Genomic DNA, 57,671 nt, shown 5'->3' on the forward strand with positions numbered 1-57,671 from the left:
CAGCGCCTGACCGAACTTCATGGCGCCGCCCTTGAGCTCACCGAGCACGGCGAAGAGCTGTTCGGCGGCCTTCTGATTCAGCTCGGCGTTGATCTCCTGCTTGTCTCCCCCGGCAAGTTTGCGGCCGAAACCCACGGCCGCCCGCCCTGCGATGCCGAGTGGAATCTTGGCCAGCTTGGCATTGCGGGAAGAGCGCTTGCTCACAATCTCTGACACGTTCCCATCATGCCGATGTCCCAGACGGTTCGCCATGGGATTGGGGTGTTCTTCCGGGTTGGCGGCAATAGTGGTTTCCATCACACCACCGCGCTTTCACTGCAACCGCAGTTCGGATGGACGGGCCACGGACGCCGATCCAGGTGCGGAATCTCCGGATCCCATTCGAGCGTGGCGTGCAGCGTGGCCGGCGGGTGTTCCGCCCGGCCGGAGGACACGGTCTCGATCTCCTTCAGCGCCAGGGCCGCGGTCATGGCCACCCCCGCCGGGGACGCGTACCCGACCCGCCCCAGCAATTGCGCCGCCAGTTGCGGCCACGCCGGTTCGGACTCGGCGCGATACAGGTCCGCGCAACGCAGACAACCGGTTTCGCCCGGCAGCACCAGCGGGCCGACGATCCCGCGTCCATCGCGGATACGGACCTGCAGATGGGGAATGCGGCGGCGCATGAGCGCGGCGACCAGGGCGGGATCCGGGACGAGGGTGTCGGACAGCACGAGCAGATCCGGCCGATCCGCCTCGAGACTCTCGATGCCCGGCTCTCCGTAGCGCGCGTGGGAGTGCTTGGCCCGCAGGCCGATTCGGCGCAGGCCGTCCAGCAGTGCGTCCGCCAGCGGCCCGCGGCCGTGGACCCGCACCTTCCGCAATCGTGCCCGCGGCTCATCCGCGGCCAGCAGCTCCGCGGCCGCCATCTGGTCGAGCAGCGACTGCGCGATATCGGTCCCGAATCCCAATTCCCGTGCCCGCCAGAGAATCTCGGCCTCGGTGCGGGACCCGTCCAGTAGCCGCAGCAGCGCGGGCACCGCCTCGATCGGCCCCGGCGGTTGCAGGATGACCGCGTGCTCGGGATCCCAGCCGAGCTGGACGGCGCCGTTCGGGCGCACCAGCACGGTGATTCGGGGATGGAGCATCGGTCCACGGGTCGGCAGCACAGTCGTCATGCCATCAGCGTGCATGCTCCCGGAAACGCCGAAACCCGCGAAAACGCTTGTTCATCAGCGCTTTCACGGGTTATCCACAACTCGGGTCAGGGGCTTGCGCCCATCCACAGGTCAGGCGGTGGCGTCGCCCTCGGGCTTGTCGCCGGTGGCATCCTCGCCCTTGCCTTCCTTTTCGGCGCGCTCCCGCGCCTCCGTCTCGGCCAGCTGCGCCAGCGGATCGTCGAACACCGCCGCGCCGCCGCCCAGCACCGAATCGATGAAGCCCGCCGGGGCGTCCAGGTCGGAGGAGTCGGGCAGCAGGTCCGGGTGCGCCCACACGCCGTCGCGCTTCTCCAGCCCGGCGTCGGTGGTCAGCCGCCGCCACAGCGCCGCGGCCTCGCGCACCTTGCGCGGCCGCAGCTCCAGGCCGACGAGGGTCGCGAAGGTCTGCTCGGCCGGCCCGCCGGTGGCGCGACGACGGCGCAGCGTCTCGGCCAGCGCGCCCGCACCGGGCAGCCGATCGCCCACGGCGTCGCTGACCACGGTCTCCACCCAGCCCTCGATCAGGGCCAGCAGCGTCTCCAGTCGCTCCAGCGCGGCCTTCTGCTCGGGGGTGGTCTGCGGTTCGAACGTGCCCTGCGACAGCAGCTCTTCCAGCTTCGACGGATCCTGCGCCAGCGCCATGGGATCCAGGTTCTGGGCGGCCTGCTCGATGGCCGAGAAGTCCATCTTGATGCCGCGCGCGTAGTCCTCGACCGCGCCCAGCACCTGCTGGCGCAGCCACGGCACGTGCGCGAACAGCCGCTGGTGCGCGGTTTCGCGGGCCGCCAGGTAGACCAGGATCTCGCTCTCCGGCTGCTCGAGCCCGGCGCTGAATTCCGAGATGGCCGCGGGCAGCAGTGCCGCGGTGCCGTCGGGACCCAGCGGCAGGCCGATATCGGTGGAGGTCAGCACCTCCTTGGCGAGCTGGCCCAGGGCCTGGCCCAGCTGCGAACCGAAGGCGAGTCCGCCCATCTGGCCGAGCATTCCGAACATCGGCGCCGCGAATTCCTTGGCCTCGGCCGGGAGCGTGGCGGTCCACATGCCCGAAACCTGTTCGGCCACCGGATCACACAGCCGCTTCCAGGTGGGCAGCGTCTCCTCGATCCAGTCGTTGGCGGTCCACGCGACGGTCTTGGTCGCGCCCGCGGGGAAGGTGGTGGCGGCGTCGAGCCACAGCTCCGCCAGGTGCGCCGCGTCGGCGACAGCGCTCTGCGCGCCGGAGGAGACGGGCGGGACACTGGACCCGAGCTGCTGGCGGGCCAGCCGCTTGGCGATGTCGTAATTGACCGGACCGGTCTGTGCGCCCGGCTGTCCCATGCTCGAGAACATGGCACCCAGCTGCGTCAGCATCTGACCGAGTTGCGAGGGATCGAATCCGCCGCCGCCCGGACCGCCCATGGCGAATCCGAACGGGTTGTTCGCACCAGAACCGCTGGACTCGTCCCCGGGCTTGCGCTCCGGATCGTCGTCGCGATTCGAGAATCCGAACGGAAAATCACTCATACCCACTACGGTACTGGAGCCGCGGACCACGCGAACCGCCGAGCGGAGCGCGGCAATGGCCTCGATGACCAGTACCCTTGGCCGCGTGAACCGTCGGATATTCACCCTGCTCGCCGCCCTGGTCCCGATTCTGGCGCTGGGCATACTTGGCAGTGTCGTCACCGTTCCATTCGTGGCGCTCGGACCGGGGCCGACCTTCAATACGCTGGGCGAAGTCGACGGAAAACAGGTGGTCGACGTGCACGGCGCGCCGGTGAAACCGGTATCCGGCAATCTCAATATGACGACCGTCTCCGTTCGCGATCGGCTGAATATTTTCGAGGCGATCGGCTTGTGGATCGACGGCCAGCACGGTTTGGTGCCGCGCGCGGAGGTCTATCCGCCGGGACAGTCGCGTGATGATGTCGACAAATCCAATCAGCAGCAGTTCAAGGATTCCGAGGACTCCGCGGAATTGGCGGCCCTCAACTATCTGAAGCTGCCGACCGCGGTGCAGCTGGCGAATGTCGCCGACGACGGCCCGGCCAAGGACATGCTGAAGAAGGGCGACGAGATCGTCAGCATCGACGGTAAGCCGATCGCCACCACCAAAGACGTTGTGACCGCGGTCTCCTCGGCCAAGCCCGGCACCACCATCCCCGTGGTGGTCCGCCGCGACGGCGTCGAGCAGACCGCCGAGATCACCCTGGGCGCGCGTCCCGACGATTCCGGCAAGGGCTACCTCGGCATCACTCCCGACGAGATCAACAAGGGCCCGATCAAGGTGGACTTCAACCTCGGCGAGATCGGCGGCCCGTCGGCGGGGCTCATGTTCACCCTGGCCCTCATCGACAAGCTCACCACCGGTGACCTGTCCGGCGGCAAGTTCGTCGCGGGCACCGGCACCATCGACCCCGACGGCAAGGTCGGCCCGATCGGCGGCATCCAGTACAAGATGATCGCCGCCCGCGAAGCCGGCGCCGAGACCTTCATGGTCCCGGCCGCCAACTGCAACGAGGCCGCTCAGCGCACGCCCGCGGGCCTGCGGCTGGTCAAGGTCGAAAACCTGTCCGGCGCAGTCCAATCGCTCGAGGACATCAACGCGGGCAAGGAAGTCACCAGCTGCGGCTGACCTCGTTCAGAAGTCGTCGGGATCGTTCTCCAGCGTGTGGCGCAGGGCTTCGACGAGATTCGGGGCGAGGTTGGGAGCGGTACGCAGATCGAGGTCGCCGAAGGGATCCTCGTCCTCCTCGCTGGGGCGGACCTGCAGCAGCGACAGCGAGGTGCCGTCACGCAGGACACCGACGAACAGGCGGGCGTCGCGGCGCTCGGCGTGGGTCATGGCCGCGCGGCGGGCGGCCTGGTCGGCGGCGTCGCGGTCGGCGAGCAGGGGAGCGATGGCATCGTCGAGGGTCTGCTCGGCGGCCGGCGGCAGCACCACGATCTGCTGTACCAGTACACAGCCCTCGACCGACGGCGGCCAGCTGGTGGTGGCGAGGAACTCGTCGAGCGCCATGGCGTCGGCCTCGCCCGCGATGTCCTCGGGGAAGGGTTCCTGCGCAATGGGAGTCAGGGCGTCCTGCTCGTCCAGCTGATCCAGCAGGGCGGGTTCGGCGGCCGCCAGGTCCGCGGTCGGTACCAGGGCGAACATCTGCGGCGGGCGGTCCCAGCCTTCGCCGTCGACATATTCCGCGACTTCCCGGATACACCGGTACAGGGCCGAGGCCGCCCACTGCTCAGGATTCACCCGGCAATCCTCGCATCCCGCTCATGGCCGGCCCACGCGGCAGGTGTTGGGCCGCGCGGCGGGCGTTTTACGTAGAGTGGGGCGCGAACGGTCCCCTGGGACCAACTCGCATCATCGGACTGCGACGCTGCGTGCCGGTATCCCGGCCGGGGCGTCGCCGGACCTGGGAGAGTGGCATCGTGGGCATGCGCCCCCCGACCGGCTTACCTTCGCTGTCGCGACGCAGCCGCATTCTGCTCGTCACGGCGCTGGTGCTGGCCGCACTGTTACTGGTCGGGCCCCGGCTCACCGACGCCTATACCAACTGGTTGTGGTTCGGGGAGGTGGGATTCCGCAACGTCTACACCACCGTGCTGTTCACCCGGATCCTGTTGTTCCTGGTGGTCGCGGTGGTCGTGGCCGTCATCATCTGGCTGGCGCTGCTGCTGGCGTACCGGTCGCGGCCGGTGTTCGTGCCGATGAACGGACCCGGCGATCCGATCGCCCGCTACCGGACGACGGTGATGAGCCGGCTGCGCCTTTTCGGTATCGGCATCCCGGTGCTCATCGGCGTGCTGTCGGGTCTGGTGGCGCAGTCGAGCTGGGTGACGGTCCAGCTGTTCCTGCACGGCAGCTCCTTCGGGGTCAAGGATCCGCAGTTCCATCTGGACGTCGGCTTCTACGCCTTCGACCTGCCGTTCTATCGGATGGTGCTGAACTGGCTGTTCGTTTCCGTGGTGATCGCCTTCTTCGCGAACCTGGTGGCGCACTACGTCTTCGGCGGGCTGCGGCTGTCCGGCCGCGAGGGCACGCTGAGCACCTCGGCGCGCGTGCAGCTGGCCATCCTGGCCGGACTCTTCGTGCTGCTCAAGGCGGTCGCGTACTGGCTGGACCGCTACGCGCTGCTGTCGAGCACCCGCAAGGAGCCGACCTTCACCGGTGGCTCCTACACCGATATCAACGCGGTGCTGCCGGCCAAGCTGATCCTGCTGTCCATCGCGGTCATCTGCGCCATCGCCTTCTTCGCCGGAGTCGTGCTGCGCGACCTGCGGATTCCGGCCATGGCGGCGGCGCTGCTGGTGCTGTCCTCGGTGCTGGTGGGCGCGGTGTGGCCGCTACTGGTGGAGCAGTTCTCGGTGCGCCCGAACGCGGCCACCAAAGAACAGGCCTATATCGAACGCAATATCGAGGCCACCCGCGAGGCTTACGGGCTCACCCAGGACAAGGTCCAGTACGTCGACTACAAGGGCGAGGCGACCAAGGACCCGGTCACCGTGCCCGCCGACCAGCAGACCATCAAGAACATCCGGCTGCTGGACCCGAACCTGCTGACCCAGACATTCATTCAGCGCAATCTGCAGCTGCAGAACTTCTACGGCTTCCCGGATCCGCTCGACATCGACCGCTACACCATCAACGGTGAGATGGGCGATTACATCGTGGCCGCGCGCGAGCTGCAGCCGCAGAACCTGTCCGGTAACCAGACCGACTGGATCAACAAGCACACCGTGTACACGCACGGCAACGGCTTCGTGGCTTCGCCCGCCAACAAGGTGAACGCGGCTCCGCCCAAGGAATCCCAGCAGGCCGGTCAGTCCGCGGGCAGTGATTCCGGTGGCGGGTACGGCTATCCGGTGTTCAATGTCGGCGACAAGAAGACGGTCAGCGACCTGTTCACGCCCAAGGAAGAGCAGGCCATCCCGGTCGATCAGCCGCGCATCTACTACGGCGAGCTGATCTCCAAGTCGGATGCCGACTACGCGATCGTGGGCAGCAACAACCAGCCCAAGCGCGAATACGACACCCCCACCGACCAGTTCACCTACGACGGCGCGGGCGGCGTGCCGCTCGGCAACTGGTTCAACCGGCTGGCCTTCGCGGCCAAGTACGCCGAGCGCAACATCCTGTTCTCGGGCGCCATCGGACCGGATTCGAAGATCATCTTCAATCGCAATCCGCGCGACCGCGTCACCCAGGTGGCGCCGTGGCTGACCGCCGACGGCGATGTGTACCCGGCTGTGGTGAAGGGCCGCATCGTCTGGATCGTGGACGCCTACACCACCCTCGACAACTACCCGTACGCGCAGAAGACCTCGCTGGACGGCGTCGTGGAGGACTCCATCGACCAGACCACGGGGCGTCTACTACCCCGCAAGGAGGTCTCCTACATCCGGAACTCGGTGAAGGCCACCGTCGATGCGTACGACGGCACCGTCAGCCTGTACGAGGTGGACAAGACCGATCCGGTACTGAAGGCGTGGATGGGTGTGTTCCCGAACGCGGTGAAGCCGGAGAGCGCCATCTCCGACGAGCTGCGCGCGCACTTCCGCTACCCGGAGGACCTGTTCAAGGTGCAGCGCGAGATGCTGGCGAAGTACCACGTGGATGATCCGCGAGAGTTCTTCACCAACAACGCCTTCTGGTCGGTGCCCAATGATCCGACCCAGGAGGGCGCGGCCAGCGGGGCGCATCAACCGCCGTACTACGTCCTGCTCGGTGATACGAAGACCGGGAAGTCGCAGTTCAATCTGACCAGTGTGATGGTGGGTTACAAGCGGAACTTCCTGTCCGCCTACATCCAGGCACATTCGGATCCCGACAACTACGGCAAGATCACCGTTTTGAAGCTGCCCGCGGATTCACAGACGCCGGGCCCGGGCCAGACGCAGACGTCCATGACGACGGCCGATCAAGTGTCCCGAGACCGGAACCTGCTGACCGGTGGCAATGTCAACAAGATCAAATACGGCAATCTGCTGACCCTGCCGGTCGGTGACGGCGGCATCCTGTACGTCGAACCCTGGTACCTGGAACGCAATACCGGCGGGCCCAACGCGCCGTCCTTCCCGCAGCTGGTGAAGGTGCTGGCCAGCTACCGCGACAAGGTCGGCTACGGATCGACGGTCAAGGAAGCGCTCGACCAGGTGCTGCCCGGAACCGGCAGTGCCGCAACCGATCAGCCGGGACAGGCGGCCACTCCGCCGGCCCAGGGTGCGACGCCGCCGACCACACCGGCGACACCCCCGGCCAACGGGTCCGCCGGCAAGGATGCGGCGGTCAAGCAACTCGACGACGCCTTGAGGGCGGTTCAGGACGCACAGAAGTCCGGCGACCTGGGCCAACTGGGCAAGGCGCTGGAGCAGTTGCAGATCGCCGTGAACAACTACGAGAAGACGGGCGGGTAACTGACCCGTTAGCGCGAGGCGCTGTCACCTGTGGGTGACAGCGCCTTTCGCATTTCCTGGGGTCGATGTCTCGCGGTGCGGTCGCGGGGTTGCCCACGCGCGCCTCGGCGACCTTGCGGGTGTGGGGTGTATCGCGCATCCTTCCGGCTCATGTTGCATGCCGAGGTGGGCGGTGTGGCTGGGGCGCTTCCGATTTCAGCTACCGGGTCGAGAGGTGAGCGCAGTCGGAGGCGCGGTCGACTTGACCGTGTAGAGGGCCGGGGTGGTCTCGAGCGCGTGGATGGCGTCGAAGGATCCCAGGCGGCGAGTCAGATAGCGGTGCAGTGCGGCCGGGTCGGGGCAGAGGGCCTCGGCGATCAGGTTGGTGCGGCCGGTCGTGGCGGCGACGAACGCCAATTCCTCGTGCTGGGACAGGGATTCGGCGACCGCGTGGAGCTGACCCGGAGCGACGGTCGCCCACAGCAGGGCGCGGGTGGTGACGCCGAAGACGCGATCGTCGATGTCGACATCCAGATAGAGTGCGCCGGCAGCACGCAGGTCGGCGATGCGCCGCGCCACCGTGGACTGTGACCAGCCGGTGGCGGCAGCCAGGTCCGCCAAGGTCGCGCGGCCATCGGCACGCAATGCCGAGAACAGTGGCGCGTCGGTGGGGGAGACCGGTTTGCGAACGCGGGCCCGGGAATTCGGCTCCCGGTCGGCGCCGGACGAGTCCGAGCTGTGCATCTCGGCGCGCCCGGTTGATATGTGCGTCTCAGTCGTCGCAACCGGGTGGCCGTTGTCGGCGGAAGAGATCGCTGCGGCCGGGGCAGACGGCGAATCAGGGCCTAAATTGTTGTGTGACAATAGTTTCCGGCGTTGCTCGGCGTCCAGCGTGGTGAGTCGACCGGGCCAGGCGGTCGGGCCGCCGAGGTAGGTGTGCAGTACGTAGTGCGCGGAAATTCCGGTGATCGCCGAGGTTCGGGGAAGGTCGTCGAGCAGCAGCGCGGGTGCGTCGGGACCGGGGCCGTCGACGATGAGGAAGATTTCGGTGCCGCCGGAGGTGAGCATCACCCAGCTGGTATCGCCGCGTTTCGCCAAGGCCTGCGCCAATTTTCGCGCGGCCGCCGGGGTGCAGGTGAGCCGGACCAGCCACTGGGTGGTGCTGGTGCGCCCCGGGTCCGGCAGCCCGACCACCCGCAGCCCGAACTCCGCGCGCAGGCGGCGGTAGCGGCGGGCGACGGTCTGGGTCGAGACACCGAGCACCTCGCCGATGCGGTTGAAGGGCGCGCGTCCATCGATGTGCAGGGCATGGACAACGCCGCGATCCACCTCGTCCAGCATGGAAGAAATCATTGCAGATCAGCCTGATACGGAAAATATCCGCAATCCGTGGGCGCTGGATAGCCGCTATTCCGCGCCGTTCGCAGGATGAAGGAGCGGGACACACCCGCCTCCACCGACGAACGGAGTACCCATGTTTCTCGTGACCGGAGCCACCGGCACTGTCGGCCGCGCGGTGGTCGATCGCCTGCTGGACGAGGGTCTGCCGGTGCGGGCCGTCACCCGCCGCCCCGAGTCGGCCGGCCTGCCCGCCGGTGTCGAGGTCGTGCGTGCCGATCTCGGCGACGCGGACAGCCTGCCTACCGCGCTGACCGGTGTCCGCGGCATCTTCCTGTCGACAGCGGGCCCCGAGATCCCCACGCACGACGCGAATCTCGCCCGAGCCGCCGTGGCCGCGGGCGTTGAGCACATCGTGAAGCTGTCGTCGGGGCGAGCCGGTGACGCGGCCGCGACCGACCCGATCCCCGCCTGGCATCGCGCCGGCGAGGACGCGGTGCGCGCGAGCGGGGTCGCGTCGACCATGGTTCGCCCCATGGGATTCATGTCCAACGCACTGCACTGGGCGCCCTCGATCCGCGAATCCGCCACCGTCCGTGCGCCTTTCGGCCAGGGCCGCATCGCGGTGGTGGATCCGCGCGATATCGCCGCCGTCGCTGTCGCGGCGCTCGCCGACCCGGCGCGCCATGCCGGTCAGGTCTACACGGTGACCGGTCCGCAGGCGCTCTCGCCGGGCGAGCAGACCGCGACTCTCGCCGAAATCCTCGGCCGGCCACTGCGTTTCGAGGAGATCGCGGCCGACCGGGCGCGGGCGGATCTGCTGCGCTTCGGGGTGGAGCCGGAGCTGGCCACCGCCATCATGGCCCTGCGCGCCACGGCGCTGGAGTCCTTCACCTCGGTGGTGCATCCGACGGTCGCGGACGTCACGGGCCGGTCACCGCGAACCTTTCAGGAATGGGCTCTCGATAATCGTGCGGAATTTACCGCCGCACAATAATAATTGTTGCCTACGAATAGCGAAAGGTGCTGCGTCGCCATTGACGCAGCACCTTTCCATTTCTTCCGGTATGGGAAGGAGATTCGGGTTATTTGCCCCAGGATTCGATGAGGGCGGCGTTGGACTGGAGGACCTGGTTGTACTGGTCCTGCACGCCGAACTGCTGGGCAAGGCCGCCGGCAACACTCTTGGCCTGGTCGATGACGGCCTGGCGATCGGTCGGGAGGGCGGGGGCGGGAGCCGGGGCTGCGGGCTCCGGGGCCGCCTGGGGCTCGGGCTCGCTGGTGCCCGCGCGCAGGTACTGGCCGCACACCGGCCAGGCGCCGGCGCCCTGGGTGGACAGCACGTTCTCGGCCACGCGGATCTGCTCGGCCTTGCTGGCATTGGAGGCGAGGCCGCCGCCGCCATTGGCGGCCCAGGTGCTCTGCGAGAACTGCAGACCGCCGTAGTAGCCGTTGCCGGTGTTGATACCCCAGTTGCCGCCGCTCTCGCACTGGGCGACGCCGTCCCAGTCGTGGGTCGGGGCGGCGGAGGCGGTTGCGGTGAAGCCGAACGGGACGGCAACAAGTGCGCCGGTGACGGCGGCGAAGCCGAGGACGCGAGTGTTGATCTTCCGGTTCTGTTTCATGGTGATTTCCCTCCCTGTGCCGACCGGCCCGGCGCAAATGCTCCGCCGTGTCCCTGTCCCCAGGAGTCGGGGTGCCCGACCGCGGGACAGGGTTTCCGGAGTGCAGCGGTTCGGGTCGGAGCCCATCTCAGGTTTGATCCGGGCCACAACTGACCATAACGAGTAAATCTCGGCAGATCACGTCTTGATAACTTCAGAATTGCATGAAGTGAATGACCCGAAAATCGGTGTCGATGCAGGTTGGCTATGCTGTAAATGCCAATCCCGAGCGGTCTGTTATCTGGCCGTGATGTGATTCAACTCACCAAGAATTTGTGACTCCGGTCACGTTTCATGCTCAAATGAACGACCAAACGTACGCGCGAGGCTCTCAAATGGAAGATTTTCACCCTGATCACTCCGCTTTGAGGGCAACCGTCCGGTCTGATTCGCTCCGCCACCCTCGCTCACCCGTCGGTCTTCCACCCCGGAACCTGGCTTGACCAGCCGATTTGGTGCATCTCCCAGCCCGTGTGTAATGTTGTGTTCACCGACGCGGGGTGGAGCAGCTCGGTAGCTCGCTGGGCTCATAACCCAGAGGTCGCAGGTTCAAATCCTGTCCCCGCTACTAAGCGAAGGGCCCGGAACCATCAGGTTCCGGGCCCTTCGCATATTCGAGGTTCTCCGTTCACGCCAGGCGAGCATCCAACCCGATGTATTGCCTCGGGCGGCCAGGCTGGGGTTCTCCACCGGTGTATCAGGGGCGAGCGGGGAGTCGCGCGGAATTTGGTCAGCCGACCTTGTCGAGGAAGGTCAGGATGGCGGCGTTGATCTCGTCTGGGCGCTCCTGCTGGATCCAGTGGCCGCAACCCGGGATGACCAGGGGATCGAGCAGGTTCGGGACGAGTGTGCGCATGCGACAGGTCGCTGAAGCGGACAGCGGTGTCGAGCGCGCCTCCGGTGAAGAGGGTCGGCTGGGAGAGGACGGCGAAGTCGCCGAGCGGCCAGTCGGGCTCCAACATCGCGGCGGCATCCGTGCTACGCGTCGCGGCGTAGCACCTCATTCGTGAACCTCTCGAATTACTCAGCAAGCACACAGACATTTCGGGAGCGGAGCTTGGGTTTCGGCCGTTGAATGAAGTAGTGCTGCAGGACAGCACCCCGTGAGACGGAGTCCCAGGAGGTCCGGTCGTGCACACCGAAGCCATCGAGGTTGGGGATGTCGCCGCTGTCGACGCCGATGCGCAGGCGCGGCTCGGACTGGTGGCCGGGGCGGGGGTGAGCCGGCCGGGGCGGCGCACGATCAATGCGGACGCGTTCGCCACGTTCACCGATGCCCGGCTGGGACGCAGCGCTTTCGTGGTGGCGGACGGGGTAGGGGATCATCTGGCGGCGGCCCGGGCGGCGCGGCTGGTGGCGCAGACCGCGGCGCGGGCGGCGGTCGGGGACGGCGCGCAGGCCGGAATCCTGGCGGCGCAGCGGGAATTGCTGCGTGAGCTACCCGAGTCGAGCGCCGACAGCGTGCTGGTGGTCGCGGTGCTGCCGAGCAGTGGTCAGCTGGACGGCCCCTGCGATATCGCCTGGGTGGGTGACTGCCGGGCCTACCGGTGGAACGGTCGCGTGCTGCACCGCATGACCACCGATCACACTGTCGCCGAGTACTTCCGGGCGCGCGGGCGCGACCCGCTGCCGGGTATGCGGCATCTGGTCACGACCTCGGTGCGGACCGTGCAGCCGGGCGACATCGGGCGCGCGGCCACCGGATCGAGCGCGGGCAGGCTGCTGCTGTGCACCGACGGGGTGGGTAAGAAGCTCAATATGCCGCTCATCAAGTCGATTCTGTCCCACGGGACTGCGGCGGGTCAGGCGGCGGAGGCGCTGGTGGGGACGGCCCTCGGTCGCGGCGGCACCGACAACACCACCGCCCTGGTGGTGGACGCGAACCGCTGAGCCGGGCGGGTATTTCCCCGAATTCGCACATTCTGGACGGGTGACCAGGTAGCTTGGGCCCGACTTTGGCAGTGCGCAGTATCGGGGTTCGCCGTGGCAGACAGATCGACATCCATCCGCAGTCACCTCGGCGGTCTGCTCCGGCGCAAGCCGTGGGGATCCACGTTCGCGCGGGCCGCGATCGTGCTGCTCCTGGTGGTGCCGACACTGGTCTCGGCGGTCTACATGTGGATCATGTGGGATCCGGAGCTGTACCTGAAGCAGATTCCGGTCGCCGTCGCCAGCGACGATGCCGGCGGCATCTCCGACGGCAAGGCCCAGAACATGGGTACCGAGATTCTCGACAATCTGGTGTCCAGCGGTGAACTCCAGTTCCACCGGGTCAGCAGCGCGGAAGCGGTGCGCGGGCTGCGGGAGAGCCGGTACGCCTTCTCGGTCGTCATTCCCGCCGACTTCACCCGGAACGTGCTGAGCGTGACCGATTCCGAGCCGCAGCATGCTCGGATCATGGTTTGGTACAACGACTTCAACGGCACGCTGGGACCGGCTGTGGCCAATAGTGTTGTCACCGAGGCGCAGAACCAGATCGCGGCCACCATCGGGCGTGGTTACGCCGGTCAGATCCTGGTCGGCGTGAACAGTCTCGGCTCCGGCCTCGGCGACGCCGCGAAGGGGGCGACCCAGTTGGCCCAGGGCACCACGCAGCTCGCCGACGGCTCCGACCAGTTGACCGCCGGACTCGATCAGGCCGCCACCGGCGCGGCCCAACTCGCGACCGGCGCGGGCCGGCTCCATGCCGGTGCGGTACAGCTCGCCGACGGAGCGAACCAATTGGTCACCGGCACCGATCAACTCGGCTCCGGGGCACGGCAGATCCGCGATGGTGTGGACCAGGTCGTCACGCCGCTGCTGGATGCCCTCGAACCCGCCGGGCGGCTCGCGGCGCAACTCGATCCGCTGCTCGACCAGTTGAATAGGAACCCGGACCCCGCGGTGGCCGACGCGGTCACCCAGCTGAAGAGCCTGATCGGTCAGGCCCGGCCGGACGACCCCGATTCCCTCGTCGGCCAGCTGACCCAGTTGCGGGACGGCACAAAGGAATTGGCCCGGCAGCTCACCGATCCCAAAGCCGACTACCGCTCCGGCGTGCTGGCTCTCGCCGATGGCAGCGCCCAATTGCGTGACGGCACAGTGCAACTCGGCAGCGGCGCGAACGACCTGTCCACGGGCCTGGACCAGCTGGTCGCCGGCGGCCGCGACCTCCGGGCGGGCGTCACCCAATTGAGCGACGGCGCAACCCAGCTCGACAACGGCCTGCGCGACGGTGTGGCCGCCGCACCCCACATCGCCGACCCCAATGCCTCGGCCGACGTCATGGCCCAGCCCGTCAGCATGGACATCCGCAACCAGGAACCCAGCCAGCTCGTCCGCGACGGCGACCGTAGCCACAAGGAGATCGCCCGCGGCGCAGGCCCCGTGCTCGTCGTGATGGGCTCCTTCCTCGCGGCCATCGTCCTGTGGATGCTGGTGCGCCCCTTGCTCGGAGCCGCCCGCGGCCGCTCACCCTGGCGGCGCGCCGCGGCCCCCGTCCTGCGCGGCACCGCGGTCGGCGCGGCGTGCGTCATCGCCCTGTCCGCCCTCGCCGCCGGTTACGGCGGCTGGCTCGGCTGGTCCCCGCAACAGTGGCCCGCCATGGTCGCCGTCATCGCCCTCGTCGGCCTGGTGGCAGCGGTGACGGCGCAACTGTTCGTCGTGCTCTTCGGCCGCGTCGCCGGTTCCATCGCGGCCTTCTCCTTCTATATGTTCCAAATCTTCGCCTTCGGTGGCGTCTTCCCCGCCGGCACCACCCCACTCCTGTTCCGCCCCTTCAAAGACATCGCCCCCATGACGTTCGCCCGCCGAGCCATCATCCGCACCGACATCGCCCTCTACGACCGCATGTTCTGGATCTCCATCGCGGCCCTGCTCCTCGTCCTCGTCGCCGCCCTGGCGATCATGATCGCCTCCCGCTACCTCGCCGCCTCCGTGCCCGATCCGGCCCCCGCCGATCGCGCCCCCGAACCCCTGCACGCGATTCCCTCCCGACCCTGAAAAACGGCTCTGACCAGTCGATTAGGTTCCCTTCCCCACTCGTGTGTAATGTTGTATTCACCGACGCGGGGTGGAGCAGCTCGGTAGCTCGCTGGGCTCATAACCCAGAGGTCGCAGGTTCAAATCCTGTCCCCGCTACTAGGGAAAGGGCCCGGAACCATCAGGTTCCGGGCCTTTTTCGCGAGCTGGCGGCGCGGGCAGCTAGAAGTTCAGTGCCTCATGACGTTTGGCTGTCTTGATGTCCTGCATCGGAGCGCTGCCTTCCAGAAGGCTGCGGGGCCCAAGAAGATTCACTGGATCGAGGGTGCCAGTCACGCCGATCCGACCACGACGTGCAGTGCACGGACGGCTGGCGCGTCGAGAAGGTGCCGTTCGAGGGCGTGAAGCTGTCCGACTTGCTGGACGACGCCGGGGTCAGCGCAGGCGGCGAAGCCCTCAGTTTCGGCTGTTTCGACGGTGCGTACACCGGGAGCCTCACGCTGGAGGCAGGCCCGGCGCTCCGACGTGCTGGTGGCTCTGCGGATGCAGGACGCGCCGATTACGCATGAGCACGGCGGCCCGGTCAGGCTCTACGTGGCGCCGATGTACTTCTACAAGTCCGCCAAATGGTTATCCGGCATATCGGTCACCAGCCGGTATCCCCTGTGGCTGGTCGAGGACCAGCCGACCAGGGATCGGAGTCCCGAGCTCCGGAATTGATCGCCCTGGAAGGCGAACCGGTCATTGCCATGATCGTCGCAGCAGATCCGCGGCGCGTTCGGCGATCGCGTATACCGTCGCATTCGTATTGGCCGACGGAATCGCCGGTATGACCGAACCGTCGGCGATGCGCAGCCCCGCCAACCCGTGCACCCGCAGCTCGGAATTCACGACGGATGACTCATCCTCACCCATCGCGCAGGTGCCGACCGGGTGGCGGTAGGAGCCGAAATTCCTTCGTGCGTAGTCGCCGAGCAGCGCCTCGTCGGTGACGTCGAGTCCGGGCGCGACCTCGGTGACGCCCCATGCGACGAGCGCCGCCGAACCCGCGATCTCGCGAGCAGCCTCGATGCCGTCCAGTACCACCTCGACATCCGTTGCCTCCGTGAAGTATCCGGGGTCGAGTACCGGCGGCGCGGACGGGTCGGCCGAGGAGATTCGCAATGAGCCCCGGCTCACCGGCAGCATCGGCGAGACACCGATGGTGAAGCCGTTCGGCACCGCCGCAACGGGATTGGGCAGCGGGATATCGATGAAATGATCTGCAGATCCGGCCCCGCCAGGTCCGGGCAGCTGCGCAAGAGGCCGATGACCTCGCCGTGATTGGCTCGCGGCGTGGGTACCAGGCGCCGGGAACTGTGCACCAGGTTGATCCGGGGACGGTCGCGCAGATTGCGGCCCACCCCGGGTAGTGGATGCACCACTTCTCCGTGCGAGTCCCGCAGCACGGACTCCGGTCGCTCTCCCCGCAATCCATGCCATCGCGGAGCGACGGCGATCCCGAAAGGCTCATGCAATGAACCCGCCGAAGTCCGAACAACGTCTCATCGCAGAGCTTTTCGTCTGCGGCCCGGTAGCGATGCTGATCTGGTCGGAGACCGCCGTGTCGCCCGATCACGTACCCAGGAGACCGAACAGAGCCCGTCGCCCAGGGACGACGCGGCGTGATGGCCCGCAGGCCCCTGACGTGGTCTGAAACGATTATGTGTCTGAAAAGCCTGCGAAACCGACCGTGAGTGGCGAGAATTGTCTATGCTGCGCAGCGGAAACGAGGACCTGCCGCCGCACCGCCCGAAACCCCTTCGGCACCAGAGGAATTGGACAATGAGCAGGCTGGCGACAGCGTGCGCGGCGATCTTGGTTGTCGCGGGCGTCACGGTCGGGACCACGGTGGCCGGCGATGCGCGGGCGGAGACGCACGGCGCACTGCCCTGCACCCCCTATACGGCGATTCTCGCGCCGGGGACCTGGGAGACGCGTTTCGATGCGGATCCGATGGTGCCGGTCGGCATGCTCAGGCCGATCGGCGATGGGCTGCAACGGCAGTACGGCAGCGACATCACCGTGCTCTATGCCCCGTACGCGGCGAGCGCTTTCGATCAGGGGCTGAGCTATGCGCAATCCTTGAGCACCCTCGAATCCCGGCTGCACCAGATGGCGAGCAGCCTGTGCGGTTCGACGCGAGTGTTCCTCGCCGGGTACAGCCAGGGTGCGGATGGGATCGGCGATTTCGCGACCGAGATCGGCAATGGCGAGGGACCGATCAGCGCCGATCGGGTGGTCGGCGTGGGGCTGCTGGCCGATCCGCATCGCGATCCGAGAACCACTCTCTCGCTGGGCGACCCGCAACCCGGTCACGGCATCGCCGGGGCGCGGAGTCAGGATTTCGGTGCGCTGACCGATCGGGTGCGCACCCTGTGTGTCGAAGGCGATCTGTACTGCTCGCTCAATGCCGCCACGTCCCCGTTCCTCTTTGCGCTCGGCCGGGTGCTCAGCGGTGACTCCGCGATGATCGCATCCCTGATTCCCGCGGGCACGGATCCCGGCACACTCCTCGCGCAGGCCGTGAAGGTCGGCGCCGGCTGGACGGCGACCGCGGCGAACCTGCCCGCCATTCTGCAAAGCCTCGCCAACCTCCCCGATCTGATCCAAGCGGGCGATATCACCGGTGCGCACGAGATCGCGAGCAACCTCAATATGGCCTTGGCTCCGATGGTCCAGGCAGCTGCGGGAGTGGACCTGCCCCTCATCGGCTCGGTCATCCGGGCGGCCGCGGCCATCGACCCGTCGGGCTGGACCGCCGCTGCCAGCGTGATCGCCGATGCCCTGACCCAGATCGACATCCTGCGCATCGCGGGGAATGTCGGCCGCATGCAGGAAACCCTCTGGCGCGCAGTCGAATCCCTCACCCGCAACGACGCGTCCGCCGCGGCTGCCGAAGTGGCGACCCTCGCCCCGGCCGGACTCGACCTGGCCGGCTCCGTTCTCGGCCCCCTCGCCAACGCCGTACGGGGCGATCTCCGCGTCGCCGCGCAAACCCTGCTCAGCATCGGCGGTATCGACAGCATCAACGATCTGCTGGAACTGAGCCGCCAAGGCGTCGACATGGCCACCTTCTACGCCTCGAAGGTGCACGTCGACTACGGCGACGACGCACAGATACTCCTGGGCTTCCTGGGCTCCCTGGCTGCTTGACAGGACGCCGCTCCCGGCCCCGGAACCACTGGTTCCGGGGCCGCCTGTGGTGGGACGGGTTAGGATTTGTGATTCATGGACCGGTGGGGAGCCGGACCTGAGGGGGAGCGAAACATGGTGACTACCACCGATATACCCGTGATCGGCCGCAGGGAGCGCAACAGGCAGCGGGTCCGTGCCCGGATCTACACGTCCGCGCTGGAGTTGTTCGCCGAAAAGGGCTACGACGCAACGACAATCGACGAGATAGCGGAACGCGCGGACGTGTCGCGCGGCACCTTCTTCAATCACTTCCCGCGCAAGGAAGACCTCATCACCGAGTGGGCCGAGGACCGGCGCCGCACCCTGATCGACCGGATCGAGCAGCCACTCGGGACCGGGGCGAGCGACACCGGCGCGCTGCTGCACCGGTGCATGGCCGGTCTCGCCCAGCTCGGCGAGGCGCAGCGCGGAGTCACCGAGATCATGCTGACGGCGTGGGTGAAGACGGGCCGCCCCCTCACCGAAGAGCCGTACACCGCCGAGGTTTTCGCGCGGATCGTCGAGATCGGCGTCCGGCGCGGCGACATCGACGCACGCGTGGATCCGGTGCTGCTGGGGAACCTCCTCCGCGACGCCTACCTCGGGGTCGTGTACCGCTGGGCCCGTCGCGCGACCGACCAGGAGCGGACAGCCGGCGAACTGCGCGACGTACTCGACGTCATCCTGCGAGGTGTCGCAACCAACAACGTCGCCGGGACCGAGAACGATTGGCCCGCAGCGTGACCGAACCCGCCGACTTACCCTGAATGTGATCTGGACGCCATTCGTGGTCGAGTCATGCGGATCGAATCATGCACTTTGGCACGAAATGTCCCCTAGCAGGCGCGTTCCATCCCCGTCCCGCCGTCGGAACACCGATAGATTTGCCCGGTCCGGGCCCAACGAGGGGTGGGTCCGCACATACCTTGGAGCGGACGCGGAATGGAGGCTCGATGCCCAGCGGGCGATGCGGGAGAGGATCGCGGGATTCACGGCCCGGCGCCCGCTGACCCCGCTGCCGCTCGCCCGGCTGCAACGCGATACCAGCGGCCGAACGGTATTCGCCTACGACATCCGCGGGCACGGTTGGGCTCGATGGACAGAACCGGTTGTCGGACTTCGCTTCTCCGGTGCTCGTCCTCGCCGGCGAGCGTGACGCCTCGATTACGCCCGCGATCATGAAGGGTGTCGCCGAGCGCATCCCCGTGGCCGAGTACCGCGAACTGCCCGGCGCCCCGCACATGCAGACCCTGGAGCAGCCCGCGCTGGTCGCGGCGACGCTCGACGACTTCCTGCTCGCAGACCGCTGACGGCCCTCAGGCCAGGGCGCTGCCCCGCTGCCAGTCCGGCCAGAGGATGGTCCAGTCACCGCCCTGCCCGATGTCGAGCGGATCGCCGCCGGTATTGCGGACTTCGACCACATCGCCGGGGTTGGCGAAGTCGAAGAACCAGGCGGCGTCCGCGGGACTGAGGTTGAGGCAGCCGTGCGAGACGTTGGTATTGCCCTGCGCCCAGACCGTCGCGGCGAGTTCGTGCAGGTAGATGCCGTCGTGGCTGATACGGACGGCATTTCTGATGTTTTCGCGGTAGCCGAGGCCGGAGTTGACGGGCAGGCCGTAGCTGGAGGAGTCCATGCTGACCACGCTGTCCTTGTCGAGCACGGTGTAGACCCCGGGATGGGTCCAGAACGACAACACCCGCCCGCCCACCACAGCGGTGCCGCCCCGGCCCATGGACGTGGGCATGCTGCGAACCAGGTTGCCGTTCTCGAAGACCTCGATGTGCTTGGTGTTGTCGTCCGCGATGGCGATGTGGGAGGGGCCGATCACCACGGAGACCCGCTGGTCGTCCCGGCCGTACACGCCGTCGCCGAGGCGGGTGCCGAACAGGTTCGCCGCCACCGTGATCCGGGTGCCGGGCGTGTGATAGTTCTCCGGACGCCAGTGCGCATTGCGGTCGTCGAGCCAGTACCACGCGCCCGTCACGTTGGGCTCGGTGGTGACCCGGAGGGTGCGTTCCGCGGCGGCGCGGTCGACGGCCTCGTCGAAGTGCGCGACCAGCACCAGGCCGATGCCGTAGGTTTCGCCGTCCTGGATGTCGAGGAGATTGTTCGAGCGGAAGGTGACGCTGGTCAGCGTGTCGGGCCGGACAGTGGTGAAGACGGCGGTGGTGTCGACGTCTCCGGTCTCGCCGTTCGCCACCACCGACGCCGTATAGGTGTGGCCGTAGCCGAGTGGTTCGGAACTGATCCAGGCCAGGCGATCCGCGGAGAGCGCGCCCGGTAGCGGTCGACCGGTTTCGTCGATCCAGGAGACCGAGGTCAAGGTCCCGTTGAGCACACCGACCCGGCCGAGTTGGCGCGGACTCAACTCACGCCCGGCGGCCACCGGCGGAAACACGATAGCCGCGGGCCGCAAGGCGCGCGGGAGCAGCCCGTTGCCCCGGTACGGCACGCTGCCGGCGACGAACAGGCCGCCCAGCCCCATGATCCCGGTCAATACCTGACGACGTCGCAACCCCAACGCGCGCTCCCTTCGACCTGATCCCGGACCCGGCTCGGTCGTGTCAGCATCGCGCCGCCGGCCAACAAGATCACGACGCCGGACGGGATCTCCACCGTTCCGTCGCGTAACCGACACCTCGCGGCAATCGAGCGGAAGTGCTCAGCGGGTCGCCATCACTTCAGCGCCGCGTGGTCACTTCAGCGTCGCGTGCATGAGGTAGACGTTGTAGCTGTTCCAGGTGGAGATGGTGAAGTAGAGGTCCTTGGCGCCGGACCAGGGGTGGATGAAGCCGCCGTAGGCGGTGGGGTAGTCGTCGGTGCTGAGCAGCGGGGTCGGATCCGACCAGGCGCCCTGGGGTTCGGCGGCGGTGCGGAGGACGATCTGGTTGCGGGTGACGTCGAGGTAGACCATCCGCCACTGGTTCGACTCGGTGTCGTAATGGATGGACAGTTCGCTGGCGGTGCCGGAAACCAGTGGGGTGGCCAGCAATTCGTTGGGGCCGCCGGCGGGGGTCCAGGTGCCGTCGATCCAGTACTGGTAGGCCGACTTGTTCAGGACCTGGTCGACGGGGACGCGGGCGAGGCCGATGACGCCGAGGCGGCCGTTGGGTGTGCCGAACATGTAGACGTAGTCGCCGTGCGGAACCATGGTGGCGACCTGGAAGCGGCCGAGCCCGAACAGGTTGTCCCAGCGGGCCCACTGCGATTTGGTCCAGGTGCGGCCGTTGTCGTCGGACCAGGCGATGCCGCCCAGGTTGGTCGACCACATGCCGGGGATCTTGGACCAGTGGTTGACCGACATGTAGGTCAGGTACTGGCGGTCGCCGACGGCGAATCCCGAGGTGGGGATGGTGGTGGTCTCGAAGTTCTTGATCTTGCGGCTGTCGAGCAGTTCGGCGGCGTGGCAGCGGCTGTTCTGCACGAAGTCGTCGAGGATCAGACCCTGCGACAGATCGCGAGTGCTGCTGTAGGCCAGCACATTGCTGCGCCAGTCCTGCTGGTCGGTGCCGGCGCCGGTGGGTTTCCAGCCCTTGCCGAAGGTGTCGCCGAACATGACGGCGACCTGGCCGGGCTTGGTCTCCCACATGAGCCCGAGGTCGGTGCCGTCGACCGACCAGCGCATATCCGTGCGATTGACCGATCCCTGCCCGGTGACCTGGTTGACCAGCTGGACCGAATCCACCTGCGGCGCGGCCACCGCCGCGGCCACGGGCGCGGGCGTGGCGGACTGGACGGCCGCGGTGGGCGCGGCCTGGGGTTCGGGTAATTCGCCGCCCGGCACCACGATCGGGATGGGTTCGGGCTCGGTGGTGATCTCGACCTGCGGCAGCGACGCGCTGCCGCCGCCGGGCTGATTCGCCGGGGCCGGGACGGTGTCGCGGACGTCCGGGCACGGATTGGCGCAGGGATCGGCGGGCAGCGCGACCGGATCGACACGGGTGTTGTCGGGCTTCGGGCCTGGCACCTGGACGGTGACGATCTGGGGCACCGGCACCGGGACCTTGATGGTCTGATTGCCCTGCGGCGGTGCGCCATTCGGGTCCGCTCGGCGATCCAGCGGGTCGAATCCGGTCTCACCGCAGCTGTTCACCGGCGCGGGTGCCCAGGGATGCGGTGCGGCCCCGGCGGGCGGCGCGGGCAGCAGCATCGCGCCCAGTGCGACGACGCCCGAGAGTGCGGGCGCCGCAGGGAATCCGGAATGACTCGACCAGCGGCGGGATCGAATTCCCATGTGGTGTGCGGCTCCTCGTCCAAGATCGGCTGACTCACCCTAGTCCGGTTCCGCCCGCTGCGCGTAGCGGTACGAACCGGTCAGGGTATCGGTCGCTCCGGGTCGTTACCGCCCACGCCGGTGGCGGCGGCGCGTCGCCGGGGCGGCAGACTGAGCGGTAATGAAGCTGCCTGATCTTCCCGACCTCCCCGTACGCCCGGCGCTGGACCGCATCGCGGCCACCCTGAGCGAGTGCGGGACCGCCGTGCTCGTCGCGCCGCCCGGAACCGGCAAGACGACGCTGGTTCCGCTGGCCCTGGCCGCGAACACCGGCGGACGGGTGGTGGTGGCGGAGCCGCGCCGGCTGGCCGCGCGGGCGGCGGCCGCGCGAATGGCGGCGCTGCTGGGCGAGCGGGTGGGAGAGACCGTCGGGTATGCGGTGCGCGGAGACCGGAAGGTAGGGGCCGGGACTCGCATCGAGGTGGTGACCTCCGGGTTGCTGGTGCGGCGACTGCAGAACGATCCGGAGCTGGCCGGGGTCGACGTGGTCGTCATGGACGAGTGCCACGAACGCCACCTGGACGCGGATCTGCTGCTGGCCCTGCTCCTGGATGCCCGGGCCGGACTGCGGCCGGACCTGCGGGTGCTGGCGACCTCGGCGACCGTTGCGGCGGACCGGCTTTCGACGCTGCTGGGCGGGGAGGGGGAGCCCGCCGCGCCGGTGCTGGAGGTGCGGGGCCGGGCCCATCCGGTCGAGCTGGAATACGTGCCGCCGGCCGCCCGGGAGCGGATCGAGCAGCAGGTGGCGCGGGTGACCCGCCAGGCATTGGCGGGCAGCGCGGGCGATGTGCTGGTCTTCCTGCCCGGGGCGGGGGAGATCCGCCGGACCGCCGACCTGTTGTCGGGACTGCCCGACGTGGACGTACTGCCCTTGCACGGCAGGCTGTCCGCCGCGGCCCAGGACGCGGCGCTGCGGCCGGGCACGCGGCGACGGGTGGTGCTGTCCACGGCGGTGGCCGAATCCAGTCTGACCGTGCCGGGGGTGCGGGCGGTGGTGGACTCTGGGCTGGCGCGGGTGCCGCGCATCGATCATCGGCGCGGGTTGTCCGGGCTTGCGACCGTGCGGGTTTCGGCCGCGGTGGCCGAGCAGCGGGCCGGACGCGCGGGCCGCGAAGGCCCGGGGTGGGCGTGGCGGTGCTGGCCGGAATACGAACACGCGACCCTGCCCGCGTATCCGGAACCGGAGATCCGCACCGCCGATCTGACCCGGCTGGCCCTGGAACTGGCGTGCTGGGGCACCGTCGACGGGCAGGCGCTGGCCTGGTGGGATGCCCCGCCGGCGGGTGGCCTGGCGGCGGGGCGGGCGGTGCTGCGGGCGCTCGACGCGGTGGATGACCATGGGGCGGTGACGGATCGGGGACGGCGGATCGCGGCCGTCGGATTGCATCCGCGCCTGGCGCGCGCACTGCTCGACGGCGCGCGCGAGGTGGGGGCGCGGGCGGCCGCCGAGGTGGTCGCGCTGCTCGATGACGATTCCCTGGCTCCCGGTATCGATCTGGCCGCGGCACTGCGGAGCCTGCGCGACGACCGGCCCGCCCGCTGGCAGCGGGAGGCGCAGCGGCTGGCGAAACTAGTCGAGGGCGACGGCGTGGACGACCCGGCTCTCGTTGCGGCACTGGCCTATCCGGAACGGCTGGCCCGCCGCCGGGCCCCCGGTTCGGCCAGTTACCTGATGGCGGGCGGCACCGCGGTGACCCTGCCACCGGGCAGCGGGCTGGGCGATGCCGAATGGCTCGCCATCGCGGTGGCAGGGCGCGACCCGGGTCAGGCCGAGGGACGAATCCGATTGGCCGCCAAGGCCGATGAGCAGCTCGCCCGGCAGGCCGCCGCGAACCTCCTGGAGACCGCCGACGAGGTCGATTGGGCCGACGGCGATCTGGTGGCTCGCCGGATGCGGCGCCTCGGCGCGATCGTGCTGTCGGAGCAGCCGCTCAGGGATCCGGATCCGAGCCTGGTGTCGGCGGCCCTGCTGCGCGGACTGCGCGCCACCGGCCTGGACCTGCTGCGCTGGGGCGAGGATGCCCGCAGCCTGCGGCAGCGCCTGGACTTCCTGCACCGCACCCTCGGCGCGCCCTGGCCCGCCGTCGATGACGACACCCTGCTGGCCGACGCCGAAACCTGGCTCGCCCCAGAGCTTTCCACCGCCCGCAGTCGCGCCGACCTGGAGCGCGCCGACGCGGGTCAGGCCCTGCGCCGCCTGCTCCCGTGGCCCGAGGCCGCACGCTTGGACGAGCTCGCCCCCGAACGCCTGGAGGTCCCCTCCGGCAGCCGCGTCCGCCTCGACTACTCCGCGGATCCGCCGGTGCTCGCGGTCAAGGTGCAGGAGATCTTCGGCTGGACCGAGCCGCCGCGCCTGGCCGGCGGCCGCGCCTCGATCCTGCTGCACCTGCTGTCCCCGGCCCAGCGCCCGGTGGCCGTCACCGCCGACCTGCCGTCCTTCTGGCGCACCGGCTGGCCCCAGGTCCGCGCCGACCTGCGCGGCCGCTACCCGAAACACTCCTGGCCCGAGGACCCCACCACGGTCACCGCCCACCGCGGCACTGCCCGCAACGCCCACCGCTCCGGCTGACCGGGCCCATTGCTCCGACCGGCGAGGACCCATCGCTCCGACGGACGGTAGCTCACCGGACCGGGTGGCGACGGCCGATCCCTGCGGCCGGCGTGGTCCATTGCTCAGGCCGACGAGGTCGTTCTCTCCGGCTGACCAAGGCGCACCGCTCTGTCCGACGAAGGGCGATCGCTCGGGGTTGCGGTGTCCCGCCGGACCGGGTGGCGGGAGTGAGACTTCAAGGGCAGCATGCGGAATAGCGGGTGACGCCCGGGTGCTGCAAGGCGGTGCGTCCGGTGTTCGGATGATGTGGTTCGACCCGCCGGTGAGCAGGCGGAGAGGGAGTGTGGCGGCATGCGTGCGATTCGATTCGACGAATTCGGCGGACCGGAGGTGCTGCGGTCGGTGGAGCTCTCGGTGCCGGAGCCGGGGGCCGGCCGGGTGTCCATCGACGTGGCCTATGTCGGAGTGAATTTCGCCGATCTCCAGGCGCGGGCCGTGGGCTATCGGGTGCCGGGGCTGCCGTTCGTGCCGGGGCTGGAATTGTCCGGGCGGGTGCGGGCCGTGGGCGAGGGTGTCGAGGGTTTGCGGGTCGGCCAGCCGGTGGCTGCCATCACCGACGGCGGCGCGTACGCCGATGTCGCGGTCGTCTCGGCCACGACGGTGTTCCCGGTGCCGGAGGGCGTCGATCTGCGCACCGCCGCAACGCTTCCCACGGTGCTGCCGACCGCCTACGCCCTGGTGCACACCGTCGGCCGCCTGCAGCCCGGGGAGACCATGCTGGTGCAGGCCGCGGCCGGCGGCGTCGGCACGGTGGTCGCGCAGATCGCCAAGCTCGCGGGCGCGGGCGCGGTGTACGGCGTGGTGTCCAGCCCGGCCAAGGCCGAGTACGCCCGCGAATACGGTTATGACGCAGCGTTTCTGAACGAATCCTTCGACGCGGAGGTCGCCGCCGCCACCGGCGGTCGCGGCGTGGACCTCGCGCTGGAGTCCATCGGCGGTGAAACCCTGCGCCGCACACTGGATTCCCTGGCCCGCTTCGGCCGCCTGGTCTCCTTCGGCAATGCGGGCGGTGCGGGCCCGTGGCAGGTCGGCGCGCCCGACCTCTACCCGCAGGGCCGCTCGGTGGCCGGGTTCTCCATTCTCGGCCTGAGCGTCGAGGCCCCGGACGTTCTGCACGAGATCGCCTCGCACGCCTTCGAATTGGCCACCTCCGGCAAGGTACGGCTGCCCATCACTGCCGAGTTCCCGCTCGCCGAGGCCGCGGAAGCGCACCGGCTGATGGCCGGTCGCTCCTCGACCGGCAAGCTGGTGATCGCCGTCAACCCGGAGTAGCGACCGGCACGCCTATTGGCCGTTCTTCTCCGGCGAGAGGTTCTCGGCAGCGGTGACGCGGCCGGATTCGATGGCGGCGAGCAGGGATTCGCGATCGGCCGCCGTCTGATCGGCGTAGGCCAGCGCGAAGTCTCCCATGGCCTGGTCGAAGACGTCGTTGCTGCCGAGATACGCGGCGATGGCCACCCGATCTCCCGATCGCGCGTGGCCACGCGCCAGCGTGTGCCCGCACAGGCTGGCGTACTGCCGCAGCTGCGCCGCCGACATCTCGTCGATGACCAAGGAGCCCTTCATGTCTCGCAGCTGTCGCCAGTAGTAGAACAGCCCGTCGGAGCCGGTCGCCCAGCCCAGGAAGATGTCACCGGCCGCTTGCGTGAGCCGCTGCCCGTGCACCACCCGGTGCCCCTGATGCTGGAACCTGCTGCTCCGCAGGTGTGCGGCCAGCACCGAATTCTCGGCCTGTTTCACCTGGAGGAAGAGCGGATCGCCGGTATTGCGCCCGGTCAGCAGCACGATGAAGCAGCGCGTGCCCACGCTGCCCACGCCCACGACTTTCAGGGCGATATCCCGCAATTCGTACCGATCCAGCAGCACCCGGCGCTCCTCCGGCAGCGTGTCCCGGTAGTTCGAGAGCACCGAGAGCAGTTCGGAGTGCAGCTCTCTCGGTATCGGTCTGAGCAGCGGCGGCTCGGCCTTGATGCGCGGCGCGCCATCGGGTCCGGGTTCGGTGAGTTTGTCCAGCGCCTGCAGGCTGGTGCGCGCTCGCGCCCGGCTGATCACCTTCTCGGTCTGCTTGCGGTCGTGCGGGCGCAGCAGCTCGGCGACCCGTTCGGCGTCCACCATCTCGTACCAGACGTCGGTCTCGCCCAGACCCGCCAGCCGCACCATGGCCTCGCGATAGGCCTGCGCCGCCGCGGCCGCCGCCCCGCTCGCCTCGGCGTCGTCGCACCCATTGGCGCGCGCCGCCACCGCCACGCTGGCCGTCAGCCGCTTCACATCCCATTCGAACGGCCCGGGCAGGGTCTCGTCGAAGTCGTTGACGTCGAACACGAGTGACCGTTCCGGCGAGGCGAACAAGCCGAAGTTCGACAGGTGCGCGTCCCCGCACAACTGCACGGTGAGCCCGGTGTTCGGCCCGCTCGCCAGATCGGCCGCCATGATCGCCGGCGCACCCCGGTAGAACGGGAACTGCCCGGCCGCCATGCGCGCGTACCGGATCTCCACCAGCTCGGGCACCCGGGTCGCGGCCTGACGCTCCAGCACCGCTATCGGATCCTCCCGATCCGCCGCCGGCTTCCACTCACCGAGCGATCGCCGTGGCACCTGCTTCCGTGCGGCCCGCCCGGCCTCCGCCGCCCCGTTACCGCCCGCCGCCGACTCCGCCGCCGATGTCGCCATGGAAGGACTCTAGTTCGACCGCACGCGTATTCCCAGGACCCGTGGCCCTGCGGCCGGCGCGATCACGCTGGTCGCAGCGGCCACGGCTCCGGACATCCCCGGCGGCAGTGCCGACGGGCTCGATCAGGTTGGCTGCCTGGCGACTCCTGATCGAGCCCGCGACCCTCCTAACCGGCCGCGGCGCCGGGAGTGGGTGCGCCGAACCATCGGTACAGCGCGTTCCGGAGACTCTCCTGAGCGGCCGGGGTGGCGTCGTCGGTCGCCCACGCCACATAGCCGTCCGGCCGGATCAGCAGCGCCGCGGCGGGTGCGTCGGTGGCGGTGGCGGCGATGGGCGTGACGCGGTCGGTCCAGCCCGCCGTGGCGGCGACCGGATCGAGGGCGGCGTCGAAGGTCAGCAGGAGGGGCCGGGCGTCACGCAGGAGTTCGGTGATCCGGGTTGGGCCACCGGCTGTTTCGAGGGCGCAGTCGGGGAAGAAGTAGCCGGACAGCCGATGATCGTCGCCGACGTCGTAGCGGATGTCCGAGCCCGCCAGCAGCCCGGCGATATGGGCGGCCGCCGCCGGGAGCCGCAGCAGTTCGCCGAAAAGCTCCCGGAGAGCGGTGATTTCCGGACCGGGGGAGACCAGAGCCGCCTGGGAGAGCGAGTACATCACCACACGTTCGGCCACCGGGTGGCGCTCGGACTCGTAGGTGTCGAGCAGGCCCTCGGGAGCCCAGCCCCGGATTTCGGCCGCGAGCTTCCAGCCGAGGTTGACGGTGTCCTGCAGGCCGAGGTTCAGTCCGGGCCCGCCCATCGCCGAATGCACGTGCGCGGCATCGCCGAGCAGCAGGACGGCGCCCTGCCGGTAGTGCTGCGCGACCCGGGTGTTCTGGCCGATCGTGCGGCGCAGCGTGTGCGGGCCCGGGCCGGGCGGAGGCGCGATGGGCAGCGGGGCGCCGAGGACGCGTTCGACGCTCGCGCGCAGTTCCTCGAACGCCAGGGGTTCGTCGTCGGAAAACTGCTCGCCGCCTTGGAATTCCATGGTTCCGATGATCGGCCGTCCCGGATCGAGTTCGGCGTAGATGAAGATGCCGCGTTCGAGCCGGTGATGGCCGAGTCCGAACCGGCCCACCCCGGGAATCTCGATGCCGCCGTCGCCGGAACGGAACTCGTCGGGCAGGGTGGCGTGGCCGACCCGGCTGACATGCCCGTCGGAGGTGATGCCCGGGAACTCGATCCCGATCCGCTTGCGCACCAGGCTCTTTCCGCCGTCCGCTCCGACCAGGAAGCGGGCGGTCAGCGAGTAGGGCCCGTCGGGTGCGGACACCGTGACCGTGACCTGGTCGTCGGCGGGTTCGATGCCGGTCAGCTCGTGTCCCCAGCGCAGGTCCACGCCGAGGTCGATGGCGCGCTTGGTGAGGATCTCCACCATCTCCGGTTGCGGCTTGAAGACGAGGTGTACCGGGTTCGGTTGTACGGCAGTGAGATCCAGGGGCAGGCCGCCGAAGATATAGCGCGGGGTCGGGGCCGGTGCGGCCGGGCTGCCGCTGAACGCGCCGTACAGCCCCCGCATATCGAGGACCCGGACCACCTGCCCGGCCAGGCCGTTGGCCTTCGGTTCGGGGCTGGGTGCGGGTAGCCGATCCAGCACGATCGGGCGGAGGCCGGCGAGTGCGAGTTCGCAGGCGAGCATCAGGCCGTTGGGTCCGGCTCCGGCAATGACGATGTCGACGGTGTTTTCGGGCATGGCAAATAAACCTCTTGTCGTTGAGGGTATTTGGAGAAACCGGCGAGAGCGGCGCTGCTATGCCGGCGGTTGCGGCAGGCCCGCCGCGAGCGCGGTGAGGGCCTGGCGGAGCAGATGGGTGACGGGGACGGTCGGCGCCGTGCGCACATAGACCTCGAAGGCGGCCTGTAGCGCGGCGCCGGCGGCCCCGGCCACCAGCCGCGGGTACAGATCGAGTTCCGGGTCGGTGCCGGTGCGTTCGGCGACGGCGATGATCAGGTTGTCTTCGACGCCCTTGGCCAGCAGGGCCCGAGTCTCGGGGGCTGCCACCAGTTTCCGGACCTCGGCGAGCTCCATGGGCGAGGGCAGATACCCGGGCGACTCGGCGAGTTCCGCCTCGAGTGGCTCGAGCAGTGCCGCCGTGAGCGACTCCCACAGCGGCTCGTTCGCCGGACGGGCGCGCAGAATCTCGACGGCGCTGTTGATTCGGGCCAGATGCCGGTAGGCGAGCGCGTCGTACTTGCCGGAGAAGTAGTTGTTGAAGGTGCGCACGGACACTCCCGCACGGGCGGCGATGTCCTCGCGCACCACGTTCTCCAGGCCGCGCTCGAACATGAGCTGAAGTGCCGCGTCGCTCAAGGCTTTCCGGGTGTCGAGCTTCTTGCGTTCGCGGAGACCGAGGGTCTGTTCGTCCGGCATGACTCCAGTATGCGCAAAACGTGCCCAGTGGGCAATGTTTCTCGCTGGGAAAGTTTTCATCGCTCTGTTCGCAGGTATCGCGTGCCGGACCGAAATAGTTCGGACGCCCGTGGCGTCCGGACGACCGATTCAGCGTGTCGGCGGCGTGGCTTACGCTCCCGGGGTTCGGAAGGAGTGTGTCGTGCGACGAGGTTGTGGGGTGGGGCGGTGAGCAAGCGCGGTTGGCTGCTGTTCCTGGGCATGGGTGTGATCTGGGGTGTGCCGTACGCCATGATCCGGGTCGCGGTGCGGGATTTCGATCCGGTGTTCGTGGCCTTCGGGCGGACCCTCCTGGGTGCGCTGGTGCTGCTGCCCATCGCGCTGTCCACCCGGGTGCTGCGGCCGGCGCTGCGGCACTGGCGCTGGGTGCTGGTGTACACGATCGTCGAGATCACCGGTCCGTGGCTGCTCATCGGGCGCGCCGAGACCAGGTTGACCAGCTCGACGGTGGGTCTGCTGATCGCGGCGGTGCCCCTGATCGCCATCGTGCTCACCACCCGACTCGGGCACGAACGCCTCGATCCGCGGCGCATTCTCGGCCTGGTGATCGGCTTCGCGGGCGTGACCGCCCTCGTCGGTCTGGATATCGACGTCTCGAATCTGGGTGCGCTGGCGGCCATCGGCGTGAGTGTCATCGGCTATGCGCTGGGCCCGATCATCATCGACCGCAAGCTGGCCGAGCTGCCGCCGATCGGCGTGGTGACCGGGTCGCTGATCTTCGCCGCCGCCATCTATCTGCCGTTCGCGCTGTGGCGGACGCCTTCTCGCTTCCCGGCCGGAGCGAGCTGGTCGGTGGTGGGCCTGGGCCTGATCTGCACCGCGCTGGCCTTCGTGGTCTTCTTCGCCCTGATCGGCGAGGTCGGCCCGTCGCGCGCCACCGTCATCACCTACATCAATCCCGCGGTGGCACTGCTGATCGGCGTCTCGCTGCTGGACGAGCCCCTCACCGCGGGCATGGCGATCGGCTTCCCGCTGGTGATCCTGGGCTCGATCCTCGGCACCGCCCGGGCCCGGGTGCGGCCCGCGGCCGAGCCCGCGCCGGCCTAGCTCGGTCGGCCGGCACGGACACGGCACAGCGGTTCTTTCGTATGCTCATTGTTAGCGAGTGGGGAGGGAAGTGCTGGACCTCGATGGTCCGGCGATGGAGGAAGGTCCTCACGGATGGACAGTCGTGAGGTTGCCGAGATGGCGCGGGAATGGTCGGCGGCCCTGGTCGATTGCGGTGGCGTGGCGACAGCTGTGCCGCCCGACATCCGCCAGTTGACGACGCGATGGATCGTCACGCTGGAAGCCGCCTTGTCGGCCGAGTCGTTCGACCCGTCGCCCGCATGCCGAGTCGGGGTCGAGATGGTCCGGTCGAACCTGACGGTCCCCGCCATGATGACCTCGACCGCGGCGGTGCTGGCCGGATTGCTGGAGCGGTCACCGCGCCCGGATCGCGCACAGCGGTTCGGCGCGCTCCTGGGCGAGCTTGCTCGCGGCTACACCACCGAGCTGCTGGACGTCCACGCCCGCAGCCAGGACGCTGCCGAGCAACGTTTCCGCGTGGTGTTCGACAACGCCGCGGTGGCTATCGCGCTCTACGACGACTACGGCATCACCCTCGAGGCCAATTCCACGACGGCACGGATGGTCGGGATGAACCAGGAGGACCTGCCGGGGGTGTCCGCGCTGGACTTGATGCACCCCGACGACCGCGACAAGCTCCGGCACGCGGTCGTCGGTTTGCTCAAGCGCAGAAGCGGCACCGCGCACGTGGAAGGCCGCTTCTGTCGCCCCGACGGCACCGTCTGCTGGGGCGCATGGACGATGACCCTGGTGCACGACGCGGACGGGCGTGACGTGCGCGTGCTCGCCGTCGGGGAGGACATCACCGAACGGCGGGCCATGCAGCAGAAACTGTGGTGGGAGGCCCGTCACGACCCGTTGACGGGTCTGCCGAATCGTCATTGCCTGCTCGAGCAGTTGGAGGCCATTGTGGCGGCGGCCCGTCCCGGCGATCACATCGGTTTGTGCTTCCTCGATCTCGACGCGTTCAAGATGATCAACGATCGCTACGGCCACCACGCGGGAGACAGCGTGCTGGCCGAGGTCGGCCGCAGGCTCGACGCGACCCTGACCTCGCCGACGGTCACGCCGGCCCGCATCGGAGGAGACGAGTTCGTCGCGCTGCTCGCACCGCCCTGCGACGACGACACGGCCCACGCGGCCGCCGAGACCATGCTCGCGACGCTGCGGGACCCGGTTCCGGTCGGTCCCGGCGATCTGCTGTCGATTTCGGCCAGCATCGGCGCCGTTGTCACTCCGGTTGCCGGCGCGAATGCCGAAAAGCTGTTGGACGACGCCGATGTGGGCCTGTACCGCGCCAAGGCCGCGGGCCGCGGCACCTGGGTACTGCACCGCACCGAGAACGGCCCCGCAGCCAGGTAGTAGCCACGGAGCCGCCGGACGCCCGACTGGGCGGTCGGTTCTTGGCTCGGGACGAGAACCGAGAGCCATTCGGGGATAAAGGTTTTGCCGCGATAGTGTGCAGGCATGCGGGTGGGCGGCCAAGATATGCGAGTGCGCACGAAATTCTCCAGCGAGCTGATAGCGCTGACCGATGAGCTCGCGCATATGGCGCGGCTGACGCATGAGGCTTCCGAACGGGCCGCGACGGCGCTCCTCGGCAGCGACCTGACCGCCGCCTACGAGGTGTTCGCGCTCGAAGAGCAGGTGGAGATCGAGCACGCGAAATGTGAGGACCGGTCGGTCATCCTGCTGGCCCTGGAGGCGCCGGTGGCCCGCGACCTACGCCAGGTGGTGACGGCCATGCAGATCGCCGACGACCTGCTGGCGGTCAGCCGCGCCCTGAGCCGGGTGGCCGATGTGGTGGTGCGCCGCTACCCGAATGCGGTGGCCCCGCAGCACGTCCTCGACCTGCTCGCGGAAATGTCCGCCGCGGTCACCGATCTCACCGATCTGGCGGGCAAAGTCATTGCGGCACAGAACCCGCCGCGCGATCGCGCCCTGGTGCCGCGCGACGAGAACCTGGAGCGGCTACGCGGGCGGCTGGTGGAGCTGGCGGCCGACGACGGCTGGCCGCACGGGTCGGCCATGGCCATCGATATCGCGCTGCTGGCCCACCACTTCGAGCGTGGGGCCGACCACTGCGTGCGCATCGGGCGGCTCATTCGCTTCTTCCACACCGGTATTCCGCTCTACGCGCAAACGGAGGCGTAACCACCACCTCGTGTGAGGGGCCCCGATCGGCGGGAGTAAGCTGCCCGAATTGCTTCATGGCGAGGTCTTTTCGAGTAGCACCGCACGCACGGACAGCCGAAATCCGACAAGGGCCCCAAACATGACCAACATCTCCACCCAGACATCGGTGTCCACCCCGGCACGGGTGGCGGCGCCGGTCCGGGTCGCACCGGCCGCCCCGGCACCGAGCGACCGGGCAGCGCCGATCGAGAGAACGCTGTCGCACCGTCAGATCATGACCATCCTGTCCGGCCTGCTGCTGGGCGTCTTCCTGGCGGCGCTGGACCAGAACATCGTGAGCGTGGCGATCGTCCGCATCGCCAACAGCCTGCACGGCTTCGACAAACAGGCCTGGGCCACCACGGCCTACCTCATCACCGCCACCATCTCGACGCCGCTCTACGGCAAGCTCGCCGACATCTACGGCCGAAAACCCTGCTATCTCATCGCCATCGGCATCTTCGTGATCGGCTCGGTGTGCTGTACCTTCGCCACCTCCATGTACCAGCTCGCGGGATTCCGTGCGCTGCAGGGCGTCGGCGCGGGCGGGCTCATGTCGCTCGCCTTCACCATCATCGGCGATATCGTGCCGCCCCGCGAAAGGGTCAGGTACCAGGGCTATTTCATGATGGTCTTCGGCATCGCCACGGTGCTGGGACCGGTATTGGGCGGGTTCTTCTCCAATGCCGACCACATTCTCGGGCTCGCGGGCTGGCGCTGGGTGTTCCTGGTGAACGTGCCGATCGGGGTGCTGGCGCTACTGGTGGTCGGCAAGGTGCTGGACGTGCCCTTCGCGCGGCACCGCCACCGCACCGACTGGCTGGGGGCGATAACCCTTGCGGCGGGCACGGTTCCACTGCTGATCGTCGCCCAGCAGGGCCGGGACTGGGGCTGGGGCTCCCATCGCGCGCTGCTCTGCTACGGCATCGCGGCGGCCGGACTGGTGCTGTTCCTGATCGTCGAATTCCTCATGAAGGACAGCGCGCTGATTCCGCTGCGGCTGTTCGCGAATCGCACCTTCAGCATCGCCATCCTGGGTGGGTTCATCGTCGGTGTCGCCATGTTCGGCGCGATCGTGCTGGTGCCGCTGTACTTCCAGGTGGTGCGCGGATATTCGCCCACGCGCTCCGGGCTCTTCATGCTGCCGCTGGTGGTGGGCATCATGCTGGGCGCGCAATTGTCCGGGCTCATCACCAAATTCACCGGGCGCTACAAGGTGCTGCCGATCCTCGGCTCGCTGGTGATCGGCGCCGGGTCGGTGCTGTTCGCGCTGGTGCACTACGACAGCCCGCTGTGGCAGCCGCTGCTGTACTGCGGCATCATCGGTTTCGGCCTCGGCGGGTGCATGCAGACGCTCATCATCGCGGCGCAGAACGCCGGGCCGCGCTCGGATATGGGTGTGTCCACCGCGTCGGCCACCTTCTTCCGGCAGATGGGCGGCACGCTCGGCGTCGCGGTCTTCCTGACCATCCTGTTCAACCTGCTGCCGCACAAGATCCTGGCGGCCTTCGGCGGGCAGCTGCCACCGGGATTCGACGCCGGGCAGCTGGGCCGGATCCAGAGCAACACCAGCGGCATCGCGGCATTGCCGGACCAGCTGCGCGTACCCATCCTGACCGGATTCACCCACGCCATGGGCGGGGTGTTCGTCGTGGCGGCCGCGGTGGCGGTGGTGGCGGCGTTCGTGCTCGTGTTCATGAAAGAGATTCCGCTGCAGGATGTTCCGACGCCGGTCGTGGAGGAGATCGCCGAGCCGGAAATCGAGCCCGAACTCGAGCCGGAGCCGGAGCCGGAATTCCATATCGCCGAGCCGTCGGGGCTGTCGGTGTCGGGGTGCGTGCACCGCGAGGACGGGCAGTCGGTGCCCGACGCCGTGCTCACCCTCATCGACCAACACGGACGCCAGGTTTCGCGCACCGTCGGCCAACCCGACGGCGGCTATGTCATCGCGGTCCCGCGGGCGGGCGGCTACGTACTGATCGTGTCGGCGTTCGGGTATCAGCCCGCCGCGGTGACCATTTCGGTCGGCAGCCGCCCGCACCGCCTGGATGTGGCCTTGCTCGGATCCGGCGAGGTGTCGGGCGTGGTGCGGTCGGTGGGACGCGGTGCGCCGCTGGGCGATGCGACCATCACCCTCACCGACGCGTTCGGTGACGTGGTCGGCTCGACGGTCACCACCCCCGAGGGCGATTTCATCTGCCGTGGCGTGCTGGCCGGCACCTACACGCTGGTCGCGGTGGCCGATCACATGCGTCCCTCCGCCGTCACCCTGACCGTGCCGGACAGCGGAATGCTGCGCCACGACATCGAATTGGCGCCGCGCGCGGTGCTGGCCGGATCGGCCTGCAACGACCGCGGGCACGGCGTGCCCGATGCCCAGATCACGGTGCTGGACGAGGCCGGTGATCTGATCGCCGTAACCCGCACCGACGACACCGGCCGCTATGCCGTGCCGGATCTGGCGGAGGGGCGCTACACCGTGATGGCCCGGGGATATCCGGCGGTGTTCAGCCGGGTCACGGTCGCCGACGGCGAGGTCGCCCACGATGTGCTGCTGGGCTACGAGCGGGTGGAGTCGCCGGGGCGCGAGCGCTGGGAGTCGGTGGATCGGGTCTGAGCCGGGGCCGGGAGTGGTTGCGACTGAAGACTGTCGCAATTCGCCGCGCGCCGCGGTCCTGCAGCTGTTAGGTTTCCGAGCTGAATACAGTTCAATGTTCGGTATTGGGCTGGTCCAGGGGAGAACCGACATGAAGACCTCGCGTGCACTGCTGACCATGGCCGCCCTCGCCGCCCTCGTGCCCACCACCGCCGCCCAGGCCGAACCCGCCATCCCAGACACCGGCGCAGCCGTCAACGAGTATGTGGCCCTGGGCGATTCCTGGGCCGCCGACGCCACCCTGAGCCAGCTCACCACCGCCTTCACCCCGGTGCCCTGCGTGCAGAGCGTCCACAATTACGCCAAGCAGGTCGCCGCGGCCCTGGCCGTGCCGGTGTTCCGCGACGCCACCTGCGGCGGCGCGGTCACCGCCGACATGACCCGGCCGCAGCACACCGCGCTCGGCGACAACGCGCCGCAGTTCGACCGGCTGACCGAGAACACCGACCTGGTCACCCTCGAAATCGGCGGCAATGACGCGGGTCTCGCGGCCACCGTCACCGGCTGCATCACGCTCGACCCCGCCGTCAGCCCCTGCCTGAACGAGATGGTGGTGGGAGGCGTCGACCGGATGTCGCAGAACATCGCCCGCACCGAACCCCGGGTGTCCGCCACCATCGCCGGCATTCGCGAGCGCGCCCCGCACGCCCGCATCCTGCTGCTCGACTACTTCGAGGGCATCGGCCTCGACGGCGGCTGCTGGCCGGAGATCCCCATCGCCGACCCCGACGCCATCTGGCTGGGGCAGAAGCTGATCGAACTGCACGACATGCTCGGGCGGGTGGCCGCCGAGACCGGAGTCGAGTTCGTCGATACCTACGACGGCAGCTCCGGGCATGACGCCTGTCAGCCCGTCGGCACCCGCTGGGTGGAGGGGCTGCTGCCGTTCTCGGGCAGCCCGGTCGGGCTCGCGGTGCCGTTCCACCCCAACCAACTCGGCGCGGACTACCAGGCGCGGCGGGTCCTGGAGACCCTCGACGCCACCTCCTGACCGGCGCGGTCAGCGGCGCGGGGTGATCGATACCCGGTTGTCGTGGAACACCGCGCCGCCGCCGAAGTCCGAATCACGTTCCGCGACCGTCGCATTCACCGTCGCACCGCCGGAGTGCTTGGCCCAGCGGCCCTTCGTGGTCGCGGCGACACCGGGCCGGACCCGGTCGGACACCTCGGCGACGGCCTCGAAGGAGCCGCGATCATTGTGAACGGTGACCGGATCGCCGTCCGCGATGCCGCGCGCTTCCGCGTCCCCGGGATGGATCGTGACGGTCGGTGCGCCTGCGCGCCTGCGTAATTCGGGATCGACGCCGAAGCTGGTGTTCAGGAAGTAGTGCGACGCCGCGGAGATCAGCACCAGTCCGTCGCCCGGATCGGCGGGCGGGGTGTACCCGGCCAGCGGATCATGGCCCGCCCGCGCCGCGCGGTCCGACACGAACCGGAGCTTGTCCACGGGAACCGGGCGCGGATCGATCTTCAGGAAGCCGTCGGCGCGCAGCCGGTCGACGTCGTGCTGCTTCAGCAGCTGGTTCGCCAGATCCTCATCCGAGTCGTACAGCGCCGGTTCGGTCAGCCCCAGGCGCCGGGCCAATCGGCGGAAGGTCTCGGTGGTGGGCAGACATTCACCGGGCGGGGTCACGGCCGGTTCGTTCCAGACCAGATAGAGATTGCCGTACGCGGCCAGCACATCGAGGTGCTCGGGCTGCATGGTGGCCGGCAGGACGATATCGGCGTAGTCGACCGTGTCGGTCGGAAAGTGTTCCAGGACAACGGTGAACAGATCCTCGCGGGACAGGCCCTCGATCACCCGGCGCTGATCGGGATTGGACCCCACCGGATTCGCCGCGATCACGAACAGCGCCTTGACCGGCGGCCCGTCGGTGTCCAGCAGCACCTCGCCCATGCGGGTCATGGACAGCGTCCGCACCGGATGCGGCAGCAGATCGAATCGCATCAGCGCTGGTGTGTCGAGCCGGAAGTGCCCGCTGGTCGAATAGTGCAGTCCGCCACCGGGAATCGCCCAGTCGCCGGTGACACCGGGCAGACAGGCCAGGGTGCGCAGCGCCATCCCGCCGCCCGCGTGCCGCTGCATCCCCTGCGAGGCGCGAATGGCCGTGGGCCGGGTGCGGGCGATGCGTTCGCCCAGAGCCACGATGCGTTCCACCGGCAGCCCGGTGATCTCGGCGACCCGCTCCGGCGGGTACTGCGCGACGCGGTCACGGAATTCGGGCCAGCCCTCGGTGCGGGTTTCCAGGAACTCGGTGTCCTCGGCGCCCAGCCCGACGATGACGTGCATGAGCCCCAGCGCCAGCGCCGCGTCGGTGCCGGGCAGCGGGGCGAGGTGTTCGTCACAGCGTTCGGCGGTGCGGGTGCGCACCGGATCGATGGCCACCGTGTACGCGCCGCTGTCCTGGATGAACTTCCAGACATGATGGCCGGAGCTGAGCGGATTGGTGCCCCACAGCAGGATCAGCCGCGACTGCGCCAGCTGCTCCGGGTCCATGCCGCCTGCGGTGCCCAGTGTGTATTTCAGCCCCGTGCTGCCCGCGACGGAGCAGATGGTCGGGTCGTGCAGGGAGGCGCCGAGCGCATTGAAGAACCGCCGGCCGGAAAAGCCTTCCAGTCCTTGGATGTAGCCGAGGCTGCCGGTGCCGTGGAAGGGCCAGACGGCCTCGCCGCCGTACTCGGCGAGGATGCCGGTGAGCCGGGTGGCGATCTCGTCGAGTGCCTCGTCCCAGGCGATCGGTTCGAAGCGGCCCTCGCCCTTGCGGCCGACCCGGCGCAATGGCCGGGTGAGGCGCTCGGGAGAGTGGACCTGGTCGAGGTAGCGGTTCACCTTCACGCACAGCGCGCCCCGGGTGACCGGGTGCTCGCGGTTGCCGCGCAGGCCGGTCGCCCGGCCGTCCTGCACGTCCACCACCCAGGAGCAGGCGTCCGGGCAGTCGAGTGGGCATGCTCCGAGAACCTTCACCCGATCGATCGTAGGCAGGTCCGCGCGGGCGCGCGAAAGGCGAGCGTACGGCCGGTTTCCGGGCGCGACACACCTATGCCGTCATGTGACGACACGCGGTCGAGCTGGGGTACTCTCGGCGCGCGGCTAATCAGCCGCAACAGGAGTGCGGGGGCGGAAGTGCGCGGTGGAATGGGAGATTCATGATCACCCCCGGCCGAGGTCTCGTCGGCGTCGTCTCGGGATGTGCGGCGCTGCTGACCGGATGCGCCCATACCGATGCCGCGCACGCACACCAGGCGAACAGCGAGATGGCCGCCAGCGACTCGGGCGAGATGCAGCGCAGCGCCTTCGTGACCGCCTGCGCGGGGACCTCGGCGGGCTGGCAGGCGACGGCGGTGGTGAGCAATCGGGATGTGGTGGAGCACCGGTATCTGGTGGTGATCAGTTTCATGTCGCCGGAGTCCACCGATCTGGAACGGACACGCACCGAGGTGCTGGTGGCGCCGGGCTCGACACAGGACTTCACCACCGAGACGCGGCTGAATCCGGTGTCGCGGCCACAGACCGTCCGGTGTGTGCTGCGCGGGGTCGAGCAACTCTGACCGATCCTCGCGAATCGGGCGGCCGGGCGGTCGCGCTGCCTCGAAAGTTGCGCGGGGACAGGGGCGGACGCTTAGGATCACCAGCGCCGGCCATGCTCTGTGGGCCGCACCAGTAGGAATAGCTGACGGTTCACTGGCTCTCGGGCGGTGACCATGTGCGTTCTCCGGATGTGGATTTGTCGGTGCCATGGTGCATGCTCTTGGCACGCAGATGTCCGCCCCGTCCGCCCGGAGTGCCCCATGTCGACCCGTACCAAGCCACAGCCCTTGTCGGATACCGAAATTCGGCAGATCGCCGCGGAAATCGACGCGGGCCGGCCACCGATGGTGTGGTTCACCGCGGTGGCGGTCGGCGTCCCGGAAGGCCGTTCCGGAAAGGTGATGTCCCTCGGGGATCCGTCCGAGGGGGATTTCCTGCAGGTGAAGCCGACGGGCTCGAAGGATGTGCTGTCCTTCGGTCCCACCGAGGTGACCCTGACCAAACCGGCCCGGCAGAACCCGGCCAAACCGGCCGGAGCTCAACCGAAAACGGCAACCAGGAAGGAACCCACCGTGACGATGTCGTCTCCCGTGACGATGCCGGCCAGCGCGCCGAGCGCTTCGCCCGCTCCGGAAGCCAAGGTCGAGACCCCGCAGCCGGCTGCGGAATCCGCGCCCGAGGCCAAGGCCAAGCCCGCCGCGTCGCGTCCGGCCCGCAATGCCGCCAACAGTGCCGCCGCGAAGAAGCCGAAGGCTCCCGAGGTGACGGTCACCCTCAGCGGCACCGCCGAGGGGGAGTGGACCCTGGATGTCGTGAACGGCAAGAAGCGCACCATCAAGGGCCTGCCGGTCACGAGTTCCGCTGTGGCCCAGGCCGCCAAGATTCTCCACCCCGAATTCGCCGAGGTCGTCGACTCCATCCACGAGTCGGTCCGTGCCGCCCAGCAGGCCAAGGTCGCGCAGCTGCAGGCCGAACTCGAATCGGCCCGTCGGCTACTCGAAGACCTGGCCTGACGAGATTCCACGCGGGTAACTCCGGCGCGAGGACCGGTGGCCCAACCCATTTCGTGTGGGGCTGGGCCGCTTCCGCGTCATACCGCGGATTCGCGCTGCCAGCTACGAGGACCGGATTCGGGACGGCTGCGGCGCAGGTCGTCGTGGAAGATGTAGCCGAGGGAGTATTCCTTGGCGTGGTACATGGCCGAATCCGCCTCGCGCAGTAGCTCGTAGACGGTGGTCTCGGTCTCTCGTGGCTTGGTGCAGGCGATTCCGATACTGGCCGCTATTCGCACCTCGGCCGCGCTCAGCTCGAACGGTTCTCCCAGGGTGGCGAGCAGCCGCTCCGCCAGCTGGCGGACCTGCTGCTGCGCCAGCGGGGCGAGCACCACGAATTCATCACCGCCGTAGCGGGCGGCCGCGTCATCGCGGCGGATCACACGGCGGATGCGGGCGGCGGCATTGGCGATGAGCTCGTCACCCACCGCATGGCCGTAGTTGTCGTTGACCCGCTTGAAGCCGTCGAGGTCGATGAACAGCAGGGCCAAAGGCTGTCCGGCCCAACGCTCCCGATTACGATGCAGCGCCCGCAGCAGGGCGGCGCGGTTCAGGAGTCCGGTGAGCATGTCGTGGTCTGCCTGATACTGCGCGCGCCGTTCGCTGCGGGCGCTGCGTTCGATGGCGCGTTCGCTGCGTAGTAGTACGCCCGCTAGTAGGAGGGCGAAGAGCGAGGACACCACCACGCGGTCGAGTGTGTCGAGGCTGGAGCCCACCACCGGCACCAGCGAGGCCACGATCATGACGATGGCGATGATGCTGGCCCGCTGCCGGGACCGGTGCGGATGGATGTCGCGCGGCTCGCCGAGGACCACCATGCTCGGGTGCAGGGCGGCCGCGCCGATCAGCGTGAAGCCCAGTTGCAGTGGCAGCAGCTGGATCTGGCGGCCGAAGACCGCCGAGCCCGCGGTTTCCAGGTTGTAGGCCAGGTCACCGGCCAGGATCACCAGCATGGCCAGGTGCACCAGTCGCAGCGAGGTTTCCGAGCGCGCCGAGGTGATCACCGAGTGCACGATCACGGTGAGCAGCAGGGCGTCCACGATCGGATCCGCGACCGAGGTGATGGTGGTGAAGTAGGTGTGGTGCGTCATGTGCAGCACCGGTGAGATGAGGAACGTCCACGACAGCAGTAGCGCGCCCAGGCCGATCAGCCCGGAGTCCAGCAGCAGATCGTGGTCGGTGCTGTTCTGCCGGGGGCGCAGCCACAGCACCGCGGCCACGCCGACGCAGCAGTATCCGCTGAGGGTGAAGAGATCGTCGAAGGGGTGGCGCTGCGATTCGGAGATGTGGCGCAGCCCGGTGCCGATGGCGAACTGCACGGCGGACGCCGACAGCAGATACCAGGGCAGGGGATGGCGGGGGTGGTACCTGCGTACGCCGAGCCCGATCATGGTGAGGCTGATGGCCACCGACACGAACAGGGTGCCCAGGGCCACCGCGCGGGTATTGACCACCATGGGCAGTCCGAGAATGAGCACGCCACCGATGAACAGCACGGTGCGCCAGCAGATTTTGAAGCGCGGACCAGACCGTTCGGCCAGTTGTGCGTCCGTTCCCACCAGCCCCCCTTATCCGAGCAGTACTCGAAAAGACACCGCCGATCATCAACCGAGTGTTGCGGTACGAGCATAGGTCCCGCGCAGCGGTGGCAGAGTGCCCGGTAGAGAAAAGGCGCTGCCACTATCTGGGCAACCGAACCGATCATGACATGAAAACGGCCGCTCCGGAGCGGAGTTCGGCGAACCCGCAGGATCACTTTCCGCGAGACTCGCTATGCTCCCCAGCGAATCGAACCGTACGGCCTGCGCGAACCTGTGAACAGGAGCCGGAAGTGGAAACGACGGCGGGACGCTGGTGGGCCCCGGGCCGGGTGAATCTCATCGGCGAGCACACCGATTACAACGACGGCTACGTGCTCCCGATGGCCCTGCCACTGGGTGTGACCTGCACCGCCGCGGCCGGGCCGGGTGGTGTGGCGCGGCTGAGATCCCGGCAGGCGCCCGGTGACTTCGTCGACACCACCATGGCCGGCCTCGCCGCCGGCGGCTGGTCCGAATTCCCCGCCTGGTCGCGCTACCCGCTCGGCGTCATCCGTGAATTCGAGCGCCGCGGCCACGAGGTGCCCGGCGTCCACCTCGATCTCGACGGCACCGTCCCGATCGGCGCGGGCCTGTCCTCCTCGGCGGCCCTGTCCTGCTCGGTCGCCATCGCTCTGCGGGACCTCTTCGCCCCCGCCGTCACCGACACCGAGCTCATCGACATCGCCCGTACCGCCGAAAACGTCTACGCCGGCGTCCCCACCGGCACCCTCGACCAGTCCGCTTCTCTCCTCTGCACCGCAGGCCACCTCCTTTTCCTCGACACCCGCACCGGAGCCACCGAGCAGATCCCCTTCGACCTGGCCGCCTTCGGCCTGACGCTGCTCATCATCGACACCGGCACCCCCCGCCGCCTGGTGGACAGCGACTACGCCGCCCGCCGCGTCGAATGTGCCGCCGCCGCAGCTCAACTGGACGCTCCCACCCTCCGCGACATCCCCTTCGCCGCCGAAGCCGACCGCCTCACCGACCCCCTCCTCCGCCGCCGCGCCCGCCACGTGATCACCGAAAACGCCCGTGTCCTGCAAATAGCCGAACAATTGCGCACCGGCGCCGACCCCCGCACCATAGCCCCCCTCCTCACCGCCGCCCACCAATCCCTCCGCGACGACTTCGAAGTCTCCGCCCCACCGCTGAACACCGCCGTCGACGCGGCCCTCGCCGCCGGCGCCCACGGCGCCCGCATGACCGGCGCCGGCTTCGGCGGCAGCATCCTCGCCCTCGCCGACCGCGACGACACCCCCAACATCGTCACTGCCATTCGAGAATCCTTCGCCACCAAGGGATTCCCCCCACCCCGCGACTACACGGCAACCCCCTCCGCCGGCGCCCACCGCCTTCCCTGACCCGCGCTGTACCTCCAACTCGTCGTCAGAGGCTGTCCGCCGTAACTGGATCCACGTGCGGCCGGACCCGAGCGGTAACCCTCCGCCGAGCAACGCGCTGTCCGCCGAGCCGCGAAACCTGTAGTGCGTGTGGGTCATTCGCCCGGCCTCGGTCAGTTCGGCGGTATGTCAGTAGTGACCGTTGGTGTGCTGCTGTCGTCCGGGTCGGTGTAAATGGTGGCGGGAGGCCTGTTTTTCGGTCGTAACCACGGTGCCGCCGGCCGATCGGGGAGTTGGTGAATCGGTCGGCGGCAACGGGTTTCGGGTTACTTCGCGGGCGTGATCGAGGGCTGGGTGATGGTTGTGAAGTACTGGACTGCGGCGGCGATGGCTACCGGGGCGGTTACGAAGAGCTGGCCGGCGATGGTGCCGACGAAGCCGACGGCGCCTGCGCCGATGAGGCAGCCGGTGCCGGCTGCGCCGAGGAGCGGGACGAACATGGCGGCGAGGACGCCTGCGGAGCCGAGGGTGACCAGTCCGGCGGCGCCGACGGCGCCGAGCAGGCAGCCGAGAGCCGCGCCGCCGAGGCCGCCGGCCAGGGTGCCGATGGTGGCGCCCATGGAGATGGTGCTGGTCATGCGGCTCCAGGCGGCCTGTTCACGCTCGTAGTCCGACTTCCAGGGCGCGCTGTTCTCGAAGGGCAGCGCGACCGGCTGGTAGACCGCGTGGGCGGTGTCGAACTGCGGGGTGAGCGTGGCGACGCGGTCGTGGATGTCGGCGGCGATCGGGAAGACGAAATCGTCCACCCGGAACGACAATTCGGTGCCCGCGACCGTGGTTCCGTCGGCGGCCTCGATCTTCAGAACGCCGTTGTCCACCACCAGCGACCCGGCATCCGTGCGGATGGTCAGGTCCCTCTCGCCGGCGGTGGCGGTGTAGTTGACGACACCCGCGTCGGACTGGGCGGGTGCGGCGTTCACGGTTCCGGCGGTGACCCCGAGTGCGGTCGTCACGAGGGCGGCGGACACGGCGAACTTGTTGAGCTTCATCAGGTTTCGTCTTTCGTCAGTGCGGGTCAGGGTCCGCACGGATGGCGCGGCTCTGCTCTGTGCGTGAGCCGCGAAAGGGTGTGACCGGCCGACGGCACGACCCGGAGGCCGTGTCGCTCAGCGGTTTTCGTGGACTAGGCGGTGGCGCGCAGGCGGGCTCCCACACCCACCAGCACGTCGATCACCAAGAAGCCCAGCAGCGGAATGCCGATCATGGGCGCGAACCAGCCGACCACCGCGGCGGCCGCTGCCAACGGCGCCAGGACGATCAGCGGGGTCTGCGCCAGCGCCCGGCGCGGGGCCTTGCCCACGGCGAGCCTCGACTCCTTGGTCGGGCGACGCCGCCACCACATGAGGTAGCCGCGCACGATCACGGTGACCAGCCCGGCCATGATGACCAGCAGCAACAGCTGATTGGCCAGGCCGAACATCAGGCCCATGTGGAACTGGATGCCCCAGTTGGTGAGCTTGGCCATGAGCGGCCAGTCGGAGTACGGCAGCTTGTCGGTGACATTGCCGGTCGCGCCGTCCACCGCGATGGCATCGCGGGTGTACTGGCCGGGCCGGCGCAGCTCCTGCGCCACGAAGGCCATACCGTCCTTGGCCGGAATGCTGATCTCCAAGGGCCCGGTCAGGCCGTTGGCCCGGGCGACGCCGTACACGGTGTCGACCAGTGCAGCCTTGTCGGCGGGAGGCATGGCCGCGGCCGCACCGCCACCGTGGTGATCGTGTTCGCCGCCCGCGGACATGGCCGGACCGGTCGACCCGGGCAGCTTGGCGCTCACCGCGGGCGTGGTCCAGCTCATCGCCTGCCGCAGCTGAGTGACGTTCTCACCCGCGTACTTCGACCAGGTCATACCGGTGACCGACAGCAGCAGGAGCACCGGCAGGATCCAGACACCCACCACCGCATGCCAATTCAGTGTCCGGGCCCGCGGCCGCGAGCGGTCCGGCCGCAGCAGCCAGCCGGGCGACCGCTTCTCGCGCCGCGCCCGCACCCGCCGGTACCAGAGCACCAGACCGGCCAGCGCCACCAGCCACAGCCAGGAGGCCGCGATCTCGCTGTAGTAGCGGCCGAACGCGCCCAGGTGCAGATCCTTGTGCAGCTGGTCGATCCAGGTGCGCATGGGCAGCGCGCCCGAGCTGCCGTAGACGACGCTGTCGCCCACCGGCTGCGCGGTCACCGGGTCGACGAACACCGCGCGCCGCTCGGATTCGCCCAGCGACGGATCGCTGAAGAGCACGCGCGTGGTCTCCCCGGCGTGCTGTCCCGGGGCCACCGCCACCAGCGCCAGCTTCGGCTCGGCCGCCTGCCCGGCGGCGACCTGCTCTCGCAACGGCTTGGCCGGGCCGGTCGAATCGGTGTGCAGCAGGCCGCTGGAGGTGACGGTCTCCAGCGTCGGCGAGATCGCGTACAGCGCACCGGTCACGGCCGCGATCAGGATGAACGGCGCCACGAAGACGCCGGCGTAGAAGTGCAGTCGCAGCATGAGCGCCTGAAAGGCATTGCCCGCGCCACGTTTCGAGGGCCGGCCGGACGGCGGCTCCGTCGTCCGGGTAGGGGAGGGCGGCGGTGTCGTATCGACACCGCTGTCAGTGATTGTCACCAGCGATCTTTCGGGTTCGAGGGAACACCCGGGGACACGCGGTACGGGGAGCGAACACGTCGAGGCGACGCATGTCAGGGCACACCATGACCCCCTCATGGTGCGCACGCGACTGCCACCGCGTGCGCACAGCGGTCATGGGGATGCCCGGACGCGCATGACGCCACCGCGACGGACGCGGGTGCACGGCGAAGTCACACGGACGCGAAAGTCCGTGTGCCCGGGTGTGAAAAGAAGGGAATCAGCCTCGAACGAGCGCGGGTGGTCCGCGAGTGCGGAAGACGTCGGCCGCGAAGATGCGCAGCACGACGAGATCCCGGTGCGCGATGGGCAGCAGCGGCGGCCCGGTGAGCACCGGTAGTGAAACAGGTAGCGGCAGCGCCCAGGACAGTACCGTGGTGCCGATCCGATAGGCCGCTTCCGCACCGAGGATGACGACGGCCGCCGCGCACGCTGCCACGATGTGCGCGGCCAGCATGGCCGGACTCCACATCGAGGCATTGTGGTGGTGATGGTGCATGCTGCCCGGCGAGCCCCACATCATGCTGAAGTGACCCAGGAATTGCCCGCCGATCAGCGCGACCACCAGCCCGAGCGCCGTGCTGCGCAGCGTGTGCACGCTCGCCACCACCGCGCCGACCGCGGCCGAGGCGGCGACCAGCAGCGTCAGTGGACCGGACTCCAGGGGCGCGGCCCCCGAGATCCAGCCGTGCGCGGCCACCGCGAGCGCCCCGGATACCGAACCGGCCGCCCCACCGCGCAATACCGCAGCATCGCTGCGGGAATGCGCTGTAGAGCGGCCGGATTCGATGTTCACGCGCTGATAATAGCCAGGCCTGATCTCGCCCCTATCCGTACCCTGCCGTTAACCGGCGGGGTGTGAACGGCTTTGGCTAATTCTCCGTGACTTCCATCTCGATCAGCGGCTTGCGCAGCAGCTTTCCGGTGGCATTGCGCGGCAGCTCATCGAGGAAGATCACCTCGCGCGGCACCTTGTAGCGCGCCAGGTTCTCCTTCACGTAGTCCTTGATCTCCTGCACGTCCCGGTTGGAGTCGGGCCCCGGAACCACGATGGCGCGCAGGCGCTTTCCGAAGTCGCGGTCGTCGACCCCGACCACCGCCGCCTCCAGGATGTCGTGGCGGTTGGACAGCAGGTTCTCGACCTCCTGCGGGAAGACGTTCTCGCCGCCGGAGACGATCATGTCGTCGTCGCGGCCGTCGATGAACAGCAGCCCGTCGGTGTCGAAGTGACCGACGTCGCCGGAGGACATGAGGCCGTCCACGTACTCCTTGGTGCGGCCGTCGGTGTACTGCTTGAAGGAGTGCCCGTTCTCGATGAAGATCGTGCCGGTCACGTTGGGCGCGGAGATGCGCTTGCGGTTCTCGTCGTAGAGCGCGACGCGAATGCCGACCGGCGCCTTGCCCGCGGTGGTCGGGGCCTTGCGCAGTTCCGACGGGGTGGCCACGGTCATGACCGCGCACTCGGTGGAGCCGTACACGTTGTAGAGGGTCTCGCCGAAGTAGTCGAGGGTGCGGGTGACGACGTCCGGCGGGATGGCCGAGCCGGCGGCGAAGACGACTTTCAGGGTCTCCGCCGGATTGTACTTCGCCAGCGTCTCTTCCGGCAGGTCCAGGATGCGCTGCAGCATGGTCGGGACCACGGTCAGACCCTGTGCGCGGAACTTCTTGATATTGGCCAGCGTGCCCTCGGGATCGAAGCGGCGCTGCTGGAACACCACCCGGTTGCCCAGCGCGATCGACAGCGTGAACTGCGACAGGCCGGTGGCGTGGAAGATCGGGGCGGCCATCACCACGGTGCTGTTGCGCGGCAACGGGATTCGATCCAGGAACTGGGCCGTGATGAACGGGCTGACCCTGTCGCGCGGCGCGCCCTTGGGGGTGCCGGTGGTGCCCGAGGTCAGGATGACCATGCCGCCCGGCTTCTCCGGCGGCGCCAGCGGCGCGGTGGACTGCCCGGCCGCCACCGACTCGATGGTCGGAATCGACGGGTCGGCATTGTCCTGCTCGTCGACCCAGGTCAGGATGCGCGGAATCTCGGCCGGAATGGCCGACATCAGATCGAAGAACTCGCTGTCGTGCAGCACCGCCTTGACGTTCTCGCGGGCGGCCACATCGGTGAACTGCGGCTTGGCGAAGCCGGTGTTCATCAGTACCGCGCGCACGCCCAGCTTGCCGGCCGCGACCAGGCTGAGCACGATGCCGCGGTGGTCGCGGGCCAGTACACCGATCACATCGCCGGGGCCCAGGCCCTGGGCGGCGAGGCCGCGCGCGAAGGCATTGGACTGCTGGTCGAGCTGCTCGAAGGTCAGCTCACCACGCTCGTCGACAATGGCCGCGGACTTGGGATTGGTGTTGGCCGCGTGCACGACCGCGCCCGCGAACGGACCGAACTTCAGCACATTGAGCGCCGAGCGCACCGCGTGATCGGGGCGCAACGGATTGAAGAGTCCCCCTCGGACCATGGCATTGACGCTGAGTGCCGTATCGCCGGCCTTGCGTAGAACCGTGCCAGCCGATGGAAGGGCAAGTGACATGGGTACAACCTTCCGCGATCCCCCGCCGGACGAGTCGGCCGACGGACCGCAACATCGAGATCCAGTGCGGTGCTAACCCTAGCAAGCGCAGGCAGCCGGGGTGTGGCCGAGGTCTCCGTTACTCGCGGTTACGAATAAACCGCGCAGCTCGTGGTGGGGATCCCAGGATTGCCGCCGTGTCGCGGCCGCCATCGGCGCTCTGCCGCCTGTTGACTCGGCGCTGTGCCGCCTCTTGACTCGGCGCTGTGCCGCCTACTGACTCGCGACGGGTGGCTCGTACTCCACGAGGACCCGGCGCAGCAGTTTGCCGGTGGCATTGCGCGGCAGATCGTCGAGGAAGAAGACGTCCCGCGGCACCTTGTAGCGGGCCAGATTGGCCTTCACATAGGTCTTGATCTCCTCCGGCGCGAGCTTCGCGCCGGGCTCGGGAACGATGAACGCGCGCAGGCGCTTACCGAATTCCACATCGTCCACGCCGACTACTGCCGCATCGAATACGTCGGGGCGCTCCAGCAGCAGGTTCTCGACCTCCTGCGGAAAGACGTTCTCGCCGCCGGAGACGATCATGTCGTCGTCGCGGCCGTCGATGAACAGCAGTCCGCGATCGTCGAAGTGCCCGACGTCGCCGCTGGACATGTACCCGTCGATGACCTCCTTCATCCGCCCGTCGGTATAGCCCTTGAACGGCGAGCCCGAGCGGATGAAGACTCGGCCCGTCACGTTCTTGGCGAGGACGCGCCGCCCGTCGTCGTCGAAGAGCGCCACCTCGCAGGTGAGCGGCGCCCGCCCCGCCGTCCCCGGTGCGAGGGCCAGATCCTCGGGCCGGGCGACCGAGGCGATCGCGCATTCGGTGGAGCCGTAGAGGTTGTAGAGCACCGGCCCGAACACCTCGGCCGTGCGCACCGACAGCTCCGGCGACAGCGCCGAACCGGCCAGCACGATCCCGGTCAGCGAGGAGGTGTCGTACTGCTGGCGAATCTCCTTGTCCAGCTCGACCATTCGATGCAGCATGGTCGGCACCGCCACCAGCATGTCGGCGCGGTGCTCGGCGATCAGGCGCAGCGTCCGCTCGGCGTCGAAGCGGCGCGCCATCACCACCTTGTTGCCGAAGGCGCACGCGGTCAGCCAGGTCGCGAATCCGGTGGAGTGGAAGATGGGGGAGACGATGACCATCGTGCCCTGCTGCGGAAAGTCGATGCGGTCCACCATCTGCACCGTCGACAGTGGTCCGGTGCGTTCGCGCGGGGCGCCTTTGGGCAGGCCGGTGGTGCCCGAGGTGAGGATGATGAAGCCGCCCGGCTGCTTCGGCGCGGGCAGCGGCGTCGGCGCGTTGGCCGCGATGAGCTCGTCCAGAGTTTTTGTGCCGGACGGTATTTCGGTGCCCTCGTCGACCCAGGTCAGTATGCGCGGAAGATCCTCGGGCAGGGCGTCGAGCAGGCCGAGGAATTCGCTGTCATGCAATACGACTCGCACGTTCTCGCGCTCGCAGACCTGGGCGAACTGCGGTTTGGCGAATCCGGTGTTCATCAGTGCCAGCCGCGCGCCGAGTTTGCCCAGTGCCGCCATGGTCAGCACCAGGCCCCGGTGATCGCGGGCCAGCACGCCCACCACGGTTCCGGGTTTGACGCCGTTGCGCTGCAATCCGCGCGCCAGCGCGTTCGACTGCTCGTCCAGCTCCCGGTAGGTGAGCTCACCCCGCTCGTCCGCGAGGGCCGGCCGGTCCCCGAACAGGCGCGCCGCGCGCCGTACCGCGGTCGCCGGCGGCCCGAAAACCCTGGCGTCCCTGAGTAATCGGACCGTCCCCACCGGATCGGTGGGATCGCTCAACCCCAACTCCCGCAAACGCCTCAGGCCCTCGAGTGCCTCACCGGTGTGCGCCATGCGCTGCCGAGCCGAATGCAGAACCGAGGCCATACGGACCACCTCCGTTGACGAGCCGTCCACCGCCCGGACCCGACGGCGGTAGCGTCACCGTAACAGCGGCCTGTGACGACCGTTACACAAATTCGGTCACAACGGACACACGGCAACTCTGAGCGAATGGCCCTACCGTGTTCACCTGTTGATAGCTCGCTCGTAACCTGGGTCGCCCAGGCTGCGGGTTCCCCTTCCCCGAACCGATGAGGTACCCCATGGAGATTCTCGCCGCACTCGCCAACATCGTCGCCGCCATGAGCACCGGAAGCGCGTCGCTGGCCGCGCTGTAATCCGGCGCTCATACGAACAGCCCGCCGACCGATCGGCGGGCTGTTCGCGTATCCGGGCTCAGACCTCGTCGAAGCCGGTAGTCAGGCCCAGGTGGGCGGTGGCGTCCAGCTCGGCGGCGACGGTGGCCAGCTTGCCGCGGATGGCGCCGACCGCGTCCGGGCCCAGGGCCAGGCGCAGCGGGGCGTCCGCCTGACCGATCACCGCGAGGACGGCGGCCGCGGCCTTGCCGGGATCGCCCTGCTGCTGCTGGTCGGAGGCGGGCAGGCCGTCGCGGATGGCGCCCACGGTGCCGGCGTAGTCCGGGATGGCGGAACCGATGGTGAGGGCGGCGGGCTTGGCGAAACCGGTTCGGAATTCCCCGGGTTCGACGATCAGCACCTGAATGCCGAGCGGATTCACCTCGGCGGCAAGGGCTTCACTGGCCAGCTCCAGCGCGCCCTTGGCGGCGCTGTAGGCGCCCACGCCCGCGAAGGACAGGAACCCGCCCATGCTGGTCAGCTGGACGATGGCGCCCGCGTGGCGCTCGCGCATCTGGGGGAGAACCAGCTGGGTCAGCCGCAGCGGGCCGAAGAACATGACCTCCATGGCGTCCCGCAGATCGGCCTCGGTGGTCTCCTCGATCGCGCCGACGATGCCGTAGCCCGCATTGTTGACCAGGATGTCGATCCGCCCGGCCTCTTTCACCGCCCGCTCGGCGGCGGCCGGGTCGCGCACGTCCAGGGTCACCACCTGCACCCGGTCCGGGTACGCGACAACCATGTCCGCCATGGTCTCGGGGCGGCGCACCGCGGCCACCACCTCGTCCCCGGCGGCCAGCACGGCCTGGGTGAAGGCCGCGCCGAAACCGCTGTTGGCTCCGGTGATCAGCCAGCGGCGGGAGGTCTGTGCAGTCATGGGTCGCTTCCTCGATCGGTTCTTCCGGCGGGTCCGCCGGAGTGCTGTCACCGACAATGCCCGCGCGCGGCGTGCCACGGTATGGCCCAAAGGTGGAATATGGATCGGTGACCGGAGCCCTCACCGACCCCACTCGCCGTCCCCGCCCGCTCCCCGAGGGCGACCCGTTGAGTGCCGAGGACCATCGGCGGCTGATCGGCGTGCTCGAATCGGTGGATCGGGCCGGGGATCTGACCGAGTTCCGGGAGCGGCTGCTGCTGGCCCTGCAGAGCTGGTTCGGATTCACCGGAGTCGCTGTGCTGCACGGTGATTCGCTCGACGAGGCGATCCGTGAGGGCTGCGGTATCCAAGGTGGGTACACCTCCGAGTTCCTCGCCGACTACGCCACGCGCTGGATCGAAGCGGATCCCCTGCGCGGGGGGCTGGTCGCCGATCTCTTGCGGACCCGGGGCGTCATCCGGCTCAGCGAAGTTCCCGGCGCCACTCCGTTCCTGACGGACTTCCTGCGCCCCAACGGAATCAACGACAAGGCGGCCATGCTGGTGGACGGCGGTCCCGCCGGTGTGCTGTATGTCGGTATGGCAGTGGCGGACTCGCTGCGGGTGCCGGAACGGGACGTTGCCGTCCTGCACTCGCTGCGGCGGCACCTCGCCCCGCTGGTCGCCGATCAGCTCACCCGGGACCGGGAACGGCGTGATACCGCCGCGAATTGGCAACTGACGCCCCGGGAATGGGAGGTCGCGGATTTGGCGGCCCGCGGACTCACCAACCGGCAGATCGCCGAGCGCCTGTTCATCGGCGTCGACACCGTGAAGAAGCACCTCAGCCGGGTGCTGGCGGAGACCGCCTGCACCAGCCGCACCCAGCTGGCCGTCCGCTTCGCGGCGGCCTGACCGTGCTCGCGGTGGCCTGACCGCGCCACCATCCGGTATCGAACCGGTCGATCCAGGTATCGGCACCGATACCGCGCCGCAAAATCAGTTGATGAGCGACCTCTTCGATTTCTCCGGCCGGACGGTCTTCGTGGCGGGCGGTACCAGCGGCATCAATCTCGTTGTGGCTCGAGCCTTCGCGCGGGCCGGGGCCTCGGTGGCGGTGCTCTCGCGCACGCCGGACAAGGTGCGCGCAGCCGTCGACTCGCTCGGTGAATGCGGGGTCACCGCCCTGGGTTTCGTCGCGGACGTGCGTGACTACGAGGCGGTCGCCGAGGGCCTCGCCGCCACCTGCACCGAGCTCGGGGAGCTGGACGTGCTGGTCTCGGGCGCGGCCGGGAACTTCCCCGCCGCAACGGAATCCATGTCGGCGCGGGCCTTCGGGGCCGTGGTGGACATCGATCTGAAGGGCACCTTCAATGTCCTGCGCGCCGCTCGCGAGCACTTGCGCACGCCCGGGGCTTCGGTCATCACCATCTCGGCGCCGCAGTCGACCGTGCCCATGACCCTGCAGGCGCACGCCTGCGCCGCCAAAGCGGGCGTGGACATGCTCACCAAGGTCGCGGCGCTGGAATGGGCGGCGGCGGGCATCCGGGTGAATGCGGTGGTTCCCGGCCCCATCGAGGACACCGAGGGCATGGCCCGCCTGGCTCCCACTCCCGAATTGTCCGAGCTGGTGGCCAGATCCGTGCCGCTGGGCCGCTACGGCACCGCCCAGGAGATCGCCGACTGCTGCCTGTGGCTGGCGTCGCCGTACGCCACCTACGTCAACGGCGCCGTCATCCCGGTCGACGGCGGCTGGTCGCTGGGCGGCGCCTCCGAGGTCTTCACCGCCATGCGAAATCTGCTGGCGGGCTGATACTTCCCGCGCCGGCTCAGTGCCCGCCCGAGGCGATCTTCTTCGGATCGATGAACGACTGCAGCGGCGACAGATGCGTGTAGGTGTCGAACAGCGACCGCCCCAGCGTGGCATGCGCCTCCACCACCGGATTCGTAGCCCCGTAGTTGTCCGCGTCCGGCGCCTGATCGGCGAAGAACGAGAACACCACCAGCGGCGCCCCCGCCGCATCGAACATGATCCCGGTGTCGTGCCGCTTGTCGTCGGACGCACCGTGTTTGGTGGCGAAGCGCGCCCGCTCCTCCGAGGACATGTTCCGCCGGATCCCGTCGGTGTATCCCACCGCGGTCCACGTCATGATCCGCAGCACCGCTTGCGTCGACTCCCTCGACAGCAGCGTCCCCGACGCCAGCCGGAACAGCAGATCGTTGTTCTCCCGCGCCGTCGTGTTCCCCAGATAGAACCGGCTCTCACCGGGTATCGGCAGCACCCGGGTCGCCTTGAACCCCAGCCGATCCAAGATCTCGTTGATCTGATCCCCGGACACGAAACGCGACAACAACCGCACCGCGGTGTTGTCCGACACCTGCAGCATGGTCGTCAGCAGATTCGCCACCGTCAGCTGATCCCCGAACGCCGCCTGGTTCAGATACAGCCCGCTGCCCTCGGCCACCATGTCGGCATCCAGAGTCGTGGTGTCCGACAGCTTGATCCGCCCGGCATCCACCTCGGTCATCACCGCGGTCATCACCACCAGCTTCTGCACGCTGGCCCCCTCGATGACGAAGTCGGCGTCCTCCTCGACGACCGGAACCGGCTGCCCCGACCCGAGATCGCTGACCAGGCAGTGCCACCGGCCCCCGGCGACCTTGGTAATGGCCCGATACTGGGCATCGAACGCCGGCCCCACCACCGGCACACCGGCCTGAGCCGTCCCCGCCCGCATCATCCCCCCAGCCGCGATAGCGCCGGCCCCCAATAGCATCCGCCTACTGAATCCACGCACCGGCGAAACCTATCCGCGTAGATCATATTTGGGCAACCAGAGCGCGAAACTCCCAGCTGGTGTCGCCGAGTCGCGTGGGCCAGCCGACGGCGTCACGGAGCAGGTCATACAGTGGCCGCCGCCCGGCCGCGCCCCAGTTGACCGCCAGTTTCAGCACGTACCCGGCGGCCAGCGCTGGTCGTCCGTCGATCGGCGACTTCGAGATCGGGGATTCAGTGTGAACCGAGACCGATTCGACTACCGATACGCCGGGCCCGAATCTGCTTGCCACTGTGCAGCGGACGCCGACCACCACAGGTGCACACACCATACGAAGCTATGGCTGCGCCAGCGGCGTTGGATACCCTGGCTCCCACCCCCGACCGCGACATTGCCCGTGACCGTGTCCGCCGCGCAAACCAGCACCGGCAGCGCCGACTGCCTCCCGGTTATCGGCAACCTGCTGAAGGCGCTCGGACTAACCCACCACGGGCGAGGGCGTCCGAAGACGAGAAAACCGGTGCGAGCCGAGAACGCGGCTCGCACCGGTTTTCCGTTGTGCCAGAACTTACTTCAGCTTGTCGCTGCCCAGTCCCAGCACGCGGCGGGCGACGATGAGCTGCTGGATCTGCTGGGTGCCTTCGAAGATGTCGAGGATCTTCGAGTCGCGGGCCCACTTCTCCAGGAGGGTGCGCTGGGAGTAACCCGTGGTGCCGGCGAGTTCGACGGCCTTGAGGGTGACGTCGGTGCCCATGCGGCCGGCCTTGGCCTTGGACATGGAAGCCTCGAGAGAGTTGGGCTTCTTGTTGTCGGCCATCCACGCGGCGCGCAGCGACAGCAGGTAGGCGGCTTCCCAGTCGGCCTCCAGGCGGAGGAATTCCGCGGCGGCGGCGTGCTGGTTGTTGGCCGGCTTGTCGTAGGAGATCTCGATGCCCGCGTCGGTGAGGACGGTGCGGAGTTCCTCGAGGGCGGCGCGGCCGACGCCGACGGCCATGCCGGCGACCAGCGGGCGGGTGTTGTCGAACGTCTGCATGACGCCCGCGAAACCCTTCTCCACATTGACTTCCGGCGAGCCCAGGATGTTGTCCTTGGGGATGCGGCAGTCCTCGAGGCGGAGCTCGGCGGTGTCGGAGGCCTTGATGCCGAGCTTGTGCTCGAGGCGGGACACGGTGAGGCCCTTGGCATCCCGCGGCACCACGAACGACTTGATGGCCGCGCGGCCCAGCGACTTGTCGACGGTCGCCCACACCACGATGTGGGTGGCGCGCGAACCGGCGGTCACGAAGATCTTGGTGCCGTTGAGCACCCACTCGTCCCCGTCGAGCACCGCGGTGGTGGACACGGCCGCGGAGTCGGAACCGAAGGACGGCTCGGTGATGGCCATGGCGGCCCACACCTTGCCGAAACGCGACAGCTGCTCATCGGTGGCGACCGCCGCGATGGCGGCGTTGCCGAGACCCTGGTAGGGGATCGACAGCATGAGGCCGACATCGCCCCACGAGGTCTCCAGCGCGTTCATCAGCGCGGACATATTGCCGCCGTTGGTGTTTCCGAGCAGCTCGGTGGCGTGCGCGTCCTTGGCGGACCCGGCGCCCTCGGTCTTCTCGCCGGCCTTGCGGCCGCCGGTGGCGCCGGAGACGTCGGCCGAGCCGGAGTCGGACAGGCCCTCGACCATGGCGGCCATGGTGTCCAGCTCGACCGGGTATTCGTGCTCGGCCAGGTCGTACTTGCGCGACGCGGGACGGAAGATCTCCTGCGCGACCTGGTGGGCCTGGTTGGCGCTGGCCCGCAGCTTCTTGGGGAGTTCGAGATTGATCATGAGTGGTCTCTCCGTTGAGAAGTCGGGTCAGATGAGGACGATGCCTTCGGCCACGCCGACGCCGCGCAGATCGCGGTACCAGCGCTCGACCGGGTGCTCCTTGGTGAAACCGTGGCCGCCGAGCAGCTGCACGCCGTCGAGCCCGATCTGCATACCCTTGTCGGTGGCCAGCTTCTTGGCCAGCGCGGCCTCGCGGGCGAAGGACAGCCCCTGCTCCGCGCGCGACGCACCCCGCAGCGTCACGAGCCGAAGACCGTCCAGCTCGATCGCCATATTGGCGACCATGAACGCGACCGCCTGGCGGTGCGCGATCGGCTCACCGAACGCCTCACGCTCCTTCACGTACGGAATCACGTAGTCCAGCACGGCTTGACCGGTGCCGATGGCCAGCGAGGCCCAGCCCAGCCGGGCCAGCCGCACGGCGTCGGCGTACTCCTCGGCGCGCTGTGCGCCCTCCGAGTCGCCCAGCAGGGCGGTGGCCGGCACGGCCACATTGTTCAGCACCAGCCGGCCCAGGCCCGCGGCGCGCATACCCATGCTCGGGTCCGCCTCGATCACCACACCGTCGGTGCCGGACTCGACGATGAAGAAGGTGGGGCGGCCGTCCAGCTCGGCGGCGACGATGAACAGCTCGGCGTCACCCGCGGCCGGGACCAGGGTCTTCACGCCGTTGAGGCGGAAACCGCTGGGGGAGCGGGTGGCCTTGGTCCGCAGCGCGAACGGATCGAACAGGGCCTGCGGCTCGGCGACGACGACCGAGGCCTGCGGCACGTTCTCACCCGTGAAGGCGCCCAGGTAGGTCTGCTGCTGCGCGTCGGTACCCCACTGCGACAGCGCGATCGCGACACCGCTCGGCGCCAGGATCGGCAACGCCAGGCCCATGTCGCCGTACGAAAGCGCCTCGGCCACCAGCGAATTGGTGACCGCGCCCCGCTCGGACGCCGCGCCCTCGAGCTCCTCGGGCACGTTGATCAGGGTGATGCCCAGCTCGGCGGCGCGCTCGAGCAGGTCGCGCGGGGCCTTGGCGGAATTGTCGGCCTCGTACGCGGCCGGGCGCAGGATCTCGCCGGCGAAGTCGCGCACCGTCTCGACGATCATCTGCTGCTCGTCGGTCGGGGTGAGGTCGAAGTAGTCCTTCTTGCGAGACTCGTTGGCGGGCAGCCGCTTCGGAGCGCCACCGCCCGCGACCTTCTCGAACACCCGGGTCGCCGCGCCCAGGGTGCGGAACCCGGTCTTGGTGCCCTCGTAGGTGATGCGTTCGATCGGCTTGCGCAGCTTGTACTTCTCCGCCAGCTCCGATCCCGTGATGGTCGTCATGACCCGCATCGCCGCGCCCATCCAGTCGCGTTTGACCGGGTTGAGGCCAACGGCGGAGGTATCCCGCTTCGTTGCGGTGTCTCGAGTGCTCATAATCACCAGTTTTCTATCGAGGAGGTGGGTGATCCTGCCCAGCAATCTTACTCCTGAGTAAGACTATCTTACTTCAGAGTAAGAACTGACGTCGAGGATTGTCGAATCAGCAGGTCAGGGCAGCCGTTCGAACTTACCGACCGGTATCGCTCGGATCTAGTGAAACAAATATGCTTCAGACGCGCCCGAGGTGGGCTAGGGTGTCGGCGCATAACCCGCTCCTGATGGAGGTTCGTACATA

The 57,671-nt window shown here is 68.7% G+C and carries 46 protein-coding genes and 2 tRNA genes (2 of these 48 cut by a window edge); 24 read left to right on the forward strand and 24 right to left on the reverse strand.

Annotation, left to right across the window (positions count from 1 at the left end):
* The 3 genes from ABZV44_RS24400 to ABZV44_RS24410 form a co-directional block, all read right to left on the reverse strand.
* Positions 1-252, reverse strand: partial view of an AarF/UbiB family protein gene (locus tag ABZV44_RS24400; protein ID WP_354840817.1) — the beginning only. 1,137 nt of this gene lie to the left of the window's left edge; 252 of the gene's 1,389 nt are visible here — the first part of the coding sequence; it begins with the start codon at positions 250-252; its stop codon lies off the left edge, out of view.
* 44 nt (positions 253-296) lie between these two features.
* Positions 297-1,157: a TOMM precursor leader peptide-binding protein gene (locus ABZV44_RS24405; protein WP_354840430.1), complete on the reverse strand. Its 861-nt coding sequence runs from the start codon at positions 1,155-1,157 to the stop codon at positions 297-299.
* Between the two features lie 111 nt (positions 1,158-1,268).
* Positions 1,269-2,681, reverse strand: a complete 1,413-nt coding sequence (locus tag ABZV44_RS24410; RefSeq protein WP_354840433.1) for a zinc-dependent metalloprotease — start codon at positions 2,679-2,681, stop codon at positions 1,269-1,271.
* A gap of 85 nt (positions 2,682-2,766) precedes the next feature.
* Between ABZV44_RS24410 and ABZV44_RS24415 the strand changes: the two genes are divergently transcribed.
* On the forward strand, positions 2,767-3,792 hold the full coding sequence (locus tag ABZV44_RS24415; protein ID WP_354840435.1) for a PDZ domain-containing protein: 1,026 nt from the start codon (positions 2,767-2,769) through the stop codon (positions 3,790-3,792).
* Between the two features lie 6 nt (positions 3,793-3,798).
* On the opposite strand, the gene ABZV44_RS24420 is transcribed toward ABZV44_RS24415, so the two are convergent.
* Complete coding sequence (locus ABZV44_RS24420) at positions 3,799-4,407, reverse strand: PPA1309 family protein (protein WP_354840438.1); 609 nt, start codon at positions 4,405-4,407, stop codon at positions 3,799-3,801.
* 179 nt (positions 4,408-4,586) lie between these two features.
* Here ABZV44_RS24420 and ABZV44_RS24425 point away from each other — a divergent pair, with 179 nt between their 5' ends.
* The gene (locus tag ABZV44_RS24425) at positions 4,587-7,571 is read left to right on the forward strand and encodes a UPF0182 family protein (RefSeq protein WP_354840441.1); all 2,985 of its coding nucleotides are present in this window, start codon (positions 4,587-4,589) and stop codon (positions 7,569-7,571) included.
* Positions 7,572-7,766: 195 nt separating this feature from the next.
* Here ABZV44_RS24425 and ABZV44_RS24430 read toward each other — a convergent pair whose 3' ends face one another.
* On the reverse strand, positions 7,767-8,903 hold the full coding sequence (locus ABZV44_RS24430) for an Lrp/AsnC family transcriptional regulator (RefSeq protein WP_354840444.1): 1,137 nt from the start codon (positions 8,901-8,903) through the stop codon (positions 7,767-7,769).
* Between the two features lie 121 nt (positions 8,904-9,024).
* On the opposite strand from ABZV44_RS24430, the gene ABZV44_RS24435 reads away from it, so the two are divergent.
* Positions 9,025-9,885, forward strand: a complete 861-nt coding sequence (locus ABZV44_RS24435) for an NAD(P)H-binding protein (RefSeq protein WP_354840447.1) — start codon at positions 9,025-9,027, stop codon at positions 9,883-9,885.
* Positions 9,886-9,973: 88 nt separating this feature from the next.
* On the opposite strand, the gene ABZV44_RS24440 is transcribed toward ABZV44_RS24435, so the two are convergent.
* Positions 9,974-10,513 carry a transglycosylase family protein gene (locus ABZV44_RS24440; RefSeq protein ID WP_354840450.1) on the reverse strand — a complete coding sequence of 180 codons (540 nt, stop codon included), beginning with the start codon at positions 10,511-10,513 and terminating at the stop codon, positions 9,974-9,976.
* A gap of 533 nt (positions 10,514-11,046) precedes the next feature.
* Here ABZV44_RS24440 and ABZV44_RS24445 point away from each other — a divergent pair.
* A tRNA-Met gene (locus ABZV44_RS24445) sits at positions 11,047-11,120 on the forward strand.
* 162 nt (positions 11,121-11,282) lie between these two features.
* Here ABZV44_RS24445 and ABZV44_RS24450 read toward each other — a convergent pair.
* Positions 11,283-11,408, reverse strand: coding sequence for an alpha/beta hydrolase (locus tag ABZV44_RS24450; protein WP_354840453.1), 126 nt, complete (start codon positions 11,406-11,408; stop codon positions 11,283-11,285).
* 275 nt (positions 11,409-11,683) lie between these two features.
* Between ABZV44_RS24450 and ABZV44_RS24455 the strand changes: the two genes are divergently transcribed.
* The 4 genes from ABZV44_RS24455 to ABZV44_RS24470 all read left to right on the forward strand — a co-directional run bounded on the left by ABZV44_RS24455 (position 11,684) and on the right by ABZV44_RS24470 (position 15,232).
* Positions 11,684-12,442, forward strand: coding sequence for a protein phosphatase 2C domain-containing protein (locus ABZV44_RS24455; protein ID WP_354840455.1), 759 nt, complete (start codon positions 11,684-11,686; stop codon positions 12,440-12,442).
* Between the two features lie 93 nt (positions 12,443-12,535).
* Positions 12,536-14,533, forward strand: a complete 1,998-nt coding sequence (locus tag ABZV44_RS24460; RefSeq protein ID WP_354840457.1) for a YhgE/Pip family protein — start codon at positions 12,536-12,538, stop codon at positions 14,531-14,533.
* A gap of 64 nt (positions 14,534-14,597) precedes the next feature.
* Positions 14,598-14,671: transfer RNA gene (locus tag ABZV44_RS24465), tRNA-Met, on the forward strand.
* 318 nt (positions 14,672-14,989) lie between these two features.
* Positions 14,990-15,232, forward strand: coding sequence for a molybdopterin-dependent oxidoreductase (locus ABZV44_RS24470; protein WP_354840459.1), 243 nt, complete (start codon positions 14,990-14,992; stop codon positions 15,230-15,232).
* A 21-nt stretch (positions 15,233-15,253) separates the two neighbouring features.
* Here the strand turns inward: ABZV44_RS24470 and ABZV44_RS24475 are convergent, their stop codons facing one another.
* Entirely contained in the window at positions 15,254-15,733 is a 480-nt protein-coding gene (locus tag ABZV44_RS24475) for a GMC family oxidoreductase (protein WP_354840462.1), read from the reverse strand.
* Between the two features lie 603 nt (positions 15,734-16,336).
* Between ABZV44_RS24475 and ABZV44_RS24480 the strand changes: the two genes are divergently transcribed.
* The 3 genes from ABZV44_RS24480 to ABZV44_RS24490 all read left to right on the forward strand — a co-directional run bounded on the left by ABZV44_RS24480 (position 16,337) and on the right by ABZV44_RS24490 (position 19,038).
* On the forward strand, positions 16,337-17,707 hold the full coding sequence (locus ABZV44_RS24480; protein ID WP_354840464.1) for a cutinase family protein: 1,371 nt from the start codon (positions 16,337-16,339) through the stop codon (positions 17,705-17,707).
* 114 nt (positions 17,708-17,821) lie between these two features.
* Entirely contained in the window at positions 17,822-18,472 is a 651-nt protein-coding gene (locus ABZV44_RS24485; RefSeq protein ID WP_354840467.1) for a TetR/AcrR family transcriptional regulator, read from the forward strand.
* 365 nt (positions 18,473-18,837) lie between these two features.
* Positions 18,838-19,038 carry an alpha/beta hydrolase gene (locus tag ABZV44_RS24490; RefSeq protein WP_354840468.1) on the forward strand — a complete coding sequence of 67 codons (201 nt, stop codon included), beginning with the start codon at positions 18,838-18,840 and terminating at the stop codon, positions 19,036-19,038.
* Positions 19,039-19,044: 6 nt separating this feature from the next.
* Here ABZV44_RS24490 and ABZV44_RS24495 read toward each other — a convergent pair whose 3' ends face one another.
* Both ABZV44_RS24495 and ABZV44_RS24500 read right to left on the reverse strand, forming a co-directional pair.
* Positions 19,045-20,250 carry an Ig-like domain-containing protein gene (locus ABZV44_RS24495; RefSeq protein ID WP_354840471.1) on the reverse strand — a complete coding sequence of 402 codons (1,206 nt, stop codon included), beginning with the start codon at positions 20,248-20,250 and terminating at the stop codon, positions 19,045-19,047.
* 174 nt (positions 20,251-20,424) lie between these two features.
* A complete protein-coding gene (locus ABZV44_RS24500; RefSeq protein ID WP_354840820.1) occupies positions 20,425-21,879 on the reverse strand; it encodes a DUF4185 domain-containing protein in 1,455 nt (484 codons plus the stop codon).
* 244 nt (positions 21,880-22,123) lie between these two features.
* On the opposite strand from ABZV44_RS24500, the gene hrpB reads away from it, so the two are divergent.
* Entirely contained in the window at positions 22,124-24,571 is a 2,448-nt protein-coding gene (hrpB, locus tag ABZV44_RS24505) for an ATP-dependent helicase HrpB (RefSeq protein WP_354840473.1), read from the forward strand.
* 333 nt (positions 24,572-24,904) lie between these two features.
* On the forward strand, positions 24,905-25,885 hold the full coding sequence (locus ABZV44_RS24510; protein ID WP_354840476.1) for a zinc-binding dehydrogenase: 981 nt from the start codon (positions 24,905-24,907) through the stop codon (positions 25,883-25,885).
* Between the two features lie 12 nt (positions 25,886-25,897).
* Here the strand turns inward: ABZV44_RS24510 and ABZV44_RS24515 are convergent, their stop codons facing one another.
* From ABZV44_RS24515 to ABZV44_RS24525, 3 genes are all read right to left on the reverse strand, one after another.
* Positions 25,898-27,283, reverse strand: a complete 1,386-nt coding sequence (locus ABZV44_RS24515) for a DUF2252 domain-containing protein (RefSeq protein ID WP_354840478.1) — start codon at positions 27,281-27,283, stop codon at positions 25,898-25,900.
* A gap of 167 nt (positions 27,284-27,450) precedes the next feature.
* Positions 27,451-29,013 (reverse strand): FAD-dependent monooxygenase, encoded by a 1,563-nt coding sequence (locus ABZV44_RS24520; protein WP_354840481.1) that lies wholly within the window; start codon positions 29,011-29,013, stop codon positions 27,451-27,453.
* Between the two features lie 57 nt (positions 29,014-29,070).
* The gene (locus tag ABZV44_RS24525; protein WP_354840484.1) at positions 29,071-29,691 is read right to left on the reverse strand and encodes a TetR/AcrR family transcriptional regulator; all 621 of its coding nucleotides are present in this window, start codon (positions 29,689-29,691) and stop codon (positions 29,071-29,073) included.
* 207 nt (positions 29,692-29,898) lie between these two features.
* On the opposite strand from ABZV44_RS24525, the gene ABZV44_RS24530 reads away from it, so the two are divergent.
* From ABZV44_RS24530 to ABZV44_RS24550, 5 genes are all read left to right on the forward strand, one after another.
* Positions 29,899-30,777 (forward strand): DMT family transporter, encoded by an 879-nt coding sequence (locus ABZV44_RS24530; protein ID WP_354840487.1) that lies wholly within the window; start codon positions 29,899-29,901, stop codon positions 30,775-30,777.
* A gap of 114 nt (positions 30,778-30,891) precedes the next feature.
* Positions 30,892-32,160 (forward strand): sensor domain-containing diguanylate cyclase, encoded by a 1,269-nt coding sequence (locus tag ABZV44_RS24535; RefSeq protein ID WP_354840489.1) that lies wholly within the window; start codon positions 30,892-30,894, stop codon positions 32,158-32,160.
* A 132-nt stretch (positions 32,161-32,292) separates the two neighbouring features.
* On the forward strand, positions 32,293-32,952 hold the full coding sequence (locus tag ABZV44_RS24540) for a PhoU domain-containing protein (protein WP_354840492.1): 660 nt from the start codon (positions 32,293-32,295) through the stop codon (positions 32,950-32,952).
* A gap of 256 nt (positions 32,953-33,208) precedes the next feature.
* Positions 33,209-35,590, forward strand: coding sequence for an MFS transporter (locus ABZV44_RS24545; protein ID WP_354840823.1), 2,382 nt, complete (start codon positions 33,209-33,211; stop codon positions 35,588-35,590).
* Between the two features lie 130 nt (positions 35,591-35,720).
* Positions 35,721-36,620 (forward strand): SGNH/GDSL hydrolase family protein, encoded by a 900-nt coding sequence (locus ABZV44_RS24550; protein WP_354840495.1) that lies wholly within the window; start codon positions 35,721-35,723, stop codon positions 36,618-36,620.
* Positions 36,621-36,629: 9 nt separating this feature from the next.
* Here the strand turns inward: ABZV44_RS24550 and ABZV44_RS24555 are convergent, their stop codons facing one another.
* On the reverse strand, positions 36,630-38,594 hold the full coding sequence (locus ABZV44_RS24555; RefSeq protein ID WP_354840498.1) for a molybdopterin oxidoreductase family protein: 1,965 nt from the start codon (positions 38,592-38,594) through the stop codon (positions 36,630-36,632).
* Between the two features lie 182 nt (positions 38,595-38,776).
* Between ABZV44_RS24555 and ABZV44_RS24560 the strand changes: the two genes are divergently transcribed.
* Both ABZV44_RS24560 and ABZV44_RS24565 read left to right on the forward strand, forming a co-directional pair.
* Entirely contained in the window at positions 38,777-39,178 is a 402-nt protein-coding gene (locus ABZV44_RS24560; RefSeq protein ID WP_354840501.1) for a hypothetical protein, read from the forward strand.
* Between the two features lie 240 nt (positions 39,179-39,418).
* Positions 39,419-40,171, forward strand: coding sequence for a DUF6319 family protein (locus ABZV44_RS24565; protein WP_354840504.1), 753 nt, complete (start codon positions 39,419-39,421; stop codon positions 40,169-40,171).
* 77 nt (positions 40,172-40,248) lie between these two features.
* Here the strand turns inward: ABZV44_RS24565 and ABZV44_RS24570 are convergent, their stop codons facing one another.
* Positions 40,249-41,769 (reverse strand): GGDEF domain-containing protein, encoded by a 1,521-nt coding sequence (locus tag ABZV44_RS24570; RefSeq protein ID WP_354840506.1) that lies wholly within the window; start codon positions 41,767-41,769, stop codon positions 40,249-40,251.
* Positions 41,770-42,041: 272 nt separating this feature from the next.
* Here ABZV44_RS24570 and galK point away from each other — a divergent pair, with 272 nt between their 5' ends.
* Positions 42,042-43,154 carry a galactokinase gene (gene galK, locus ABZV44_RS24575; RefSeq protein WP_354840509.1) on the forward strand — a complete coding sequence of 371 codons (1,113 nt, stop codon included), beginning with the start codon at positions 42,042-42,044 and terminating at the stop codon, positions 43,152-43,154.
* A 305-nt stretch (positions 43,155-43,459) separates the two neighbouring features.
* Here the strand turns inward: galK and ABZV44_RS24580 are convergent, their stop codons facing one another.
* The 6 genes from ABZV44_RS24580 to ABZV44_RS24605 all read right to left on the reverse strand — a co-directional run bounded on the left by ABZV44_RS24580 (position 43,460) and on the right by ABZV44_RS24605 (position 51,446).
* Entirely contained in the window at positions 43,460-44,182 is a 723-nt protein-coding gene (locus ABZV44_RS24580; RefSeq protein WP_354840512.1) for a hypothetical protein, read from the reverse strand.
* A 134-nt stretch (positions 44,183-44,316) separates the two neighbouring features.
* A complete protein-coding gene (locus ABZV44_RS24585; RefSeq protein ID WP_354840826.1) occupies positions 44,317-45,672 on the reverse strand; it encodes a PepSY-associated TM helix domain-containing protein in 1,356 nt (451 codons plus the stop codon).
* Between the two features lie 358 nt (positions 45,673-46,030).
* On the reverse strand, positions 46,031-46,606 hold the full coding sequence (locus ABZV44_RS24590; protein ID WP_354840515.1) for a hypothetical protein: 576 nt from the start codon (positions 46,604-46,606) through the stop codon (positions 46,031-46,033).
* A 76-nt stretch (positions 46,607-46,682) separates the two neighbouring features.
* On the reverse strand, positions 46,683-48,344 hold the full coding sequence (locus ABZV44_RS24595) for an acyl-CoA synthetase (protein WP_354840517.1): 1,662 nt from the start codon (positions 48,342-48,344) through the stop codon (positions 46,683-46,685).
* 252 nt (positions 48,345-48,596) lie between these two features.
* The gene (locus ABZV44_RS24600; RefSeq protein WP_354840520.1) at positions 48,597-50,258 is read right to left on the reverse strand and encodes an acyl-CoA synthetase; all 1,662 of its coding nucleotides are present in this window, start codon (positions 50,256-50,258) and stop codon (positions 48,597-48,599) included.
* A gap of 351 nt (positions 50,259-50,609) precedes the next feature.
* Positions 50,610-51,446, reverse strand: coding sequence for an SDR family NAD(P)-dependent oxidoreductase (locus tag ABZV44_RS24605; protein WP_354840523.1), 837 nt, complete (start codon positions 51,444-51,446; stop codon positions 50,610-50,612).
* 107 nt (positions 51,447-51,553) lie between these two features.
* Here ABZV44_RS24605 and ABZV44_RS24610 point away from each other — a divergent pair, with 107 nt between their 5' ends.
* Both ABZV44_RS24610 and ABZV44_RS24615 read left to right on the forward strand, forming a co-directional pair.
* Positions 51,554-52,339: a LuxR C-terminal-related transcriptional regulator gene (locus ABZV44_RS24610; protein ID WP_354840526.1), complete on the forward strand. Its 786-nt coding sequence runs from the start codon at positions 51,554-51,556 to the stop codon at positions 52,337-52,339.
* Between the two features lie 91 nt (positions 52,340-52,430).
* Complete coding sequence (locus tag ABZV44_RS24615; protein WP_354840529.1) at positions 52,431-53,237, forward strand: SDR family oxidoreductase; 807 nt, start codon at positions 52,431-52,433, stop codon at positions 53,235-53,237.
* A gap of 16 nt (positions 53,238-53,253) precedes the next feature.
* Here the strand turns inward: ABZV44_RS24615 and ABZV44_RS24620 are convergent, their stop codons facing one another.
* The 3 genes from ABZV44_RS24620 to ABZV44_RS24630 form a co-directional block, all read right to left on the reverse strand.
* Positions 53,254-54,201 carry a serine hydrolase gene (locus tag ABZV44_RS24620; RefSeq protein WP_354840531.1) on the reverse strand — a complete coding sequence of 316 codons (948 nt, stop codon included), beginning with the start codon at positions 54,199-54,201 and terminating at the stop codon, positions 53,254-53,256.
* Positions 54,202-54,769: 568 nt separating this feature from the next.
* The gene (locus ABZV44_RS24625; protein WP_354840533.1) at positions 54,770-56,020 is read right to left on the reverse strand and encodes an acyl-CoA dehydrogenase family protein; all 1,251 of its coding nucleotides are present in this window, start codon (positions 56,018-56,020) and stop codon (positions 54,770-54,772) included.
* A gap of 27 nt (positions 56,021-56,047) precedes the next feature.
* Positions 56,048-57,430: an acyl-CoA dehydrogenase family protein gene (locus ABZV44_RS24630; RefSeq protein WP_354840536.1), complete on the reverse strand. Its 1,383-nt coding sequence runs from the start codon at positions 57,428-57,430 to the stop codon at positions 56,048-56,050.
* A gap of 240 nt (positions 57,431-57,670) precedes the next feature.
* Here ABZV44_RS24630 and ABZV44_RS24635 point away from each other — a divergent pair, with 240 nt between their 5' ends.
* Position 57,671, forward strand: partial view of a hypothetical protein gene (locus ABZV44_RS24635; RefSeq protein ID WP_354840539.1) — a 1-nt sliver only. It continues 260 nt past the right edge of the window; a 1-nt sliver of its 261-nt coding sequence is all that appears in the window; only part of the start codon is in view: it crosses the right edge, with 1 base visible at position 57,671; its stop codon lies beyond the right edge, outside the window.

This window comes from Nocardia sp. NPDC004860, assembly GCF_040609015.1.
Taxonomy (GTDB): Bacteria; Actinomycetota; Actinomycetes; order Mycobacteriales; family Mycobacteriaceae; genus Nocardia.

Coding starts and splice junctions, on each gene's coding strand:
- ABZV44_RS24410 (WP_354840433.1), bottom strand. CDS start 2,681: ATGAGTGATTTTCCGTTCGGATTCTCGAATCGCGACGACGATCCGGAG.
- ABZV44_RS24520 (WP_354840481.1), bottom strand. CDS start 29,013: ATGCCCGAAAACACCGTCGACATCGTCATTGCCGGAGCCGGACCCAAC.
- ABZV44_RS24605 (WP_354840523.1), bottom strand. CDS start 51,446: ATGACTGCACAGACCTCCCGCCGCTGGCTGATCACCGGAGCCAACAGC.
- ABZV44_RS24565 (WP_354840504.1), top strand. CDS start 39,419: ATGTCGACCCGTACCAAGCCACAGCCCTTGTCGGATACCGAAATTCGG.
- ABZV44_RS24600 (WP_354840520.1), bottom strand. CDS start 50,258: ATGGCCTCGGTTCTGCATTCGGCTCGGCAGCGCATGGCGCACACCGGT.
- ABZV44_RS24515 (WP_354840478.1), bottom strand. CDS start 27,283: ATGGCGACATCGGCGGCGGAGTCGGCGGCGGGCGGTAACGGGGCGGCG.
- ABZV44_RS24595 (WP_354840517.1), bottom strand. CDS start 48,344: ATGTCACTTGCCCTTCCATCGGCTGGCACGGTTCTACGCAAGGCCGGC.
- ABZV44_RS24510 (WP_354840476.1), top strand. CDS start 24,905: ATGCGTGCGATTCGATTCGACGAATTCGGCGGACCGGAGGTGCTGCGG.
- ABZV44_RS24450 (WP_354840453.1), bottom strand. CDS start 11,408: ATGCGCACACTCGTCCCGAACCTGCTCGATCCCCTGGTCATCCCGGGT.
- ABZV44_RS24440 (WP_354840450.1), bottom strand. CDS start 10,513: ATGAAACAGAACCGGAAGATCAACACTCGCGTCCTCGGCTTCGCCGCC.
- ABZV44_RS24435 (WP_354840447.1), top strand. CDS start 9,025: ATGTTTCTCGTGACCGGAGCCACCGGCACTGTCGGCCGCGCGGTGGTC.
- ABZV44_RS24620 (WP_354840531.1), bottom strand. CDS start 54,201: ATGCTATTGGGGGCCGGCGCTATCGCGGCTGGGGGGATGATGCGGGCG.
- hrpB (WP_354840473.1), top strand. CDS start 22,124: ATGAAGCTGCCTGATCTTCCCGACCTCCCCGTACGCCCGGCGCTGGAC.
- ABZV44_RS24580 (WP_354840512.1), bottom strand. CDS start 44,182: ATGAAGCTCAACAAGTTCGCCGTGTCCGCCGCCCTCGTGACGACCGCA.
- ABZV44_RS24545 (WP_354840823.1), top strand. CDS start 33,209: ATGACCATCCTGTCCGGCCTGCTGCTGGGCGTCTTCCTGGCGGCGCTG.
- ABZV44_RS24485 (WP_354840467.1), top strand. CDS start 17,822: ATGGTGACTACCACCGATATACCCGTGATCGGCCGCAGGGAGCGCAAC.
- ABZV44_RS24535 (WP_354840489.1), top strand. CDS start 30,892: ATGGACAGTCGTGAGGTTGCCGAGATGGCGCGGGAATGGTCGGCGGCC.
- ABZV44_RS24625 (WP_354840533.1), bottom strand. CDS start 56,020: ATGATCAATCTCGAACTCCCCAAGAAGCTGCGGGCCAGCGCCAACCAG.
- ABZV44_RS24630 (WP_354840536.1), bottom strand. CDS start 57,430: ATGAGCACTCGAGACACCGCAACGAAGCGGGATACCTCCGCCGTTGGC.
- ABZV44_RS24480 (WP_354840464.1), top strand. CDS start 16,337: ATGAGCAGGCTGGCGACAGCGTGCGCGGCGATCTTGGTTGTCGCGGGC.
- ABZV44_RS24550 (WP_354840495.1), top strand. CDS start 35,721: ATGAAGACCTCGCGTGCACTGCTGACCATGGCCGCCCTCGCCGCCCTC.
- ABZV44_RS24525 (WP_354840484.1), bottom strand. CDS start 29,691: ATGCCGGACGAACAGACCCTCGGTCTCCGCGAACGCAAGAAGCTCGAC.
- ABZV44_RS24585 (WP_354840826.1), bottom strand. CDS start 45,672: ATGCTGCGACTGCACTTCTACGCCGGCGTCTTCGTGGCGCCGTTCATC.
- ABZV44_RS24615 (WP_354840529.1), top strand. CDS start 52,431: ATGAGCGACCTCTTCGATTTCTCCGGCCGGACGGTCTTCGTGGCGGGC.
- ABZV44_RS24430 (WP_354840444.1), bottom strand. CDS start 8,903: ATGATTTCTTCCATGCTGGACGAGGTGGATCGCGGCGTTGTCCATGCC.
- ABZV44_RS24560 (WP_354840501.1), top strand. CDS start 38,777: ATGATCACCCCCGGCCGAGGTCTCGTCGGCGTCGTCTCGGGATGTGCG.
- ABZV44_RS24500 (WP_354840820.1), bottom strand. CDS start 21,879: ATGCTGCTGCCCGCGCCGCCCGCCGGGGCCGCACCGCATCCCTGGGCA.
- ABZV44_RS24405 (WP_354840430.1), bottom strand. CDS start 1,157: ATGACGACTGTGCTGCCGACCCGTGGACCGATGCTCCATCCCCGAATC.